This is a genomic window from Vibrio sp. 10N.261.55.A10 (assembly GCF_041470825.1).
In the GTDB taxonomy this organism is placed as follows: Bacteria; Pseudomonadota; Gammaproteobacteria; order Enterobacterales; family Vibrionaceae; genus Vibrio; species Vibrio crassostreae_C.
The window spans coordinates 57,672-115,342 of the sequence record NZ_JBFRNC010000050.1 but is presented as its reverse complement, the minus strand read 5'-3'; the positions used below and the strand labels follow the sequence as shown (position 1 = coordinate 115,342).

Annotated in this window: 49 protein-coding genes and 1 other RNA gene (2 of these 50 cut by a window edge); 11 read left to right on the top strand and 39 right to left on the bottom strand. The window is 45.5% G+C overall.

Going from position 1 to position 57,671, the window contains the following annotated elements; translation table 11 throughout:
• The 21 genes from carB to rsmI form a co-directional block, all read right to left on the bottom strand.
• Nucleotides 1–193: the 5' end (the start) of a carbamoyl-phosphate synthase large subunit gene (carB, locus tag AB4274_RS15870; protein WP_017059294.1), read on the bottom strand. Its footprint begins 3,038 nt before the window's first position; the window shows 193 of its 3,231 coding nt (coding positions 1–193); the start codon lies at nucleotides 191–193; its stop codon lies beyond the left edge, outside the window.
• Between the two features lie 16 nt (nucleotides 194–209).
• The gene (gene carA / locus AB4274_RS15865) at nucleotides 210–1,364 is read right to left on the bottom strand and encodes a glutamine-hydrolyzing carbamoyl-phosphate synthase small subunit (protein WP_010434758.1); all 1,155 of its coding nucleotides are present in this window, start codon (nucleotides 1,362–1,364) and stop codon (nucleotides 210–212) included.
• 503 nt (nucleotides 1,365–1,867) lie between these two features.
• On the bottom strand, nucleotides 1,868–2,692 hold the full coding sequence (gene dapB / locus AB4274_RS15860; protein WP_020628676.1) for a 4-hydroxy-tetrahydrodipicolinate reductase: 825 nt from the start codon (nucleotides 2,690–2,692) through the stop codon (nucleotides 1,868–1,870).
• A gap of 92 nt (nucleotides 2,693–2,784) precedes the next feature.
• The gene (gene mutT, locus AB4274_RS15855) at nucleotides 2,785–3,183 is read right to left on the bottom strand and encodes an 8-oxo-dGTP diphosphatase MutT (protein WP_017062897.1); all 399 of its coding nucleotides are present in this window, start codon (nucleotides 3,181–3,183) and stop codon (nucleotides 2,785–2,787) included.
• A gap of 348 nt (nucleotides 3,184–3,531) precedes the next feature.
• Complete coding sequence (gene secA / locus AB4274_RS15850) at nucleotides 3,532–6,258, bottom strand: preprotein translocase subunit SecA (protein ID WP_017059292.1); 2,727 nt, start codon at nucleotides 6,256–6,258, stop codon at nucleotides 3,532–3,534.
• 390 nt (nucleotides 6,259–6,648) lie between these two features.
• Nucleotides 6,649–7,566: a UDP-3-O-acyl-N-acetylglucosamine deacetylase gene (gene lpxC, locus AB4274_RS15845; protein WP_010434751.1), complete on the bottom strand. Its 918-nt coding sequence runs from the start codon at nucleotides 7,564–7,566 to the stop codon at nucleotides 6,649–6,651.
• A 96-nt stretch (nucleotides 7,567–7,662) separates the two neighbouring features.
• Nucleotides 7,663–8,892: a cell division protein FtsZ gene (gene ftsZ / locus AB4274_RS15840; protein ID WP_017059291.1), complete on the bottom strand. Its 1,230-nt coding sequence runs from the start codon at nucleotides 8,890–8,892 to the stop codon at nucleotides 7,663–7,665.
• 31 nt (nucleotides 8,893–8,923) lie between these two features.
• Nucleotides 8,924–10,192, bottom strand: coding sequence for a cell division protein FtsA (gene ftsA / locus AB4274_RS15835; protein ID WP_004729844.1), 1,269 nt, complete (start codon nucleotides 10,190–10,192; stop codon nucleotides 8,924–8,926).
• A complete protein-coding gene (locus AB4274_RS15830) occupies nucleotides 10,185–10,877 on the bottom strand; it encodes a cell division protein FtsQ/DivIB (RefSeq protein WP_017059290.1) in 693 nt (230 codons plus the stop codon). The genes ftsA and AB4274_RS15830 overlap by 8 nt, the downstream gene beginning before the upstream one ends.
• A 278-nt stretch (nucleotides 10,878–11,155) precedes the next feature.
• On the bottom strand, nucleotides 11,156–12,616 hold the full coding sequence (gene murC, locus AB4274_RS15825; protein WP_017059288.1) for a UDP-N-acetylmuramate--L-alanine ligase: 1,461 nt from the start codon (nucleotides 12,614–12,616) through the stop codon (nucleotides 11,156–11,158).
• A 13-nt stretch (nucleotides 12,617–12,629) separates the two neighbouring features.
• The gene (murG, locus tag AB4274_RS15820; protein WP_017062898.1) at nucleotides 12,630–13,691 is read right to left on the bottom strand and encodes an undecaprenyldiphospho-muramoylpentapeptide beta-N-acetylglucosaminyltransferase; all 1,062 of its coding nucleotides are present in this window, start codon (nucleotides 13,689–13,691) and stop codon (nucleotides 12,630–12,632) included.
• Between the two features lie 12 nt (nucleotides 13,692–13,703).
• Complete coding sequence (gene ftsW / locus AB4274_RS15815) at nucleotides 13,704–14,900, bottom strand: cell division protein FtsW (protein ID WP_372112586.1); 1,197 nt, start codon at nucleotides 14,898–14,900, stop codon at nucleotides 13,704–13,706.
• Nucleotides 14,901–14,922: 22 nt separating this feature from the next.
• Entirely contained in the window at nucleotides 14,923–16,239 is a 1,317-nt protein-coding gene (gene murD / locus AB4274_RS15810; RefSeq protein WP_372112584.1) for a UDP-N-acetylmuramoyl-L-alanine--D-glutamate ligase, read from the bottom strand.
• Between the two features lie 57 nt (nucleotides 16,240–16,296).
• Nucleotides 16,297–17,379 (bottom strand): phospho-N-acetylmuramoyl-pentapeptide-transferase, encoded by a 1,083-nt coding sequence (gene mraY, locus AB4274_RS15805; protein ID WP_017059284.1) that lies wholly within the window; start codon nucleotides 17,377–17,379, stop codon nucleotides 16,297–16,299.
• Nucleotides 17,376–18,749: a UDP-N-acetylmuramoyl-tripeptide--D-alanyl-D-alanine ligase gene (gene murF / locus AB4274_RS15800; RefSeq protein WP_017059283.1), complete on the bottom strand. Its 1,374-nt coding sequence runs from the start codon at nucleotides 18,747–18,749 to the stop codon at nucleotides 17,376–17,378. Before murF ends, mraY begins: the two co-directional genes overlap by 4 nt.
• Nucleotides 18,749–20,233, bottom strand: coding sequence for a UDP-N-acetylmuramoyl-L-alanyl-D-glutamate--2,6-diaminopimelate ligase (murE, locus tag AB4274_RS15795; RefSeq protein ID WP_372112582.1), 1,485 nt, complete (start codon nucleotides 20,231–20,233; stop codon nucleotides 18,749–18,751). The genes murF and murE overlap by 1 nt, the downstream gene beginning before the upstream one ends.
• An 18-nt stretch (nucleotides 20,234–20,251) precedes the next feature.
• Complete coding sequence (locus tag AB4274_RS15790; protein ID WP_372112580.1) at nucleotides 20,252–22,009, bottom strand: penicillin-binding transpeptidase domain-containing protein; 1,758 nt, start codon at nucleotides 22,007–22,009, stop codon at nucleotides 20,252–20,254.
• Complete coding sequence (ftsL, locus tag AB4274_RS15785) at nucleotides 22,006–22,323, bottom strand: cell division protein FtsL (protein ID WP_017062901.1); 318 nt, start codon at nucleotides 22,321–22,323, stop codon at nucleotides 22,006–22,008. The genes AB4274_RS15790 and ftsL overlap by 4 nt, the downstream gene beginning before the upstream one ends.
• A 3-nt stretch (nucleotides 22,324–22,326) precedes the next feature.
• Complete coding sequence (rsmH, locus tag AB4274_RS15780) at nucleotides 22,327–23,277, bottom strand: 16S rRNA (cytosine(1402)-N(4))-methyltransferase RsmH (protein ID WP_372112579.1); 951 nt, start codon at nucleotides 23,275–23,277, stop codon at nucleotides 22,327–22,329.
• A gap of 228 nt (nucleotides 23,278–23,505) precedes the next feature.
• Nucleotides 23,506–23,945: RNase P RNA component class A (rnpB, locus tag AB4274_RS15775), an RNA gene on the bottom strand.
• 176 nt (nucleotides 23,946–24,121) lie between these two features.
• Nucleotides 24,122–24,988: a 16S rRNA (cytidine(1402)-2'-O)-methyltransferase gene (gene rsmI / locus AB4274_RS15770; protein ID WP_171732329.1), complete on the bottom strand. Its 867-nt coding sequence runs from the start codon at nucleotides 24,986–24,988 to the stop codon at nucleotides 24,122–24,124.
• Nucleotides 24,989–25,049: 61 nt separating this feature from the next.
• Between rsmI and AB4274_RS15765 the strand changes: the two genes are divergently transcribed.
• Genes AB4274_RS15765 through AB4274_RS15750 form a run of 4 tightly spaced genes read left to right on the top strand, consistent with a single transcriptional unit; the run spans nucleotide 25,050 to nucleotide 28,467 of the window.
• The gene (locus tag AB4274_RS15765; RefSeq protein ID WP_372112577.1) at nucleotides 25,050–26,867 is read left to right on the top strand and encodes a penicillin-binding protein activator; all 1,818 of its coding nucleotides are present in this window, start codon (nucleotides 25,050–25,052) and stop codon (nucleotides 26,865–26,867) included.
• On the top strand, nucleotides 26,854–27,252 hold the full coding sequence (locus AB4274_RS15760) for a YraN family protein (protein ID WP_372112600.1): 399 nt from the start codon (nucleotides 26,854–26,856) through the stop codon (nucleotides 27,250–27,252). The genes AB4274_RS15765 and AB4274_RS15760 overlap by 14 nt, the downstream gene beginning before the upstream one ends.
• A gap of 2 nt (nucleotides 27,253–27,254) precedes the next feature.
• Nucleotides 27,255–27,845: a phosphoheptose isomerase gene (locus AB4274_RS15755; protein WP_004729817.1), complete on the top strand. Its 591-nt coding sequence runs from the start codon at nucleotides 27,255–27,257 to the stop codon at nucleotides 27,843–27,845.
• Between the two features lie 16 nt (nucleotides 27,846–27,861).
• On the top strand, nucleotides 27,862–28,467 hold the full coding sequence (locus tag AB4274_RS15750; RefSeq protein ID WP_017059276.1) for a BON domain-containing protein: 606 nt from the start codon (nucleotides 27,862–27,864) through the stop codon (nucleotides 28,465–28,467).
• A 253-nt stretch (nucleotides 28,468–28,720) separates the two neighbouring features.
• Here AB4274_RS15750 and sspB read toward each other — a convergent pair whose 3' ends face one another.
• The 8 genes from sspB to zapE form a co-directional block, all read right to left on the bottom strand.
• Nucleotides 28,721–29,215: a ClpXP protease specificity-enhancing factor gene (sspB, locus tag AB4274_RS15745; protein ID WP_017072808.1), complete on the bottom strand. Its 495-nt coding sequence runs from the start codon at nucleotides 29,213–29,215 to the stop codon at nucleotides 28,721–28,723.
• Between the two features lie 6 nt (nucleotides 29,216–29,221).
• Nucleotides 29,222–29,857, bottom strand: coding sequence for a stringent starvation protein SspA (sspA, locus tag AB4274_RS15740; protein WP_009848943.1), 636 nt, complete (start codon nucleotides 29,855–29,857; stop codon nucleotides 29,222–29,224).
• Between the two features lie 97 nt (nucleotides 29,858–29,954).
• On the bottom strand, nucleotides 29,955–30,692 hold the full coding sequence (locus AB4274_RS15735) for a cytochrome c1 (protein WP_017061436.1): 738 nt from the start codon (nucleotides 30,690–30,692) through the stop codon (nucleotides 29,955–29,957).
• Complete coding sequence (locus AB4274_RS15730; protein ID WP_017061435.1) at nucleotides 30,689–31,954, bottom strand: cytochrome bc complex cytochrome b subunit; 1,266 nt, start codon at nucleotides 31,952–31,954, stop codon at nucleotides 30,689–30,691. Before AB4274_RS15730 ends, AB4274_RS15735 begins: the two co-directional genes overlap by 4 nt.
• Complete coding sequence (gene petA / locus AB4274_RS15725; RefSeq protein ID WP_017061434.1) at nucleotides 31,954–32,544, bottom strand: ubiquinol-cytochrome c reductase iron-sulfur subunit; 591 nt, start codon at nucleotides 32,542–32,544, stop codon at nucleotides 31,954–31,956. Before petA ends, AB4274_RS15730 begins: the two co-directional genes overlap by 1 nt.
• Before the next feature lie 330 nt (nucleotides 32,545–32,874).
• Nucleotides 32,875–33,267, bottom strand: coding sequence for a 30S ribosomal protein S9 (gene rpsI, locus AB4274_RS15720; RefSeq protein ID WP_004740758.1), 393 nt, complete (start codon nucleotides 33,265–33,267; stop codon nucleotides 32,875–32,877).
• 13 nt (nucleotides 33,268–33,280) lie between these two features.
• Nucleotides 33,281–33,709: a 50S ribosomal protein L13 gene (rplM, locus tag AB4274_RS15715; RefSeq protein WP_010434689.1), complete on the bottom strand. Its 429-nt coding sequence runs from the start codon at nucleotides 33,707–33,709 to the stop codon at nucleotides 33,281–33,283.
• A gap of 247 nt (nucleotides 33,710–33,956) precedes the next feature.
• Complete coding sequence (zapE, locus tag AB4274_RS15710; RefSeq protein WP_017061433.1) at nucleotides 33,957–35,060, bottom strand: cell division protein ZapE; 1,104 nt, start codon at nucleotides 35,058–35,060, stop codon at nucleotides 33,957–33,959.
• Between the two features lie 219 nt (nucleotides 35,061–35,279).
• On the opposite strand from zapE, the gene zapG reads away from it, so the two are divergent.
• From zapG to degS, 3 genes are all read left to right on the top strand, one after another.
• Entirely contained in the window at nucleotides 35,280–35,735 is a 456-nt protein-coding gene (zapG, locus tag AB4274_RS15705) for a Z-ring associated protein ZapG (RefSeq protein WP_017061432.1), read from the top strand.
• A 126-nt stretch (nucleotides 35,736–35,861) separates the two neighbouring features.
• Entirely contained in the window at nucleotides 35,862–37,217 is a 1,356-nt protein-coding gene (locus tag AB4274_RS15700) for a Do family serine endopeptidase (protein ID WP_017061431.1), read from the top strand.
• Nucleotides 37,218–37,375: 158 nt separating this feature from the next.
• Nucleotides 37,376–38,440, top strand: coding sequence for an outer membrane-stress sensor serine endopeptidase DegS (gene degS / locus AB4274_RS15695; protein WP_017061430.1), 1,065 nt, complete (start codon nucleotides 37,376–37,378; stop codon nucleotides 38,438–38,440).
• 102 nt (nucleotides 38,441–38,542) lie between these two features.
• Here the strand turns inward: degS and parC are convergent, their stop codons facing one another.
• The 6 genes from parC to nudF all read right to left on the bottom strand — a co-directional run bounded on the left by parC (nucleotide 38,543) and on the right by nudF (nucleotide 45,504).
• Nucleotides 38,543–40,801, bottom strand: coding sequence for a DNA topoisomerase IV subunit A (parC, locus tag AB4274_RS15690; protein WP_017067236.1), 2,259 nt, complete (start codon nucleotides 40,799–40,801; stop codon nucleotides 38,543–38,545).
• A 3-nt stretch (nucleotides 40,802–40,804) separates the two neighbouring features.
• The gene (parE, locus tag AB4274_RS15685; protein ID WP_017061428.1) at nucleotides 40,805–42,685 is read right to left on the bottom strand and encodes a DNA topoisomerase IV subunit B; all 1,881 of its coding nucleotides are present in this window, start codon (nucleotides 42,683–42,685) and stop codon (nucleotides 40,805–40,807) included.
• A gap of 239 nt (nucleotides 42,686–42,924) precedes the next feature.
• Complete coding sequence (gene yqiA / locus AB4274_RS15680) at nucleotides 42,925–43,530, bottom strand: esterase YqiA (protein ID WP_017061427.1); 606 nt, start codon at nucleotides 43,528–43,530, stop codon at nucleotides 42,925–42,927.
• Between the two features lie 15 nt (nucleotides 43,531–43,545).
• Nucleotides 43,546–44,370 (bottom strand): 3',5'-cyclic-AMP phosphodiesterase, encoded by an 825-nt coding sequence (cpdA, locus tag AB4274_RS15675; protein WP_017061426.1) that lies wholly within the window; start codon nucleotides 44,368–44,370, stop codon nucleotides 43,546–43,548.
• Nucleotides 44,371–44,429: 59 nt separating this feature from the next.
• Nucleotides 44,430–44,870, bottom strand: a complete 441-nt coding sequence (locus AB4274_RS15670) for a DUF1249 family protein (protein WP_008222561.1) — start codon at nucleotides 44,868–44,870, stop codon at nucleotides 44,430–44,432.
• A 4-nt stretch (nucleotides 44,871–44,874) separates the two neighbouring features.
• Nucleotides 44,875–45,504 carry an ADP-ribose diphosphatase gene (gene nudF, locus AB4274_RS15665; RefSeq protein WP_017061425.1) on the bottom strand — a complete coding sequence of 210 codons (630 nt, stop codon included), beginning with the start codon at nucleotides 45,502–45,504 and terminating at the stop codon, nucleotides 44,875–44,877.
• A 227-nt stretch (nucleotides 45,505–45,731) separates the two neighbouring features.
• Between nudF and tolC the strand changes: the two genes are divergently transcribed.
• Nucleotides 45,732–47,057 (top strand): outer membrane channel protein TolC, encoded by a 1,326-nt coding sequence (gene tolC / locus AB4274_RS15660; protein ID WP_017061424.1) that lies wholly within the window; start codon nucleotides 45,732–45,734, stop codon nucleotides 47,055–47,057.
• A gap of 121 nt (nucleotides 47,058–47,178) precedes the next feature.
• On the opposite strand, the gene hldE is transcribed toward tolC, so the two are convergent.
• From hldE to AB4274_RS15645, 3 genes are all read right to left on the bottom strand, one after another.
• Nucleotides 47,179–48,609 (bottom strand): bifunctional D-glycero-beta-D-manno-heptose-7-phosphate kinase/D-glycero-beta-D-manno-heptose 1-phosphate adenylyltransferase HldE, encoded by a 1,431-nt coding sequence (hldE, locus tag AB4274_RS15655; protein WP_017069485.1) that lies wholly within the window; start codon nucleotides 48,607–48,609, stop codon nucleotides 47,179–47,181.
• Nucleotides 48,610–48,730: 121 nt separating this feature from the next.
• A complete protein-coding gene (gene glnE / locus AB4274_RS15650; protein WP_017062913.1) occupies nucleotides 48,731–51,580 on the bottom strand; it encodes a bifunctional [glutamate--ammonia ligase]-adenylyl-L-tyrosine phosphorylase/[glutamate--ammonia-ligase] adenylyltransferase in 2,850 nt (949 codons plus the stop codon).
• Nucleotides 51,581–51,805: 225 nt separating this feature from the next.
• Nucleotides 51,806–53,062, bottom strand: coding sequence for a methyl-accepting chemotaxis protein (locus AB4274_RS15645; protein WP_017061421.1), 1,257 nt, complete (start codon nucleotides 53,060–53,062; stop codon nucleotides 51,806–51,808).
• Between the two features lie 97 nt (nucleotides 53,063–53,159).
• Here AB4274_RS15645 and AB4274_RS15640 point away from each other — a divergent pair, with 97 nt between their 5' ends.
• Complete coding sequence (locus AB4274_RS15640) at nucleotides 53,160–53,909, top strand: potassium channel family protein (RefSeq protein WP_102321461.1); 750 nt, start codon at nucleotides 53,160–53,162, stop codon at nucleotides 53,907–53,909.
• 51 nt (nucleotides 53,910–53,960) lie between these two features.
• On the opposite strand, the gene AB4274_RS15635 is transcribed toward AB4274_RS15640, so the two are convergent.
• Nucleotides 53,961–55,478: an inorganic triphosphatase gene (locus tag AB4274_RS15635; protein WP_017069482.1), complete on the bottom strand. Its 1,518-nt coding sequence runs from the start codon at nucleotides 55,476–55,478 to the stop codon at nucleotides 53,961–53,963.
• A 207-nt stretch (nucleotides 55,479–55,685) separates the two neighbouring features.
• Between AB4274_RS15635 and AB4274_RS15630 the strand changes: the two genes are divergently transcribed.
• Together AB4274_RS15630 and AB4274_RS15625 are read left to right on the top strand one after the other, a co-directional pair.
• Nucleotides 55,686–56,366, top strand: a complete 681-nt coding sequence (locus tag AB4274_RS15630) for a TIGR00153 family protein (RefSeq protein WP_010434644.1) — start codon at nucleotides 55,686–55,688, stop codon at nucleotides 56,364–56,366.
• Nucleotides 56,367–56,494: 128 nt separating this feature from the next.
• Nucleotides 56,495–57,671, top strand: the 5' portion of a protein-coding gene (locus tag AB4274_RS15625; protein ID WP_017061418.1) for an inorganic phosphate transporter. It continues 86 nt past the right edge of the window; 1,177 of the gene's 1,263 nt are visible here — the first part of the coding sequence; it begins with the start codon at nucleotides 56,495–56,497; its stop codon lies beyond the right edge, outside the window.

Sequence of the window (57,671 nt, the reverse complement as noted above, 5' to 3'; positions counted from 1 at the left end):
AAGTTGCATCTGCCATGTCTGGGTCAGTCATGATTGTCGCTGGGTTCGAGTTTACAAGAATAACTCGGTAACCTTCTTCGCGAAGCGCTTTACAAGCTTGAGCACCAGAGTAATCGAACTCACATGCTTGGCCGATAACGATCGGGCCAGCACCTAGAATAAGAATACTTTTAATGTCAGTACGTTTTGGCATTGTCTACTACTCCGAATTACGCTGTGTGCTGTTTGATTAGTTCAATAAAGTGGTCGAATAACGGCGCTGCGTCTTCTGGACCTGGGCTTGCTTCAGGGTGACCTTGGAAGCTGAATGCTGGTTTGTCTGTACGGTGAATACCTTGTAGAGAACCATCAAATAGTGATTTGTGCGTTGCACGTAGTGTCTCTGGAAGGGTTTCTTCGTCAGCAGCAAAGCCGTGGTTTTGCGAAGTAATCATCACAACATCACGATCTAAATCTTTAACCGGGTGGTTTGCGCCGTGGTGACCAAACTTCATCTTCACTGTCTTAGCGCCTGACGCAAGAGCAAGAATCTGGTGACCTAGACAGATACCGAAGATTGGTAAGCCTTTTTCTAGGAACACTTTTGTCGCTTCAATTGCGTAAGTACATGGTTCTGGGTCACCAGGGCCATTTGAAAGGAAAACACCGTCTGGGTTCAGAGCAAGTACTTCTTCAGCTGAAGTCTCAGCAGGAACAACCGTTAGGCGGCAGCCGCGGTCAACAAGCATTCGTAGGATGTTTCGTTTTGCACCGAAGTCATAAGCAACAACGTGGTATGGCAATTCTGAGTCTGCTTTCGCTTCAGGAAGTCCACCCGTAAGCGTCCACGAACCTTGTTTCCATTGATACGCTTCTTTTGTTGTAACTTCTTTCGCAAGGTCCATACCTTTCAGGCCAGGGAATTCTTTTGCTTTAGCAAGAGCTAGAGCTTCGTCTAGGTTTCCATCGTTTACTGAAGAGCCAGCTACGATACAACCGTTCTGTGCGCCTTTTTCACGAAGAATACGCGTCAGCTTACGAGTATCGATATCAGCGATACCAACAACGTTTTGCGACTTAAGGTAATCAGAAAGGGATTGTTCATTACGGAAGTTAGAAGCGATTAGAGGGAGATCGCGAATCACAAGGCCTTGAGCGTGGATTGAAGAAGATTCTTCGTCTTCGGAATTGGTTCCGGTATTGCCAATGTGAGGGTAAGTAAGGGTAACGATTTGTTGAGAATAGGAAGGATCAGTGAGGATTTCTTGGTACCCCGTCATCGAGGTATTAAAAACGACTTCACCAACTGCAGAACCTACAGCGCCAATGGCTTCACCGTGAAATACTGTCCCATCTTCTAGGACGAGTAGTGCTGACTTCTTCAAGACAACCTCCAGAAATAAAAATGCATTAAAATTGATTTAATTTGCAAATCTACCTTCCTGCAACACCAAAAACTGCGTGTTTATGGAAATTAGACAAATTGGCGGTATTTTAGTGATCTGCGTGATACGTGTCAACATTTAACTCAAAAGAAATTAAACATTTGTAAGGACTAATTCAATTTACCCCCTCAAAGCTCCAAAAGTTCAACTTTCATACGCATTTAGCTCGAATATTACGATTTTCTAATTTTCACCCCTCATTTTAGCCAACCATAGAGTGATAAAAATATCAGCAACAAAACGCAATCGATAAATACCAAGAGAAAACATGACAATTTAAAGATCTAAAACAAAAAACATACTAAAGACCACATAAACAGCATAGAAATGGAGTCAAAAAGGCGATAAGAAGAAAGTAGAAGGAAGATCGGAGAAGTGAGATTACTAAGGAAAAGGCACCAAATAAAGAAAGCGCCGGCAATTGCCAGCGCATAAATATCTATTTATAGGTCATTCAAACCAAGCACATCCGTCATGGTATAAAAGCCTGCTGGTTTATCATTTAACCAAACCGCGGCCTTGATTGCGCCATTAGCAAAGGTCATTCGATCAGTGGCTTTATGGGTAATTTCCACTCGTTCACCGATATCAGCAAACATAGCGGTGTGTTCACCAATAATGTCACCGGCACGAATCGTCGCGAAACCAATCTCATCTTTAGTGCGCTCGCCAGTAATACCCTCGCGTGACCATACAGCTACATCGTTCAGCTCGTTGCCCATAGCACCCGCAATAGCTTCGCCCATACCAATCGCAGTACCTGACGGTGCATCGACTTTATGGCGGTGGTGCGCCTCAACGATCTCGACATCACAGTAATCGCCCATCACTTTAGCGGCCTTCTCTAGCAGCTTAAATACAAGGTTCACACCAACGCTGTAGTTAGGTGCCATTACGATAGCCATCTCTTTTGAAGCAGCATCAATCACCTGCTTCTCTTCTTCAGAGAAGCCCGTTGTACCGATGATCAGTTTTTTACCGTGACGTTTACAAAGTTCAATATTCGCTAATGTGCTAACAGGGGCAGTAAAATCGACAATCACATCAAACTCTTCGATGGCTTTAGACAAATCATCGACTAAAGCAACATCAAAACGACCTTCACCGCATAACTCGCCGACATCTACGCCGACCAAAGATGACTCTGGACGCTCTGAACCAGCTCCAACACTTGCTTCTGAATTATGATGAGCGGCTTTCACCAAGTTGCGGCCCATGCGGCCCGCTGCTCCTGCAATTGCAATTCTTACCACTGCGAATATCTCCATTGTTTTGGTTACCGTTGCCACTTATCTCTTGCAGCAACGTTCAATCGATTAATCTCTTTAAACTAACAACAATCTCAAACTCAGGCTAGCAATTACGAAAACTCTTTTATTACTCGCTCTAAAATTGGCACATTTGCCTCTGGGAAGGCGTATTGATTCAATGATTCTAGGCTTACCCATTCACCTTGCTGACCTTCTTTACCATAAGGCTGCTCTTCAAAATCAGTCACGAGAATGAAATCGAACTTAAGTGACTTATCCGTGTAATCAAATTCAAGATGCTCAAACAGAGACTGCTCGGTCACCTTGATACCGACCTCTTCATCAAGCTCGCGAGTCATCGCTTGCTCAATAGTTTCGCCCTCTTCAACCTTGCCACCTGGAAATTCCCAGAAGCCACCTTTGTGCTTGTCATCTGGACGCTTAGTGATAAAGACCTGTGACTTATCTTGATTGAAGATAATACCCGCTACGATATGGATTCTTTTCATTGATGGTGTTCCTTAATAAAACGCTGAACTCACATAGTCCCTAAATACGTCATCCTCAAGAAAGAGGAACGACTGAGTTGGGGATCTAAAACTACGCGAGCCTAACTAAACAAGATTCCCTACTACGCTCGCTCCTCGCTATAGGGAATGACAACTTCCTTGCGTAACAAAGTAAGCCATGAAATTTACATACAAAAAGAGCCGCCTAAGCGACTCTTTATATTCTATTTGTCAGTTTTATGAAGCTAAGTTGTAGTGTATGAGAGCAAGGCGGTGGCACGGAGCTTACGACTGTAAGTGAGTACCACCAACGCAGCTATCATGCGCTACAGCAACGATTCATTAAACTTACGCGATTTTACCGTGACACTGCTTGTACTTCTTACCGCTACCACATGGGCATGGCTCGTTACGGCCAACTTTACGCTCGTCACGCACTACCGTTTGTGGAGATGCCGCTTCAGCTTCATCGTCAGCTAGCTGGTTTTCAGCTGTTGCATGTTGCGCTTGTGCACGACGCGCCGCTTCTTCAGCTTGAGCTTGACGTTGAGCTTCCATCTTTTCAACTTCTTCTTGTTGCTGAACGCGCACTTTAGAAAGGATGGTAACAACGTCTGTTTTCAGTACATCTAGTAGGCCTTCAAACAGTTCAAACGACTCGCGCTTGTACTCTTGTTTCGGGTTCTTCTGAGCATAACCACGTAAGTGGATACCTTGACGAAGGTGATCCATCGCAGCCAAGTGCTCTTTCCAAAGGCCGTCTAGCGTTTGTAACATCACAGATTTCTCGAAGTTACGCAGTACTTGAGCACCAACCACTTCTTCTTTCTGTTTGTACGAATCAACCGCCATAGCAAGAATACGCTCACGCAATGCTTCTTCATAAAGCTTGTCGTCTTCGTCTAACCAACCTTGAATATCAAAGTCTAGATCGAAGTCATTCTTCAGACGATCTTGCAGACCCGCGATATCCCACATATCTTCAAGAGACTGAGGTGCGATGTATTCATCAATCACTGATGCCAATACATCTTCACGGTTGTGTTCGATCATCTCGCTGATATCGTCAGAGCTCATCAGTTCATCACGAAGCTCATAAACCACTTTACGTTGGTCATTGGCTACATCATCGTACTCAAGAAGCTGCTTACGAATATCGAAGTTACGACCTTCAACTTTACGTTGTGCTTTTTCAATTGAGCGAGAAAGCATCTTAGATTCGATCGCTTCGCCTTCGTCCATACCACTTTGGATAAGACCAGCCATACGATCCGATGTGAAGATACGTAGCAGAGAATCTTCCATTGATAGGTAGAAACGAGAAGAACCCGCATCACCTTGACGACCAGAACGACCACGTAGCTGGTTGTCGATACGGCGAGATTCATGACGCTCAGTACCAATGATGTGCAGACCACCTGACTCAAGCACTTTATCGTGGATTACTCTCCAGTCAGCTTTGATCTTCTCGATCTGCTCTTTGGTTGGATTCTCTAGCTTCTCAACTTGTGCCTGCCAGCTACCACCTAATACGATATCGGTACCACGACCAGCCATGTTAGTTGCGATAGTTACCGCACTCGGCATACCAGCTTGTGCAACGATCTCTGCTTCCATTTCGTGGAATTTAGCATTTAGAACGCTGTGCTTAATTTTTGCTTTTTTCAGTGCGTTAGACAGTAGTTCAGACTTCTCGATAGAAACCGTACCAACCAATGATGGCTGACCAGCAGCTACACGGTCTTTGATGTCTTCAATGATCGCATTGAACTTGTCTTCTTCGGTACGATAAACCACATCTGGCATATCGTTACGAACCATAGGCTTGTTGGTTGGGATAACCACTGTTTCTAGGCCGTAGATAGACTGAAATTCGAAAGCTTCTGTATCGGCTGTACCTGTCATACCTGACAGTTTTTCGTATAGACGGAAGAAGTTCTGGAATGTAATCGATGCTAGCGTCTGGTTTTCATTCTGAATCTTCACACCTTCTTTAGCTTCAACAGCTTGGTGTAAACCTTCAGACCAACGACGACCTGGCATAGTACGACCAGTATGTTCATCAACGATAACCACTTCGCCTTCTTCAGTAACGATGTAGTCGACGTCTTTCTCAAACAGTACGTGTGCACGCAGCGCTGCATTAACATGGTGCAATAGGCTGATATTAGTTGGAGAGTAAAGCGTGTCACCCTCTTCCATCAGGCCGTTTTTGACCATTAGCTCTTCTACAAATTCTTGACCGTTTTCAGTCAGGTGAACCTGTTTCGATTTCTCGTCCATGGTGTAGTGACCTTCACCACGGTACTCTTCAGAATCTTCTTTATCTTGGCGCTCAAGGTTAGGGATCAACGTGTTAATACGCGTGTAAAGATCTGAACTATCTTCAGCTGGGCCAGAGATAATAAGTGGAGTACGAGCTTCATCGATTAAGATTGAGTCAACCTCATCGACAACAGCAAAGAAGCGCTCACGTTGAACACGATCTTCAGCACGGAAAGCCATGTTGTCACGTAGGTAATCGAAGCCAAACTCGTTGTTTGTTCCGTATAGGATATCCGCTTGGTACGCTTCTTTCTTCTCTGGTGGAGCCATGTTTGGCACGTTTACGCCAACAGTCATACCAAGGAATTCAAATAATGGGCGGTTTGTTTCCGCATCACGCTTCGCTAGGTAGTCGTTCACCGTTACTACGTGAACACCTTTGCTAGGTAGGGCGTTAAGATAAGCTGGTAGGGTTGCTGTAAGAGTCTTACCTTCACCAGTACGCATTTCTGCAATTTGGCCAGCATTTAGAACCATGCCACCAATCATTTGCACGTCAAAGTGACGCATGCCGTAAACACGCTTAGACGCTTCACGTACCGTAGCAAATGCTTCAGGTAGAAGTTGGTCTAGCGATTCACCTTTATCTAAGCGCTCACGAAATTCAACCGTTTTTGCTTTTAGTTCTTCGTCTGAAAGTGCTTCAAACGTTGGTTCGAAGTTATTAATTTCTTTTACAATTTTTCTAAGGCGGCGCAGTGTTCTGTCATTGCGACTGCCAATTACCTTTGTCAGCAGCTTAGTAATCATGTGCTTGGAATCTCTTCGTTCTCAGATCGTCCGCGATCTATTTTAAATGCCGTCAGTGTCTCTACTAGCTATGAACTAGTCTTCAGTTACTAACCAAGGATACTGAGATAAATCTAGTATCTTTGATATTGTACTTGAGAGTAGAGTTTTCAAGGCTTGAGTTAAAATTAATGCCCTTTAGTGTAAGTAATTTTCACACCAACAACCATTTATAACCCCATTTGTTTGATGTGCTTGGAACTTTTCTTTCTAATTGCTGATGGATTAGCCAGACTGCAGCTCATTGGGAGACAACTTTCGGATGTTGACGACACTGTATCTGGAAAATAGATACAAAAAAACCAGGTCAATGACCTGGTTTTCGAAATCTTATATTGCTGTAAACAACAATTACGCTAGAACCATTCCTGGTTCAGCAAATGCAACAGGAGAGCCTACTTCTTCTTCGAATGTTGCCCATTCCCAAGCTTCTGCGTCAGCAAGTACTGCACGTAGTAGTTGGTTGTTTAGGCCGTGACCTGATTTGTATGCACGAAACTCACCAATAATAGCGTGTCCACACATGTACAAGTCACCAATCGCATCTAGTACTTTATGAGTTACGAACTCATTGTCAAAACGTAGACCCTCTTCATTAAGAATTCGGTATTCGTCAAGTACGATAGCATTATCAAAGCTACCACCAAGTACTAGGTTTTGAGATTGTAGATACTCAATGTCGCGCATGAAGCCGAAAGTACGAGCGCGAGAGATTTCTTTCACAAAACCTTGTGAAGAGAAATCAAACAACAAACGTTGCTCATCAGATTCAATTGCTGGGTGGTTAAAGTCGATCTCAAAGTCCATACGGAAGCCGTTAAATGGAACAAACTCTGCCCACTTATCGCCATCTTCAAAACGGATAGGCTTTTTGATACGAATAAAACGCTTCGCTGCATTCAGTGTTTCTACACCCGCTTGCTGTAGCAAGTATACGAATGGGCTTGCGCTACCATCCATAATTGGGATTTCAGGAGCATCTACTTCAACAATAATGTTGTCGATGCCCATACCCGCTAAAGCTGCGTTAAGGTGTTCCACTGTAGAGATACGTACGCCTTCGTCATTAACAAGAGCTGTACATAGCATAGTGTCACGAACTGACGCTGGATCAGCTGGGAAATCTACAGGTGGATTTACATCTGTACGACGATAAACAATACCTGTATTTGCAGCTGCCGGGCGAAGAGTAAGTGTGACTTTACGACCAGAGTGGAGACCCACACCAGTTGTTTTCACAATTTCTTTCAGAGTACGTTGTCTGATCATCTGCTTGCCTCGTTATCAGTGCTACAAATCACGGTCAGTATTTACCGACCGCGAATTTTACCATTAATTCGACGATAGTCAAATTTTGGGCATTTGTTAATCAGCCTGACGTCGTAAGAATGCTGGAATATCTAAGTATCCACTCTCTTTCTCAGCCTTAGGTGCTGCACTTTGGCTAGCGCCTGTACCTGAAGAAACAGGTGACGTTGTTGGTTGCGGCTTAACTTGAGGTTTAACCTCAGTTTTTTCTTGCAATGGTTGTGCCACTTTCTCTTCCACTTTTGGTGCAGTTTGAGCCGCTACCTGTGGTTGAGGTGTTGGTGCAACCTTAGCTTTACCACCAGCAACTAATGTAATGTCTGGTTTTTTCTCTGTGCCGATACCTGTTGCAACAACAGTTACGCGGATTTCATCTGTCATATCAGGGTCTAGAGAAGTACCAATCACAACTGTTGCATTATCAGATGCGAATGCCTTAACTGTATTACCTACTGTTTCGAACTCATCTAGACGCATATCTAGGCCTGCAGTGATGTTCACAAGAACGCCACGCGCGCCAGCTAGGTCGATGTCTTCTAGTAGTGGGCTAGAAATTGCTGTTTCAGCAGCTTCTTCAGCACGGTCTTCACCTTTTGCGATACCGCTACCCATCATTGCATGACCCATCTCAGACATTACGGTGCGAACATCCGCGAAATCGACGTTAATCATACCAGGGCGAGTAATTAGCTCAGCGATACCTTGTACAGCGTTTTTAAGTACATCATTTGCACTTGCGAAAGCTTCTAGCAGAGTTACGCCGCGGCCAAGTACTTTAAGTAGCTTTTCATTTGGAATCGTAATTAATGAATCCACATGTTTAGAAAGCTCTTCAATACCTTGCTCAGCAAACGCTAAACGCTTTTTGCCTTCAAAGCTGAATGGTTTAGTTACAACAGCAACCGTTAGCACACCCAACTCTTTCGCAACTTCAGCAATAACTGGAGCAGCACCTGTACCAGTACCACCGCCCATACCAGCTGCGATAAATACCATATCGGCGCCAGTTAGAACTTCTTTAATTCTTTCTCGATCTTCGAGAGCTGCATCACGGCCTACTTGTGGGTTTGCACCAGCGCCCAAACCTTTAGTGATATCACCACCAATTTGGATCACGCTGCTCACGCTTGTTTTACGAAGTGCTTGTGCATCAGTGTTAACACTGATGAATTCTACGCCTTCGATTGATTCACGTACCATGTGCTCAACAGCGTTACCGCCACCGCCACCAACTCCAACGACTTTAATTACTGCATCGTCAGACATTTCCATCATCGGTTCAAACATGTGTTATCTCCGTTTTTTCCTGCAACTCAGGTTAAAACTCTTTTTGTATCCAATTACGCAATTTGCCAAACAAACCAGACATAGAAGGTGCTGAACGCTTAGGTTCGCTGTAATCACCTTCATCACTGATCTGACAATCTCTTGCGTAATGAAGTAAACCAACCGCCGTAGAATGATACGGCTCTTTAACATAGTCAGTTAAGCCACTAACTTCTAACGGCTTACCAACTCGAACTTGATTGCGGAAAACACGTTCCGCACACTCTACCAATCCGTCAATTTGTGCCGCTCCACCAGTGAGAACGACGCCAGCTGCAAGGTGGTGTTTAATACCTTCATCTCGTAGCTGTAATTGAACCGTATCAATAGTTTGGTTAACGAGACCCATAAGTTCAGTGTAACGTGGTTCAATCACTTCCGACAAAGTTTGTCGTTGCAAACTTCTCGATGGGCGACCACCAACACTTGGGACGTTAACAGAGTCATCCTTGCTTACGAGTTCACTCAGAGCGCAACCATGGTTTACTTTTATCTCTTCAGCATCGCTCACTGGCGTGCCGAAAGCGAAGGCAATATCACTGGTTACTGCATTTCCTGCGTAGGAAAAGACTTCTGTGTGTCGAAGTGCGCCGCCAGTCCAAATGGAAATATCCATTGTACCCGCACCGATATCGACAACACATACTCCAAGCTCTCTCTCGTCGTCAGTAATTACCGCATTGCTTGAGGCAAGTCCTGAAAACACGATTTGTTCTACTGTGAGACCACATCGTTCAACAGCTTTAATAATGTTTCTCGCCATGTCGCTATGGCAAGAAATTAGGTGAACACTGACTTCCATTCGAACACCAGATAAGCCAAGTGGGTTCTTAATCCCTTCTTGATAATCAATGGTAAATTCTTGTGGGATCACGTGCAGAATTCTCTGCTCATCACCTATTTTAATTGATTTCGCGGTATGGATCGCTCGATCCATATCGTCTTGAGACACCTCTTCATCAGAGATAGTGCCCATGCCTTTTTCAATTCGGCTTGCGATATGTTTACCCGATAGCGAGATAAATACATTGCTGATTTGGCATTCCGCCATCAACTCTGCTTGATCAATAGCTCGCTGAACCGACTTAACTACCGACTCTAGGTCGTTTACACCACCTTTATCCATACCTCTGGATGGGCTTTGCCCAGAACCAATGATATTGATTTGACCATCAGGCAATATTTCACCAACCAGAGCTGATATGGTCGCAGTGCCTATATCAAGACCAACGATTATGTTGTCATCTGCGGTCTTAGTCATCTGTGCTCTCTTCTAACTCTTGCTCTGGAAACCAGCCTACAGCGGCTCCCGTATCATACCTGAGGTCGATGTAGCTCACTTGATTCGCTTTACTACCAAGTTCGTTGTAAAGCGAAATGAAGCGTTCAACACGCTCATCTAAAGAATCTTTACCTAGTTCTAAACGGATACCGTTATCTAGGATTATTTGCCAAGCGCGACGCTCATTGAGAACGAGAGAGGTAACGGTTAACCCTAGACTGTTAATCAAAGGGGTTATCTGTCGCCACTTTTCTATCACTTCTTGGCTGGTGCCGTCTGGGCCGTAAAGCTTAACTCTATCGCCCTTCAACAGGCCGATATCACCATTAAACACCTGACCATCGTCATTCAGCAGCATGTTACCGTTCCAGATTGCTGCCGCATGGTACTCAGTCAAAAATACTTTTATTGTGTCTGGCCACTGCTTACGAATGGAGACCACTGAAACCCAAGGTAACGCTTCTAAACTGTCTTGCAACACACCGATGTCTTGCGACATGAAGGTTCCAATGTGCTCTAGCTCGCTAAAGGCATGTTGAACATCACCAGCGGTTACGTAAGTTAAGTCGCCTTGAAGTACTATTTTGGAGAGAGGCAATCGCTGATCGTCCCACATCCAAGTTAGTGTGGTATAGAAAAGAAACCCAATGAATAGCAATACCATGACAAAAAAAGACCCGCCTAAGGCGTGTTTCTTGAGCGACGGTAAACTGAATAGGTGGCGGTTTTCGCTAAAAGTACTTTCTACCAAAGCCCGCATTCCCTGTCGTTGGTTCGCAATTCTATTCCCTATCTTCGTAATAGAGGTAAAAGCACTTACTTTAACCTATGAATTATACTGAGCAAAATCAAACTATCAAACGTTGATAATAAGATTTTTGGTCAATTTTAGGTCAATCGCAAGAAGTGAGCGATTGACCACAGTCTGTAGACAGTATTCTGTTACGCGTTCTGCATTTTATTAATGTCTAACTGTAACGATTCCAACTGCTTCGCTACTCGACCAACATCGCCTGCACCCTGCGTTAAAACAAGGTCACCGCCTTGAATTACGTTGGCTAAAGCCGATGGCAGTGCGTTGATATCGGCAACAAAGATTGGGTCTATCTTACCACGCCCACGAATAGTTCGACTTAATGAACGTCCGTCAGCCCCTGCAATAGGTTTCTCACCTGCAGAATAAACATCTAACAGAATTAGGACATCAACCTGCTCAAGAACGTTCGCGAAATCATCATACAGATCGCGAGTACGGCTATAACGGTGCGGTTGGAAGATCATAACAAGACGTTTATCAGTCCAGCCACTACGAGCAGCTTGAATCGTCACATCAACTTCGGTTGGGTGATGACCGTAATCATCGACCAGCATTGCAACGCCTTTACCTGTTTCATACTCACCTAGGTGATCGAAACGGCGACCCGTGCCTTCCGTTCCCGCCATCGCTTTGAGAATCGCTTCATCGCTGATGTCATCTTCTGTTGCAACAGCAATCGCCGCGGATGCATTCAATGCATTGTGACGACCTGGAATGTTTAACGTGATATCAAGGTTAGCTTTACCTTCACGTACCACTGTGAATTTGCCTTGCTGGCCTTCTTGTACGTAGTTCTCAATACGAATATCCGCATCTTCAGAGAAACCGTAAGTAATCACCTGGCGACTTACCTGAGGAATAAGCTCACGCACTACTGGATCATCAACACACATCACAGCCTGACCGTAGAATGGTAGGTTGTGTAAAAAATCAATAAACGTCTGCTTTAGCGTTTCAAAATCGCCGCCGTAGGTATCCATATGATCCGCTTCAATGTTAGTTACGATACTAACCATAGGTTGCAGATGTAAGAATGACGCATCACTTTCATCGGCTTCAGCGATAAGAATACGGCTTGAACCTAAACGTGCGTTAGTGCCGGCACTTTTCACCAAACCACCATTTACGAAGGTTGGATCTAGGCCGGCTTCCGAGTAAATCTGTGTCACTAGCGCAGTCGTGGTTGTTTTACCGTGCGTACCTGCCACAGCAATACCGTGACGAAAACGCATCAGCTCAGCCAGCATTTCTGCACGACGAACGATCGGTGTGCGCGCTTCACGAGCTGCAATAATTTCTGGGTTTTCTTCGTTGATAGCGGTTGAAACAACCACCACACTTGCGTCGGCAACGTTACTCGCTTGGTGACCGATATAAACGGTCGCACCCTTGCTAACTAAACGATCAGTCACTGGATTTTGAGCAATATCAGAACCCGTGATCTGGTAGCCTTCATTTAGCAAGACTTCAGCAATCCCGCTCATTCCGGCACCACCAATACCAATGAAGTGGATAGATTTAACACGGCGCATCTCTGGCACCATTGCACGGATTTGCGCTAAGTCTTGGGTATGTTCAATCGTCATCAATTCAATCTCATTATTTTGCTAAAGCTTTAATCGCTTCAGCGACGGTCACATCAGCATCAAGCTTGGCGGCTTGACGAGCTTTTGTTGCCATCATTTTTAATTCATTTCTATCAAGCTGCGCGATAGTGTTCGCTAGCTTATCAGCCGTTAGTTGAGGCTGTTCAATCATTAACGCTGCGCCACATTCAACTAAATGGTCGGCATTCAACGCTTGTTGTCTGTCTTTGTGCATAAACGGAACGAAGATAGAACCGACACCTGCCGCAGACACTTCTGATACGGTTAATGCACCTGAGCGACACACTAATAGATCTGCCCACTCATAAGCTTGCGCCACATCATCAATAAATTCAGTCACTTGAACATTACCAACAGAATGTGATTTGTATTGCTCAATAACTTGTTGTTGATTGTTCTTACCCGCTTGGTGCATCACAGTGAAGCCTTCACCAAGCTGCGCCATCGTTACTGGCAAGGTATCGTTTAGGATTTTTGCGCCCTGACTGCCGCCCATAACCAAGATGCGGATGTCACCATCACGCTCAGCCATGCGTTGCTCGGGTTCAGCTAAGGCAACCACATCTTCGCGTACTGGGTTACCCACCACTTCTGCGGTAGGGAAAGCACCAGGGAAAGCTTGGAAAACCTTTTTAGCAATCTTAGACAGCCATTGGTTGGTTAAACCTGCCACTGCATTTTGTTCATGCAGAACCACTGGAATGCCAGACAACCATGCCGCGATACCACCCGGGCCACTCACGTAACCACCCATGCCAAGTACCACATCAGGCTGCCATGCTTTAATGTGTTGTCTTGCTTGAAGTATGGCATTAATAATCTGGAACGGCGCTTTAATTAACTTGCTAATGCCTTGACCACGCAGGCCTTTCACTTTGATGAAGTCGATTTCAATGCCATGCTTTGGCACTAAATCCGCTTCCATTCTGTCTGCTGTGCCTAACCAGCGAATTTCCCAACCTTGTTGCTGAAGCTTTTTCGCTACTGCTAACCCTGGGAAAACGTGACCGCCAGTACCACCAGCCATCACTAAAAGTTTTTTGTTTTGTTTCATCACGTTAGATTCTTATTCTACTAATTCGTTTTGACTATCAGCTTGTTCTTTTTGTTGCATTCGGCATTCGTGGTCAATGCGCAGCAGCATTGATACCGCCACAGACATAACAATTAAACTCGAACCACCATAACTGATTAGCGGTAGGGTTAGACCTTTGGTCGGAACGATGCCAGATGCAGCACCTACGTTAACAAGCGTCTGAAACGCAAACCAAATACCAATACCAAAAGCCAGATAGCCGCTGAACACTTGATCGTGTTCAAAGGCTTTTTTACCTATCAGAATGGCTTTAAAAACCAAGCTAAAGATGAGTATCAAGACCAAGGTCACGCCAACAAAACCCAATTCTTCTGCCAACACAGCAAATACAAAATCGGTGTGCGCTTCGGGTAAGTATTCGAGTTTCTGAATTGAGTTACCGAGCCCTTGCCCCATCCAATCACCACGGCCAAACGCCATCAATGACTGAGTTAACTGGTAACCACTGCCGAACGGGTCGTTCCAAGGTTCCCAGAATGAGGTAACACGTCGAACACGATAAGGTTCTATAACAATCAAACCGACGACCGCGGCAATACCTGCCACCATCAAGGCGATAAACTGTGAAAGCTTGGCACCAGCAATGAATAGCATGCCGAACAGGGTCACTAGCATTACGACCACAGTACCTAAATCGGGCTGGCCTAGCAGCAGCACGGCAAAAGCGCCGAATACCATGATCGGTTTACCAAAACCACCGAAGAAGGTTTTTCTCACTTCATCTTGCTTCCGAACCAAGTAGCCCGCCATAAAGATAAACAGCGATAACTTGGCGACTTCAGCGGGTTGTAAGTTAAATAGCCCTAATGGGATCCAACGCGATGCGCCGTTAACCGACTTACCGACGGCTAATACCACAATCAGCAAGAAGAAGGACAAGCCCAGTAGATACATACTGTATTGAAACCAGCGTTGCATCGGGATTTGCAATATGACGCTAGAGACACCTAACGCCAATACAAGGAAGATGGCATGACGGAACATAAAGTGAAACGGCTGATCGGTTAAACGAGCACTGATGGGGAACGAAGCAGACGTCACCATCACCAAACCTGTCAGCATTAGCCCAAGAGCAATCCACACCAATTGACGATCGTAAAGCGCCTCGGGAGTAGCACGGTTTAGCCACTGCCAGATGGATTGATTAATCTCTTTGACTCTTTGCACTGAATGTTAGTCCTTCAACACGTTAAGCATACTCATGAGCAAGCTCAGTGAACGCATCACCTCTTGCCATGAAATTATTAAATTGATCGAAGCTTGCGCACGCCGGAGACAGCATCACCATATCTCCAGCCACCAGCTGTGGCGAGATAGATTCGATTATCTGCTGCATGGTATCGAACTTTTGTGCCGATGGGTGCAGAGGCATGAATTGATCTGCATCTTCACCGAAACAACACAGCTGAACACGCTCAAGTTGCGCCAATACTGGTTCAAGCTCACTAAAGTCAGCACCTTTACCAACGCCGCCAACCAAAAGATATAACGTACCTTGATACTCCAACCCAGACAGGGCTGCCAATGTGCTGGCTACATTCGTTGCTTTGGAGTCATTAACCCATTTGATTTCGCGCTTGTCAGCAACGACTTGGCAACGATGCGTCAAACCGTTATAGGCCTTCAAAGCATCAAGACTTTTGCTGTAGTCGATACCAACTTGCTTCAATAGTGCAAGTGAGACTAACGCATTCGCCACATTGTGACGTCCAACCAATGTTAAATCTTGGGTAGCAAGGACAGGTTTACCGTTGTCCATTAGCCATTCGGTACCATCAACTGTCGCGACACCAAACTCTTGATCGTCGAGTCCGAATGTTACTAATGACATCTTGTGGTCTGGATACGTCTCTTTGTCGTCGCGGTTAACAATCGCACACTGCGCGTTATTAAAAATTCTTAACTTGGCTTCACGATAATCAGCCATACCCTGATAGCGATCCATGTGATCTTCTGACAGGTTCAAAAAGGCTGCTGCTACAAGGTTTAGGTTCGATGTGGTTTCTAACTGGAAGCTTGAAAGCTCAAGCACATATAAATCCGCATCAAGTTCTAGAAGGTCTAGGGCAGGAATGCCAATATTGCCGCCAACGCCAACATTAAGCCCAGCAGCCTTAGCAAGCACACCAGTCAAATCCGTCACGGTACTCTTACCGTTTGAACCAGTAATCGCCACAACAGGCTTATCTACAGCCCAACCAAACAGCTCGATGTCGCCAACGACAGGCGTACCCGCTTCAAGCACATCTTGAATTTCTGGCGTCGCTAAAGCAATGCCTGGGTTAGCAACCACCAGATCAGCCTCAGCTAGCCATTGGCCATTCCAGCTTCCAGAATGCAGCTCAACCGACTCAGGCAAAGATTCCTTTCCTGGTGGTAGCTCTCGCGTATCAATTACCTTTACGCAAGTATGGGGCTGATATTTTACGAGATGTTTAACGACAGAGAGCCCGGTAATACCGAGCCCCACAACCACTACATTTTGAATATTTTGCCAACGTTCCATTTAAACAAGATGCTCTTAATAGTTTTAAAGAGCCCCTATTCAGAGGCTCATACAGGATTAACGAACTTTCAGTGTCGCTAGGCCAACCAGTACTAATACCATTGAGATTATCCAAAAACGCACGATAACACGCGGCTCTGGCCAACCTTTAAGTTCATAGTGGTGGTGAATCGGTGCCATGCGGAAAATACGCTGACCACGCAATTTGTAAGAGCCCACCTGCAGAATCACTGACAGAGTCTCCATTACAAACACACCACCCATGATCACTAGTACCAACTCTTGACGAACGAGTACCGCAATCACACCTAACGCACCACCCAGTGCTAGAGAGCCAACATCGCCCATGAATACTTGTGCTGGGTAAGTGTTAAACCATAGGAAGCCAAGGCCTGCACCAACGATAGCAGTACATACCACCACCAGTTCAGAGGTGTATGGGATGTATGGAATGTGTAGGTATGCTGCAAAGTTAACGTTACCTGTCGCCCAAGCGATAACAGCAAAACCCGCAGCAACCATAACCGTTGGCATAATCGCCAAGCCATCTAGGCCATCAGTTAGGTTTACCGCGTTACTGGTACCTACAATAACAAAGTAAGTTAGAACAATGTACAGTAAACCAAGTTGTGGCATCACATCTTTAAAGAAAGGCACCACTAATTGTGTCGCAGCAGTGTCTTGCCCATGAGCATACAGAGCAAACGCCACAACCAATGCAATAGCCGATTGCCAGAAGTACTTCCAACGCGCAATCAAGCCATCAGTGTTCTTACGAACGACTTTACGATAATCATCAACAAAACCAACTGCACCGTAACCGCCTAGCACGACAAGTACGGCCCAAACGTAAGGGTTTGATAAGTCAGCCCAAAGTAAGACCGTAATGATGATCGCAGCAAGGATCATCACACCACCCATGGTTGGTGTACCACGCTTACTGAAGTGAGATTCTGGGCCGTCATTACGAACAACTTGGCCAATTTGCAGCATTTGCAGACGCTCAATTAAACGAGGTCCCATCCACAGCGACAGACATAAAGCCGTCAAAATGCTCGCGATTGCACGAAACGATAAGTATTCGAACAAACGGAAAAAAGAAAAGTGTGGCTGTAGTAGCTCTGCAAGCCAAATTATCATGAAAAGTTCTCCTTTAAAGCAGCGGCTATTTTACTCATTCCTGCACTATTGGCGCCTTTTACCAACAAGGTATGTGGCGCGTTTTCTGGCAAGCTCAAGTGCTGCTCTATGTGCGCGATCATCGCTTCATGCGTTGCAAAGTGAGTGCCGTTACACACTTCACTAATCACCTTGGTATCATCACCGTAAGTGAGTACATGCTCAAAAGCGAATGGGGCAGCATATTCACCGACTTGACGGTGAAGTGCAAGGCTTTCATCGCCTAATTCAGCCATATTGCCTAAAATCAACCAACGCTGGCCTTTGAAGCTCGACAACAATTTAGCTGCAGCCTTCATTGCCGGTACACTGGCGTTGTAACTGTCATCTATCAGCTTGATATTCTGACTTAATTGTTGAACCTCAACTCGGCCTTTAACTGAGATAAGATTCGCTAAACCGCTTTTAATTTCTGCAAGCGTGGCACCGAATTGAATGCTCAGTGCTGCTGCGGCTAATGCGTTGGCTACATTGTGCTGACCAATAATGCCAAGTTCGACATCGATAGCACCTTGCGGGGTCTGCATATCAAAGCAAGCTTCACCCTGCTCGTTGATGCGAATATTCGTCGAAAAGTAATCCGCCGTGTCATCACTTTCAGAAAAGGTCAGTACGTTTTTGTCTGCAAGCACATCTTTCCAGAAGTCACCACCATTGCTCTCTAGGTTAACAATAGCAGTATCACCAGCAGCAAGCCCCTGAAAAATTTCGCCTTTCGCTTGTTTAACACCATCAATTGAGCCAAAGCCCTCTAGATGCGCGGCAGCAACGTTATTCACTAAGGCCACCTGTGGTTTCACAAGCTGCGTGGTATAGGCAATTTCACCAATGTGGTTCGCGCCCAGTTCTATCACGGCATAGTCGTCATTGGGTTCACTGCGCAGCAAGGTTAGTGGTACTCCAATATCATTATTGAAGTTACCCGCTGTAAACAGCACTTTGCCACGTTGTTGTAGAATACTCGCGACCATCTCTTTGACGGTCGTTTTGCCACAGCTTCCTGTTATCGCCATGGTTGGCACGTTACATTGTTTGTGGATCCAAGCACTTAGCTGACCTAAAGCAAGTTTAGTGTCTTCAACAACAACTTGAGTAATATTTAGGTCAAGTTTTCGTTGAACTAATAACGCACTCGCATTGGCCTCAACAGCCTGACCACAAAAATCATGCGCATCAAAACGTTCACCTACGAGAGCAACAAACAGTGCACCTTCTTCAACGGTGCGAGTATCGGTAGAAACCGCATTGATCAAACTATTGCTCGATTTGCCAGCCTCTATCAGCTGACCGTTCACCGCTGAGCAGATCTGCTCGAGTGATACATCAATCATTATGAAATACCTAAAAGTTGTAGTGCTGACTCTCGATCCGAATAGTGGATCGTTTTGTCTTTCAATACTTGGTAATCCTCATGGCCTTTACCTGCCAGAAGAATAATGTCGTTATTACCCGCCTGCTCTAGAGCAAACTTAACCGCCTGAAAGCGATCGTGTTCAACAAAGGCGGCTTCAGGCTCACTTAAACCTGCCAGCATGTCTTTAACAATCAATGCCGGGTCTTCACTGCGAGGGTTGTCATCTGAAATAATAATGTTATCGGCGAACTGCTCTGCGGTAACCGCCATCATAGGGCGCTTGCCTGTATCTCGATCACCACCGCAGCCAAAGATTGCCCATAGCTTTCCAGAGCAATGTACACGTAGTGATGCCAATGCTTTCTCTAAAGCGTCTGGCGTATGCGCGTAATCGACAACCACTTTTGCTTTGTTCGGCACTTGGAACAGTTCCATACGACCAATCACAGGTTGCAACTGAGGCGCAGTGTCGACCAAGATTTGCTTATCGATACCTAATGACAGCAAGGTCGCAAAGGCAACCAGTACATTTGATGCGTTGAACTGACCAATTAATGGAACCGAAAGATCGCCTTGTCCCCAACTACCATCGAAAGAGAGCTTAATCCCAGTTTCTGCATAAGCAACATCAGATGCCCATACTGACTGCTGGTAGCCAGTTAATGGAAGTAATGAAACAGCAATCGCATTGGACAAATCTGACATCCATGCCTTGCCTATTTCATCATCTACATTGATCACTGCATGTTTGCATTTATGTTGAGTAAACAGGCTTTTCTTAGCCAACGCGTACTCTTCCATCGTACCGTGGTAATCCAGGTGATCTCGGCTCAGGTTAGTAAATACGCCAACCTCAAAATCCAAAGCTTTTACTCGGCCTTGAACCAAACCATGAGAAGAGATTTCCATCGCGGTATAAACGGCATTTTCTTCAGCCAACTCACTCAGCGTACGCTGTATTTCAATCGCACTACCTGTGGTGTTCGCTGCTGTTTTTAGATTATCTAAGAAGCCATTACCTGTAGTGCCCATTACCGCAGAGCGTTGACCAACGAGATCTAACCACTGAGCAATCAATTGAGTGATGGTGGTTTTGCCATTGGTACCTGTAACGCCAATCAGCTTAGTCGCCTGAGACGAGTAAACACGACCGGCCAACTCAGATAACACCAAGTTAAGGTCTTTAATGTAAACAACCGGAACAGCATCCAACCACTCAATCAGACCATGGGCCTTTTCAGCATCAGCTTGTGCGATAACGGCATTGGCTCCCTGTGAGACCGCTTTGTCAATGAAACGACGGCCATCAACAGCATGCCCAACTACAGCAACAAAAATATCGCCGTCTTTGATGGCACGACTATCCAACTCCAACTGTTCAACGGCAATCGCATCCAGCTCAGGTGAACTAAAGTCACCCCAAGGAGAAAGTAAAGATGACAGCGTGAGGCTATTACTCATATTGAATCCTGATTGGCTCTATTCTTGAAACTTGTTTTCATCAGCAGGGACATTCAGAATTTGCAGTGCGCCCTTCATGATTTCAGAAAAAACAGGGGCTGCGACCGAGCCACCATAGTAGAGGTCACCTTGAGGTTCATTGATCATCACAACCAAAGAGACTCTTGGGTCACTCACTGGAGCAACACCTGCGGTATAGGCGAAGTACTCGTCTCCATAACCACCGGAAATCGCTTTTCTAGATGTACCTGTTTTTGCTGCTACTCGGTAACCCGGCACGGCAGCTCTTGTCGCTGTACCGCCCTTTTGGGTTACGCCTTCTAGCATGTTCAAAACCAACTCAGCATTTTCGCGCTTGATGATCTGTTTTGAGAAATCTTGGTCGTTGCTTTTAACGATATGGATAGGTTCGTAAACACCGTGATTCGCTAACGTCGCATAGGCATGAGCCAATTGCAGCGGAGTAATCGCTAGACCATAACCAAAGGATAAGGTAGCGATTTCAAACTTAGACCAGCGTCGACGGTTCGGGAAAATACCCGCGGTCTCACCGACTAGATTCAGCCCAGACATCTCGCCAAGACCAACAGAACTGTACATGCCCAGTAGCGCTTCAAGTGGCATATCCAGTGCTAACTTCGCCACACCGATGTTACTCGACTTCTTAAGGATTAACGCCAAGTCTGCCTTACCAACTTTGGAAGTATCACGTACACGGCTACCACCGATTTGCATGATGCCGTTACCCGTATCAATTACAGTATCAGCATCCGCGGTACCATTTTCGAGAGCGGCAAGAACAACAAACGGCTTAACCGTCGAACCTGGCTCAAAAGCATCGGTGATCACGCGGTTACGCATCTTAAAGCTTTGTAAATCAGCACGATTGTTTGGGTTGTAAGACGGTGCGTTAACCATGGCCAAAACCGCACCCGTTTTTACGTCTAATAAGATGGCAGATCCAGACGTCGCCTTGTGATCGGCTACCGCCTGTTTAATCGCTCGATAAGCGATGGCTTGTAAGCGCTGATCGATGGTCAATTCGAGTGGTTTACCTTCTTCACGCTCTTCTAGTGCAATGTTTTCAACTACTCGCCCGTAACGGTCTTTACGGATTGTACGTTTACCTGCTTCACCCGTGAGCCACTTATCGTAGCTGCGCTCGACACCTTCTAGGCCGTGTCCATCAATTCCGGTCACACCAATAAGATGCGCGCTGACTTCACCGGCTGGGTAATAACGACGTGATTCTGCTTTAAGACCAATACCCACCAGCTTTAAGTCGCGGATGTATTTCGCCATTGCTGGGCTAACTTGTCTTTGTAGGTAGATAAAACGACGAGATTTGTCGCTGGAGATCTTGTTGATCATCGATTGTCGATCTAAGCCAAGTACATCAGCTAGCGCATACCAACGATCAATTTGGGCCATGCCATTTTTATCGAAGATGGTTTTCGGGTCAGCCCATACCGCCTCAACAGGCACACTGACGGCAAGTGGTTCGCCATTGCGGTCTGAAATAATACCGCGGGCAGAAGGAATAGCCTTAACACGTACAGAACGAAGGTCGCCCTGACGAATTAAGTTATCTGGTTCAATGACTTGGATGTAAGCCACACGAGCTACTAGTACAGAAAAGGCAACCAACACAAAAGCAATAACGACGTTGAAACGCCATTTAATCAGAATTGGATCCGAGTCCTTTTCGCTCTTCACTCGCTCTTTCGTTGGTTTCTTAACGGCTTTCGCGGGGGCTTTTTCCTTTTTTCCGGTCATTTCAGTGTGATCACAACTTCTTTGTCGGAGTCTGGACGTTTCATGTCTAGCTCTCGTTTTGCCGATGCTTGAACGCGGCTATGTTCAGCCAGAGCCGTCTCTTCAAGCATTAAATTTCGCCATTCATTATCAAGCTGTTCACGCTCACTCAATGCCATGTCTTTTTGCGTGATTGCCTGACGTGACATGTGTGTCGTGAGAACGACCCCCATCGCGCTCGCGAAGATACAGATAAGCAGCACCAATGGGACTTTACCCACGGAGATCAAATCAAAAAATATTATCTTGGCTAAGTTAGGTTTGGAGGTCTTCATTGACTATAGCTTTTCTGCGATTCGTAATACTGAGCTACGCGAACGAGTATTCTCATCCACTTCATCTTTAGAAGGCTTGATCGCTTTACCAACAGGCTTAAGATCAGCACTGCCTAGCGCTTTGATCTGCTCTTCTGTTAGTGGCAGGCCATGTGGTACTTGCGGACCTTGGCTCTCTTTACGGATAAAGCGCTTCACCATGCGGTCTTCAAGAGAGTGAAAGCTAATAACAGACAAACGGCCTTGAGGAGCAAGAATGCTTGCTGCGCCTTTCAGGGCTGTATCGATCTCTTCAAGTTCACTGTTGATGTAGATACGGAAGGCTTGGAAAGCACGTGTTGCTGGGTGCTTTTTCTCTTTGAAGCTTTTTGGAGCTACATCCGAGATAAGCTTAGCCAACTGACCGGTACGCGTTAGTGGTTCGTTCTCTTCATTCTCTTGATAAGCAATGATGCCTTTCGCGATACGACGAGCGTGTTTGTCTTCACCGAACTCACGAATAACCCATGTGATGTCATCAAGATCGGCTTCAACTAACCACTGAGAGACAGGAATACCGGTTGTTGGGTCCATACGCATATCAAGCGGACCGTCTTTCATGAAGCTAAAGCCACGCTCAGCGTCATCTAGCTGTGGTGAAGAAACACCTAGATCCAGTAACACACCATCCACTTGACCGACTAAGTCATAACGCTCTGCATATTCAGCCATACCTGAGAACGGGCCGTGAATAATCGTAAAACGAGGGTCATCAATCTTTTGCGCTTCTGCAATCGCTTGTGGATCGCGGTCAATACTAAAGAGTTGTCCATTCTCGCCCAGTTTAGACAGGATTGTACGGCTGTGACCACCACGGCCAAAAGTACCATCGATGTAGGTACCGTCAGGTTTGATCGCAAGTCCGTCAATAGATTCGTTAAGCAATACTGAAATATGTTTGAATGCTTCTGTCATAGTCTTCTCAGTGAGTGGATTGAGCCATTAGTTCGGCAATAATTTGTTCTATTAACGTTTTAGTGTACTGATTTCACGCCGTATCTCCACCATATTGTGTATAGGCTTTGGGAATTTTTGACCCAAGCTCATATCAGGGTGAAGGATTCTAAGGAAATCTAAATAATTTACGTCAATATAAAGCAAAAAACCCATCACTACCGTTAAGTAATGATGGGTTCTTTATATAGGTGGAGTTGACACATACGCCGGGTTCTGTTCCGCTTGCGCGGCGGTAACCATTCGTCTAGGCCTGCAATCGCTCACAGGCTCAAGCAATCTACCCGCCCCCATACGCGAGCAACGCAATGTGAGGGCCTATTTGATCTTGCTCCGGGTGGAGTTTACCTTGCTACGAACTGTTGCCAGTCGCACGGTGCGCTCTTACCGCACCCTTTCAGCCTTACCTGTGCCCCTTCCGAAGAAATGAGGCCATCGGCGGTCTTCTCTCTGCTGCACTTGTCGTGGGCTCGCGCCCCCCAGACGTTATCTGGCACCCTGCTCTATGGAGCCCGGACGTTCCTCCCCTCTGCCAGTCTCCCGAAGGACTTCAACGTCAGTTTCCCGAAGGACCTCAACGTCAGTCTCCCGAAGGACATCAGCAAAGCAGCGATTACCCGTTCAACTCCGAGGGCGGATTGTATAGAGATTAGGGTGCAGTGTCTAGCGAGATCACAAATATGGTGCAAACCTCTAAGCAACTGCGTGAATTTTACACAATTCAGACAAAAAAAGAGGAATAACGGCAATACCATCACTCCTCACAAGCTTTTCAATACAGGTTAGCTACTCTATAAAGAGGTTTCTAGTGGTCTAGATGCTCTAGGCCCCATTTGTATAACGCGTTCTTTTTCAGATTGTAGATTTCTGCCGTCATCGCCGCCGCTTTTTTAAGAGGCAGCTCTTTGGTTAGAATGCCTAGTGTGCGAGTCGCTTCGTCTGGCAGTTCTGTGCTCGCTTCTTCACGATGACCATGAATCAGTAACACCATCTCACCGCGCTTACGGTTCGAATCTTCTTCAATCCACTCAATCAACTCACCCAGTGGCAATCCTTGAATTGTTTCGAATGTCTTAGTCAGCTCACGTGCCAAGACAACTTCACGGTCTGGGCCTAAGATCTCAAGCATATCTTGTAGAGAATCTGAGATTCGATGTGGTGATTCGTAGAAGATACACGTGCGCTCTGCTTTCGCGATCTCTAGGAACTTATCTTTACGACCTTTGCTCTTTGGCGGCAAAAAGCCTTCAAAGCTGAAACGATCAGACGGTAAACCAGACGCACTCAATGCCGTAATCACTGCACAAGCACCAGGAAGTGGCACAACTCTCACACCCGCTTGACGACATTGTGAGACAAGATGGTAACCTGGGTCACTGATTAAAGGTGTACCCGCATCAGAGACTAATGCGATAGACTGACCTTCTAATAACCTTTCGACTAGAACTTGCGCTTTAGTTTGTTCATTATGATCATGTAAAGCGAACGTTCTGGTTGATATATTGAAGTGAGCAAGCAGCTTACCCGTGTGGCGTGTGTCTTCGGCTGCAATAACATCGACACTTGATAAAATTTCAATTGCTCTTTGAGTGATATCTCCCAAATTTCCGATTGGGGTTGGCACAATGTAGAGAGTTGGGCTCTCTGTGAGCAAGGTTTTGTTATCTGTCATTTGTTTACCATCACTTCAACGATTAATATAGATACAAATTTATACGGAATTTAAAGAACTCATGGCAACGATGAACCATAAGAGACTCAGTGTACCACGCTTACTAACTCCAATTGCATTAGCAATTACATTGGCGGCTTGTTCTTCAGGTCCTCAAGCACCAACGAGCGTTGATATTACACTAGATCCAGCGCAATCAACTGAAAGTTACATGATGCAGGCGGATAGTAGCAAAGGAAGTCTACAAAACGACTGGTTAATCATGGCGCTTAAGGCTTCTGTGCAAGTTGGAAAAACCGATCAAGCAACTCTGCTGATTAAACGCTTAGCAAAACAAGAGCTGAGCGAAACGCAACAAGCGGAATGGCAATTAGCGCGCGCTCAGCTGCTGGTGAATAACTCACAGCCAGATCAAGCTTATAGCCAACTAAACTTCCAGCCTTGGTGGAAGCTTCCGAACGAGCAGTGGAAAGATTATCACGAGCTACGCGCGAACATCTCAGAGATGAAGAGTGAGTATTTCGAGGCAAGCCGTGAGTTAGTGCTCTATTCAGAGTACCTAGAGGCTGACGACGAGCTTCAACAGCAAACTGCCGACCGTATTTGGCAAAACCTGAATAGCTACTCTCAATACGAGATTCTAGAACTGAAAACATCACCGACAGAAGATGTGCTTTCAGGTTGGTTACAACTGGCAATCTACATGAAGACGCTGAACTCAAATCTTCCAAACCTGCAGGAAACCCTGTCTGGTTGGCTAGCAGAGAATTCTCAACACCCAGCAGCGACATACACACCTCAAGCGATCACTGACATCTTGGCGCTAGAGATCAGCAAGCCAACCAGCACTGCACTATTACTGCCTCTAACCGGTAAATACGGTAAGCAAGCACAACTTGTACGTGACGGTTTCATCTTTGCGATGATGAATGACAAAGAGCGTGAAGAAGATGCAACGCTGACGGTAATGGATACCAACGTGCAAAGTGCCGCTGAGATTAAAGCGACACTGGAAGAGAACAACGTTGATTTCATCGTTGGCCCGCTGATTAAGAGCAACATCACTAAACTTCAGCAAGCGCAGAAAAACCACGAGAACTCGATTCCAGCATTAGCTCTGAACATTCCAACACAACTAGAACCTGATACTAACATTTGTTATCTCGCTCTATCGCCAGAACAAGAAGTTGCTCAGGCAGCGAAACACCTATTTGCTCAAGGCTACAAGTATCCGCTTATCCTTGCGCCAAGAGGACGTTTAGGTGAGCGTGTTGAGCAAGCGTTTAAGGAAGAGTGGAAAAAATACAGCAGCAATGATGTTGCTATCAGCTTGTTCTCTGACAAACGCCAACTGCAACGCAATGTGAATCAGGTATTCGGCTTGCAAGAGAGCCAACAGCGTATCGCTCAAATGGACGGGTTACTGAACCTAGACCTAGAAACAGAGCCACGCAGCCGTCGTGATATCGATTCTGTCTACATTGTGGCTAAGAACTCAGAGCTAACACTAATCAAACCCTTCATTGAAGTTGCAATTAACCCAGATGCGAGCCAACCCGCTCTGTTCTCGAACTCACGCAGCAACAGCGGTGATAAGCAGTATGAAGACCTAACCGGTGTGTTCTACAGCGATATCCCACTATTAGTTGAGAATAAAAACGAGCTTAATAAAGAGCTCAACGACCTATGGCCTGCACACTCAAACGGCCAAAAACGCCTGCAAGCACTGGGAATGGATGCATACTACCTAATGGATGCACTACCACAGATGAAAGCCGTACAGGGTTACAGCATTCCAGGTGAAACGGGTGTGCTAACCATCGATAACAACTGTGTGGTTCAACGTGAAATCAGCTGGGCAGAGCATGGGGCTTTTTAGCCGAAAGCTCCTATCCAAACCAAGCATCACCCACAAACAAGTGGGTGATAAATACGAGACCGTGGCAAAATCTTATCTGATTAACCACGGTTTATCGTTAATAGAAGAAAACTTCATAGCAAAATGTGGCGAGATTGATCTTATAATGCGCCATAACAATACGGTTGTGTTTGCTGAGGTAAAATACCGCAAGCAAACCCGCTACGGACATGCCGCTGAAATGGTGACTGCCAAGAAGTCACAGAAACTGCTCAAAACAGCCAATGTTTGGCTTATGCAGCAAGGCTTGTCGGTGCACTCTACAGATTTCAGGTTTGATATTGTTGCCATTGAAGGGCCGAATGACACTATCGACTGGATTCAAAACGCGATTACCCAAGGATAAACATGCTAGACAGCATTAAAGAAAGTTTCACAGAAAGTATTCAAATCCAAATTGCGGCTGCAGAAGCTCTGCCTGACGCAATCACGCATGCCGCTCAAGCCATGGTTGCGACCTTGCTTAACGGAAACAAAATTCTTTGTTGTGGTAATGGTGGTTCGGCGTCGAATGCTCAGCAATTTGTATCGTGCCTACTCAACCGATTTGAAACAGAGCGCCCTAGCCTTCCAGCAATGGCACTCACAGCAGACAACACCACGCTAACGGCTGTGGCTAACGACTACCACTATGAAGAGATCTTCTCTAAGCAGGTGCGTGCGTTTGGCCAAACTGGCGATATCCTGTTGGCGATCTCGACTAGCGGTAACAGCAAGAACATCATCAAGGCAATGGAAGCGGCGGTAACTCGCGACATGACCATCATCGCCTTTACCGGTAAAGATGGTGGTGAGATGGCAGGTTTGCTTGGTGAACACGATGTAGAGATTCGTATCCCTTCACACCGTACAGCGCGCATTCATGAAGTACACATGGTGACACTACACTGCCTATGTGACCTAATCGATCAAGTACTCTTCCCTGCTCACGAAGAGTGATATACGGAGCATCACAATGAAATCATTAACCTCTATGAGGCTGTTTAAGCTGATTAGTGTTTCGCTACTTACACTGTCTCTGTCTGGTTGCGCTGGCATTTTCATTGCTGGTGCTGCAACCACTGCAAACCTAGTCACAGATACGCGAACAACCAAAGAGATTTGGAACGACAACAACATCGAATTCGAAGTTGCAGCGATTACCAATAAACAACCATTCCGTGGCAACGTGCGTGTCACCGCAAGCTCATACCGAGGTTCGGTGGTACTGATGGGCCAAGCGACCACAGATTCAGAACGTCGCGCTTTTGAAAACCAAGCCAAAGAAGTAGCTGGCGTTGAGAGCATCCACAATCAGGTTCGAGTGAAAGAACCTTTGTCTGTAAGTGCTATCAGTAAAGACAGCTGGATTACCACTAAGGTGAAATCAGCTCTGCTTGCGAATGCTGAGCTTAACGGCATCAAAGTAAAAGTGATTACTGAGGATTCAGAAGTATTCCTACTTGGACTCGTGACTAGAGAGCATGCCGATATCGCGACAGAAGTTGCGCGTAACATATCTGGCGTAAAACAGGTTATTCGAGCGTTTGAATACGGTGAAGAAGAGACGGCTGTTAACTAGCCGTAAGCCAGTCAACTAAATGCGATATAGCAGAAAAGAAAAAGCAGCGACGAGTCGCTGCTTTTTTATTTGGTTCGTTATCTAATACCAATCGTAGTAAATAATCTATCATTCTAGCTTGTTAAAAATTTCGATAACTGCGTTAGAATTTTTGATTGTAGAATAACTACTTATCAAAAATTCCGCCTTGCTCTCAAGCTTTTTTCCTGCGCTATTTCTGATCACTTACTTACTGTGATTGGTATAACTAACGTTATTTGATAACACGAAGGCTTGGGCGACCTTTCGCTGGACGAGGTGGCTCAGGATCTGAGTCTGGCTCTTCAGCATCTACGTCTGCCGTTGCTACGCTCAAAGATGGGCCTTTTTCTGGTTCTTCAAAAGGACTTTCTTCAATCCCTTCTTCAAACGCTTCCATGTAAGCCTCTTCAGGTTCAAACATGGTACCAGCACCATTTTCACGAGCATAAATCGCTTGTACTGCGTAAAGCGGAACGATCACAGAGTGTGGACGACCACTAAAGCGAGCACTAAACGTCACAGCTTCGTTACCCAGTTCAAGTTGTCCAACCGCACGAGGCGCGATGTTCAGAATGATCTGACCATCTTGAACAAACTCTTCTGGAACTCGCACACCCGGTAATGTTGCTTCAACAACAAGGTGTGGAGTTAGTTCGTTATCAACCAGCCACTCATAAAATGCACGAAGCATGTATGGTCGGCGTGGAGTCATATTAGAAATATCCATAAACGCTTAGCGAACGAGTCGCATCTCACGCTCAGCTTCAGTTAGAGAAGCTAGGAATGAATCACGTTCGAATACGCGGTTCATGTAAATCTTAAGCTCTTTAGAACCAGGACCAATTAGTTCGATACCAAGCTCAGGTAAACGCCATAATAGCGGAGCTAGGTAACAATCAATTAGGCTAAACTCTTCGCTCATGAAGTATTCATACTCAGCGAAGATAGGAGCAAGAGTCAGTAGGTCGTTGCGCAGTTTAACGCGAGCTGCTTCAGATTCTTCAGCGTTGCCTTTAACGATCTTCTCTGCAACTGAATACCAGTTACGCTCAATGCGGTACATCATTAGACGGCTGTTACCACGAGCAACCGGGTATACAGGCATCAACGGTGGATGAGGGAAACGCTCATCTAGGTATTCCATGATGATCTTCGAGTCATATAGAGCAAGCTCACGATCAACAAGAGTAGGTACTGATTTGTACGGGTTCAGTTCAACAAGCTCTGCTGGTAGATTTTTTTCATCAACCAACTCAACTTCAACACTTACGCCTTTTTCAGCAAGAACGATGCGCACCTGATGGCTATACATATCAGAAGCACTTGAGAAAAGAGTCATTACAGAACGTTTATTGGCAGCTACAGCCATGGAGCCCTCCAGTACACTTTAAATAAAAACAATGGAGGCCTAAAGCCTCCATTGAACATTAACATAATTTGGGAATTAGCACGGTATTATAGCACAATTAGTGCACATCACGCCAATACTCTTTCTTCAGCAAAATCACGATGATAGTGAAGATTACTAAGAAGGCCATTACCCACCAACCCATAGCGTGACGCTCAAGTTGAACTGGGTCGCCCGAGTAAACCAAAAAGTTAACAAGGTCACGAACTGCTTCGTCGTATTCACCAGCACTTAATTCGCCAGAGCCGTCAGTCTCAGTGCCAACAACAACCGTCACTTCCTCGCCATCTACCATATGAGTATCGTAGATTGGTGTTGGGATACCTTGCAGTTCTTCAAGAACGTGCGGCATACCAACGCTTGGGAAAACAATGTTGTTCACGCCAAATGGACGAGACGGATCTTCATAGAAAGTACGAAGGTAAGTGTACAGCCAGTCTGCGCCACGAACACGAGCAACCAATGTTAGGTCTGGTGGCGGAGCACCAAACCAACTTGCCGCTTGATCAGAAGGCATAGCATTAACCATCAAGTCACCGATTTTCGCTTCAGGGTCGAAAATCAGATTTTCCTTCATAAGATCAACGGGGATCTCTAAATCATTCGCAACACGTTCATAGCGCTGGTACTGCGTTGAGTGACAAGCGAAACAGTAGTTCATGAACATCTTAGCGCCATTTTGCAATGAAGCTTTGTCTGTTAAATCATTGTTCGCTTTGTCTAATGGTACGTTTGCACCCGCTGCCATCACCAGTGACGGCAACATAGCAAATAAAATTACAATCCACTTTTTCATTTGAATGTCACCCTTTCTGGTAATGGTTTCGTCGCTTCATTTTTACTGTAGAACCACAGTAGAACGAAGAACATGAAGTAACCTAAGCTAAAGATTTGAGCCAGTAGCGTGTATGTTGGCGTTGCTGGAAGCGCACCAAGTACACCAAGCGCAATAAAGCTTATTGTGAATTGGATGATGTTAATCAAATGCAGTTTGCTACGGTAACGGTAAGAACGCACTTTACAACGGTCGAACCATGGTAGTAGGAATAGCACAACAATAGATGCGCCCATTGCTACAACACCTAGCAACTTATCAGGGACAGCACGCAGAATTGCGTAAAACGGCGTGAAGTACCATACCGGAGCGATGTGCTCTGGTGTTTTCAGTGGGTTAGCAGCTTCAAAGTTTGGCGGCTCAAGGAAGAATCCACCCATCTCTGGGTTAAAGAACAGCACATAACAGAAGAAGAATAGGAAACCGGCCACACCAACCATATCTTTCACGGTCCCGTATGGGTGGAAAGGAATAGAGTCAATGATGTCGTATTTCTTAGTGTAATCCTTGTGGAATGGGAACTGCGTTTTGTAGTCGTCGCCCATTGTGCCTTTAGGAAGTTTCGTCTCAATACCGTCTGGGTTGTTCGAACCCACTTCGTGCAGTGCTAGTACGTGAAGTACGATAAGCAGCAGAAGTACAATTGGTAGAGCGATAACGTGCAGTGCGAAGAAACGGTTCAGCGTTGCACCAGAGATGATGTAGTCACCACGGATCCAAAGCGTTAGGTCATCACCGATAACAGGGATCGCACCAAACAGAGAAATGATTACCTGAGCACCCCAGTAAGACATTTGACCCCATGGTAGTAGGTAACCCATGAAAGCCTCAGCCATAAGCACTAAGAAGATCAACATACCGAAGATCCAAAGTAGCTCACGAGGCTTTTGGTAAGAACCATAGATTAGGCCACGGAACATGTGCAGGTAGATAACAACGAAGAATGCCGAAGCACCTGTTGAGTGCATGTAACGTAGTAGCCAACCGTATTCCACATCACGCATGATGTATTCAACAGAAGCAAATGCACCCTCACCTGACGGTACGTAGTTCATTGTTAGCCAAATACCCGTAAGGATTTGGTTAACCAATACCAACATTGCCAAAGAACCGAAAAGGTACCAAAAGTTAAAGTTCTTAGGCATTGGGTATTCAGATAAATGCTTTTTATACGCATTCATCGCGGGTAGACGTTTCTCTACCCAATCAAGCAATCCTTGCATTACGCGTCTCCCTCGTCCACACCGATCATGATCTTAGTGTCACTCAAATACATATGCTTTGGTACAACAAGATTCAATGGAGCTGGTACGCCTTGGAATACTCGACCTGCCATATCAAACTTTGAACCATGACAAGGACAGAAGAAACCAGACTTAACACCCTGAACTTGTTCTGCAAAAGAATCCGGCAGGTAAGTTGGAGAACAACCTAAGTGCGTACAGAAACCAACAGCAACGAAGAATTCCGGCTTAATTGAACGGAACTCGTTCTGTGCGTATTCTGGTTGTTGTTCAGCTTCAGATTGAGGGTCACGAAGTTGACCACCGATCGATTTTAGGTTTTCTAGTACCGACTCAGCACGGCGTACAACCCATACAGGTTTACCTTGCCACTCGACACGAACCATTTGTCCCGGTTCTAACTTACTGACTTCCACTTCCACCGGCGCGCCCGCAGCTTTCGCCTTGGCACTCGGATTCCATGATTTAATAAAAGGCACGGCTACAGCAGCTGCTCCTAAACCACCAACAACGGCTGTTGTTGCGGTTAAGAAACGCCTGCGACCGTTATTTAAAGGCGCGTTGCTCATCCAAACATTCTCCCATTTGCTCCTTGTGGATTGAAATAATTCCGATTAAAGAGCATGGCTAACAAAATATGTATTTAGTTCTATTTATTGACGGCAAATGATAAATAAAACCCTACTTTTTGACAAGATAAAGCTACCTTTTTGTAACAATCATGAGGCAAAGCGCACATTGGGTTACAAAAGCTTTCAAAATATAAGAATTTGGAAATAAAACGAGGAAGGGAAAGCGTTTAGAGGGGGTATAAAAACAAAAAGCCCGGCATATAGCCGAGCTTTGAACCACAATTCCAGTCGTAAAACTGGGGGCGTGTACTTTTTCGTAAAGAAAAATTAACGCTTAGAGAATTGAGGTTTACGACGAGCTTTACGTAGACCAACTTTCTTACGTTCAACGCAACGAGCGTCACGAGTAACGTAGCCAGCTGCACGTAGAGCAGGACGTAGAGTTTCATCGTACTCCATAAGAGCGCGAGTGATACCGTGGCGGATTGCGCCAGCTTGACCAGAAATACCACCACCAGAAACAGTGATGTAAAGGTCAAGTTTCTCAGTTAGTTCAACTAGCTCAAGAGGTTGCTTAACAACCATACGAGAAGTTGGACGACCGAAGTAAACATCAAGGCTACGCTTGTTGATTACGATCTCACCAGAGCCTGGTTTGATGAAAACACGAGCTGCTGAGCTTTTGCGACGACCAGTGCCGTAGTATTGATTCTCTGCCATTTTCATAATCCCCTTAGATGTCTAGTACTTGTGGCTGTTGAGCAACATGGTTGTGCTCAGTACCAGCGTACACTTTAAGCTTACGGTACATCGCGCGGCCTAGAGGACCACGTGGAAGCATACCTTTAACTGCTAGTTCTAGAACCATTTCTGGTTTCTTAGCAATTAGCTTTTCAAAAGTGATAGTTTTAAGACCACCTGGGAACTCTGAGTGACGGTAGTAAACCTTACCCTTAGCTTTGTTACCAGTTACAGCAACTTTCTCAGCGTTAACAACGATGATGTAATCACCAGTGTCTACGTGAGGAGTGTATTCTGCTTTGTGCTTGCCGCGTAGGCGAGAAGCGATTTCACTTGCTAGACGGCCAAGAGTTTTGCCTTCAGCGTCTACAACATACCAGTCGCGTTTTACAGTTTCTGGTTTAGCAACGAAAGTTTTCATGCTAATAATTACCTATTTAAAAAATTTACACTTAAGGAATACTCGCGTATTCCCACTGTCTAAGAGTTACCATTCATCACCCCTTCGAGTGTTGGAAAACTCTTGGCATAACGTGATTTTACTCATCGCTAGAGGCCCGCAGTAACGGTAGGTCGCAGGATTATAGAGAAGAGCGAAGAAAAAATCACCTCTTTTTGAACAAAATCACGATTTTTTTAATTCTATTTCTTATTCGAGATAATCAAAGCTAACTTAAGTGTTCTTTTGCCAAATATTCATGGCTCTGCATTTCAATTAAACGCGACTGACAACGTTTAAATTCAAACTCTAGCTGACCATGGGTGTATAGCTTTTCTAGCTCCACTTCCGCTGAAATAATCAGCTTCACATTGCGCTCGTAGAACTCATCAACTAATGCAATGAAGCGCCTCGCAGCGTCATCTGAAGTCGCGCCCATTTGCAATACATCCGCCAATAGAACTGTGTGATAAACCCGAGACAACTCAATATAGTCGTTCTGGCTACGAGCCGACTGACAAAGCTGAGCAAAGGTACCATGCAGTACGCCATCACTCGCTTCGACTACATCTAATTGACGGTGGTTAACCTCTATCTGCTTAAGCTTCTCTTTATCTTCACCAACCAGCTGAGCGTAATACTTTTCGAGATTAATATTCGCTTGGCTATCTAGCGGGTAATGGTAAATCTCAGCCTGTTCTAAGGTACGTAGACGATAGTCAATACCACTATCGACATTAAGGATATGACAGTTGTCTTGAATGAGCTTGATGGCAGGTAAGAAACGCGCTCGCTGTAACCCGTTGCGATACAGATCCGCAGGTGGAATATTAGAGGTCGCAACCAAGATAGCGTTTCGAGCGAATAACTCTTGGAACAAGGTTCCTAGGATCATCGCATCGGTGATGTCTGAAACAAAGAATTCGTCGAAACAGATAATGTCCGCTTCTTCCTTCAACTTGTCTGCGACTAAAGGCAATGGATCACTCACATTACCTAGCGCCTTTAGCTCATCATGAACTCGATACATAAAGCGGTGAAAGTGAACACGCATTTTTTTAGTGGTCGGTAAGGCATCATAGAACGTATCCATTAGGTACGTTTTTCCTCGCCCTACGCCACCCCAAAAATAGAGACCTTTCGGTGGTTGTGGCAGTTCTGGCTTTTTGCCTAGTAATTTCTGGAAGCGAGTCAGTTGAGGAATGGGCGTATTCATGTAATCTTGAAATTGATGAAAGAGTTCATCTAAAGATTTTACGGCTTGCTCTTGTGCTGGATCTCTTTGAAATCCATGTTCTTTTATATCTTGTTCGTATTTTTTAATGGGATTCATGACGACATTTCCACAATGAAAGCAATATCAGACAACAACTAAAAATGAGCCCAAACAGTACGAGGAATAACGTGATGTGGTGAATAATGCAGCATCAAACTGCTAACTAGCGCACACGCATTTCTCTTTATACTGCGGCTTTCTCATAGTACCATGGAGCCGTATCACGTGTAACTAAGTAGTAACAAACATGTTAAAAAACAATAATAAGGAGCTGTTATGCCTTGGATGTATGCCGTTGCCGGTTTACTAGTCGGAGTTATTTTAGGGGTCGCTATTTCTCGTCTCATGACACCTGAATACAAAAAACAAAAGAACGTACAGAAAGAATTGGATAGCGCAAAGTTTGCCCTTGAGCAGCAGCGACAAGAGCTGGCTGATCACTTTGCGAAATCAGCAGAAATGTTGGACACATTAGGTAAAGACTACACAAAACTGTACCAACACATGGAAAAAACAAGCTCAGAGCTGATTCCTAACCTGCCAGAGCAAGATAACCCGTTTGTGAAAACAGCCGCTGCCCATTCGGACAAGCCACAAGAGAAGCCTTCAGTAAAAGAGGCGACACTTGAGGAACAACCGAAAGATTACGCTAATGGCGCAACCGGTTTATTTACAGAGCAGAAGAAAGAAATCATGAATGCTCCCGATGTTGTTACAGCAAAAGCATCGTAAACATTTAACACTTCTGTGAACTTTACAAAGGTTTTTGAGTCATAACTTTCACTCAGGTCATTTGAAACTTATCATACTTATTAAACGTATAAGAGGGTTAAGACCTTAACTAGAGAGGAGTTTATGATGAAAAAACCTTTGCTTGCTTTATCAGTGCTAACTTTAAGCTTAAGTTCAATCATCACCCCCATTAAAGCAACAGCCGCACTGCCACTAAGTGTGGGTAATGAACAATTACCGAGCCTTGCTCCTATGCTTGAACAAGTGACCCCCGCTGTGGTTAGTATTGCCGTAGAAGGCAAACAGGTACAACGTCAGCAAATCCCTGAACAATTTCAATTCTTTTTTGGTCCAGAACAAACACGAGAGCGTCCCTTCCGCGGATTAGGCTCTGGTGTCATCATTGACGCCGAGAAAGGTCATATCGTGACCAATTACCATGTCATTAATGGTGCGGACGATATCAAAGTAAAACTTCATGATGGTCGAGAGTACGATGCCGAGCTCATCGGCGGCGACCAGATGTCTGATATCGCACTGCTAAAATTAGAAGAAGCCAAAAACCTGACCCAGATAAAAGTCGCAGACTCAGACAAACTAAGAGTTGGTGATTTTAGTGTCGCGATCGGTAACCCATTCGGACTTGGGCAAACCGTGACATCCGGTATTGTTTCTGCACTCGGCCGTAGCGGCCTGAATCTAGAAAACTTTGAAAACTTCATTCAAACCGATGCAGCAATCAACAGCGGCAACTCTGGTGGTGCGCTAGTGAACCTTAACGGTGAGCTAATTGGTATCAACACCGCCATTCTTGGCCCTAACGGAGGTAATGTCGGTATCGGCTTTGCAATCCCTTCTAATATGATGACAAACCTGACAGAACAAATTCTCGACTTCGGTGAAGTAAAACGCGGCATGCTTGGCGTTCAAGGCGGAGAAGTGACCTCTGAATTGGCAGAAGCACTCGGTTATGAATCAAGCAAGGGCGCCTTTGTTAGCCAAATCGTCCCTGACAGCGCAGCCGATAAAGCAGGACTGAAAGCGGGCGATATTATTGTCTCTATTAATGGCAAACGCATTGATACCTTCAGCGAGTTAAGAGCTAAGGTCGCAACACTCGGCGCTGGTAAGCAGATTGAACTGGGTGTGGTTCGTGACGGTAAGAGCAAAACCTTTGATGTGACGCTTGGTGAATCCACCAATAATAAAACACAAGCTGAGAAGCTCCATGAAGGACTAGCTGGTGCTGAGTTAACCAACACAACAGAGAGTGACTCTGCAACGGGCGTCAAGGTATCGAATGTTGCTCAAGGTTCACCAGCCGAAGCCTATCAACTCCTGAAAGATGACATCATCATCGGAGTAAACCGCCAGCCCGTTAAGAACCTTGCTGAGTTTAGAGAGATTCTTGAAAAACAACCTGGTGTACTGGCGCTTAATATCCAGCGAGGCGACCGAACTATCTATCTTGTGATTCGATAGTCTTACGTCAGCGCAATTACAGGGAGGCTCAGTAAGTTTGCTTTAAACTTACTCAGTCTCCCTTTTCTTTAGATCAATCAAAATGCTATGCTTCACTTGTAATCAAATCAGTCATCCATTGATGGAGGCTTCACACCTTACTTGTTGAAGAGGGAAACATGCTGTCCTTTCTATTTCGTTCTATTTCCCTTGGACTCGTTTCAGCGGCGCTTATTCTTCTCGCCTTCCCGAGCTTAAGACCAGCGATTGTCGCTGACGTCACTAGCCCTAAAGTCGATAATATTGGCTCTCTTCAGATTTCATTTAACCAAGCAGTTCGCCGCGCGGCGCCTGCAGTGGTTAACATTTATAGCCGTAAATACGCTGAAAGCGATCGAAACAAACTGCTCACACAAGGTTTGGGCTCTGGGGTGATTGTTAGCGAGAAAGGCTACATCATTACCAACTTCCATGTGGTGGCTCAAGCAGACCAAATAGTTGTGGCACTTCAAGATGGCCGAGTAGCAGCTGCGCAACTTGTCGGTTCAGACAAACGCACCGATATCGCGATACTTAGAGTCAGCGGTGATAATCTACCGGTGATCCCACTCAATCCTAATTACAAAGCCAATGTCGGTGATGTTGTACTGGCTATCGGTAACCCATACAACCTAGGTCAAACAACAACCTTTGGTATCATCTCTGCAACCGGCCGTTCTTCGATCAGTGCCGATGGCCATCAAGCCTTTATCCAGACCGATGCGGCAATCAATGAAGGTAACTCAGGTGGCGCACTGGTGAACTCACAAGGTGAGCTAGTCGGTATCAATACCGCCTCTTTCCAGCAAGCTACCGACATGGAAACCTATGGGATCTCATTCGCTATCCCCTATCCGCTTGCTAATAAAATCATGGAAAAGATCATCGCCGATGGTCGTGTGATTCGTGGCTATATTGGTATCGATGGACAAGACATCAACTCAGTCACCTCACGCATGTTGGGTACTAAGAATATCGGCGGGATCGTTGTGTTGGGGATAGACCCTAATGGTCCGGCTGCCGATGCGGGTTTTGAAGCTCAAGACATTATTGTCAGTATCAACGATAACCAAGTAAATGGTCGCCAGAGTGTAATGGACATCGTTACCGACCTGCGACCTGGTACAGTTATCGATGTGGGTATATTGCGCCAAGGTGAAAGCAAAACCTTAAAGGTGACCATCGCCGAAGATACTCGCCTGTAGAGCAAACTCTGTAAGCAATGATTCAAGCTGCTAATACACAAGTACAAAAAACCCAGCTCATAGGCTGGGTTTTCTTTTATCTAAAGATTGTTTCAAGTATCTCTACGATTCACTTTGCTCTTCGATATCGATGCGAGTCACTCGCTGTAGTCCTCTAGGCAGTAGACCACCACGACGACCACGTTCACCACGGAAGTTTTCAAGATCCGCAGGTTTCAAACCAAGCTTACGTTTACCGGCGTAGATAGTCAGCGTCGCATTCTCTGGGATAGCCATAAGATGTGAGACAAACTCTTCACGCTCTTTTGCTTTCGCAGAAGGGATGTTGATGATCTTGTTGCCTTTACCTTTGCTCAGCTGAGGGAGATCTTTAATCGGGAACAACAACATACGACCTTGGTTAGTAATCGCCAGAATCTGATTACTGTCCAAGTCAGCAATAGGGCTTGGCATCATCACTTCAGAAGCTTGTGGCAAGTTAACCAAGGCTTTACCGCTCTTGTTCTTGGACAGCAGATCGCTACCCTTACAAACAAAACCATAACCTGCATCAGAACCGACTAACCATAATTGTTCATTCTCTCCCATCACCACTTGGCGAATAGAAGTACCTGGGCTGACGTTCAAGCGGCCTGTAATTGGCTCACCTTGGCTTCGCGCCGACGGTAATGAATGTGACTCAAGGGAGTAGCTTCGACCATCACTGCCGAGGAACACCGCTTGCTGGTTACTCTTACCCTTAGCACTCGCTAAGAATTTATCACCCGATTTGTAGTTCAAACCTTCAGCGTCAACTTCATGCCCCTTGGCATGACGAATCCAACCTTTCTCAGACAACACAACCGTGATTGGTTCGCTTGGTACTAAGTCGCGCTCTGTTAGCGCTTTCGCTTCAGCGCGCTCAATCAGAGGTGAACGACGATCATCGCCGTATTTATCCGCATCTGCTTGGATTTCTTTCTTGATCAGCGTATTCAAGCGACGCTCTGAACCGAGTAGCTTTTCAAGCTTCTCACGTTCAGCTTCAAGCTCTTCTTGTTCCGCTCGGATTTTAAACTCTTCTAACTTAGCTAAGTTACGAAGTTTAATATCAAGAATCGCATTGGCTTGAATTTCAGAAATGTTGAAACGGCTCATTAGGACAGGACATGGTTCGTCTTCTGTACGAATGATCTCAATCACTTCATCGATATTAAGATAAGCAGCAAGCAAACCTTCTAAGATGTGCAAGCGTGCCAGTACTTTATCTAAACGGTACTGCAAACGACGGCGAACCGTTGTGCGACGGAACTCGATCCACTCTTTCAGGATTTGAACTAAGCCTTTAACTTGAGGACGATTATCTAAACCAATCATGTTCAAGTTAACGCGGAAGTTTTTCTCTAGATCCGTCGACGCGAACAGGTGACTCATCAATTGGTCACAGTCGATACGATTCGAACGAGGAACGACAACGATACGCGTTGGGTTCTCGTGATCCGATTCATCTCGCAAGTCGTCAACCATTGGCAGCTTCTTAGCGCGCATCTGGTTAGCGATTTGCTCAAGTAACTTCGCACCTGACACTTGATGAGGTAAAGCCGTGATAACAATATCAGAGCCTTCCTTGTGCCAAACCGCGCGCATCTTGATGCTGCCACGTCCAGTACGGTAGATCTTTTCGATGTCCGATTTCGGGGAGATAATCTCAGCTTCAGTCGGGTAATCTGGACCTTGAATGAAACCCATCACGTCTGAAAGCTCAGACTTAGGCGTATCAATTAGGTGAATGGCTGCATTAGCGACTTCACGCACGTTGTGTGGTGGAATATCGGTCGCCATACCTACCGCGATACCTGTAATACCGTTAAGTAGGATGTGAGGTAGGCGAGCAGGCAACATTTGAGGCTCTTTCATCGTGCCATCAAAGTTTGGTTGCCAGTCAACAGTGCCTTGACCTAGTTCACCTAGAAGAACCTCAGCAAACTTAGATAATTTGGCTTCGGTATAACGCATCGCAGCGAACGATTTCGGATCATCAGGAGCACCCCAGTTACCTTGACCATCTACCAATGGGTAGCGGTAAGAGAAAGGCTGCGCCATCAATACCATCGCTTCGTAACAAGCAGAGTCACCATGTGGGTGATACTTACCTAATACGTCACCAACGGTACGTGCTGATTTTTTGTATTTCGATGCAGCCGATAAGCCTAGCTCAGACATCGCGTAGATAATACGACGCTGTACTGGCTTCAAGCCATCACCGATATACGGCAATGCACGATCCATGATCACGTACATTGAGTAATTTAAGTAGGCATCTTCGGTGAACTTGCGCATTGGCAGCTGTTCAACGCCATCATATGTAATTTCGTTAGACATCCATTATACCTCGGCCATATCACCGTTAGTCTGTAGCCATGTACGGCGATCATCTGCACGTTTCTTACCAAGCAGCATGTCCATCATCTCGTTGGTTGCTTCGCTGTCATCAATCGTTAACTGCACAAGGCGACGAGTGTTTGGATCCATGGTGGTTTCACGCAACTGAAGTGGGTTCATTTCACCCAGACCTTTGAATCGTTGCACGTTGATCTTGGCTTTCTTCTGCGATAGTCGCTCAAGCACACCGTCTTTCTCTGCGTCATCAAGTGCGTAGAACACTTCTTTACCGCAATCGATACGATACAGAGGAGGCATTGCCACATAGATATGACCCGCTTCAACTAATGCATGGAAATGGCGAGTAAACAAAGCACACAGCAGTGTCGCGATATGAAGACCATCCGAGTCCGCATCGGCAAGGATACAGATCTTACCGTAACGCAGGCCGGATAAATCATCGTTGTCCGGGTCGATGCCTAGAGCCACCGAGATGTCGTGCACTTCTTGCGAAGCCAATACTTGGTCTGCTGACACTTCCCATGTATTTAGGATCTTACCGCGAAGTGGCATAACTGCTTGGAACTCACGATCACGTGCTTGTTTAGCAGAACCACCCGCCGAGTCCCCTTCCACGAAGAAGATTTCGGTACGGCTTAAGTCTTGAACTGAACAGTCAGTTAGCTTACCCGGCAGTGCTGGGCCTGAAGCGATTTTCTTACGCACAACCTTTTTGCTTGCGCGCATACGGCGGTGGGCATTCGCAATACAAGCTTCTGCTAGCTGTTCTGCCAGTTGTGGCTTTTCGTTCAACCACAGGCTAAACGCATCTTTTACCACACCAGACACAAACGCAGCAGTTTGACGTGAAGACAAGCGCTCTTTTGTTTGACCAGCAAACTGCGGATCTTGCATCTTCACCGACAGTACGTACGAACAGCGATCGAAGATATCGTCGCCCGTTAGCTTAACGCCACGCGGCAGCAAATTACGGAATTCACAGAACTCACGCATTGCATCAAGAAGACCTTGGCGAAGACCGTTTACGTGTGTACCACCTTGTTTAGTCGGTACTAAGTTCACGTAACTTTCGGTGATCATGTCGCCGCCTTCTGGCTGCCAGATGATCGCCCAGTTTGCCATTTCTGTTTCAGCAACGAATTCGCCAACATACGGTTCTTCAGGCAGCAAGGTGTAACCTTTCACGCCTTCGGCAAGGTAGTCTTTTAGACCATCTTCATAGAACCATTTATGCTCTTCACCACCGACTTTGTCGATAAAGGTAATTTCTAAACCTGGGCAAAGCACTGCTTTTGCACGTAGGTTGTTAATCAGACGAAGTGTCGAGAATTTAGGGCTATCGAAGTACTTAGGATCAGGCCAGAAATGTACTGATGTACCACTGTTACGATGACCACAAGTGCCCGTCACAGTAAGCTCTGTTACTGCATGACCGCCTTCAAGTGCGATCTCGTGAACCTGACCTTCTCGGCGTACGGTCACTTCAACACGTTTTGACAGCGCGTTTACAACCGAGATACCTACACCGTGCAGACCACCAGAGAACTTATAGTTGTTATTCGAGAATTTACCGCCAGAGTGGAGCTTAGTTAAAATCAGCTCAACACCTGAGATCCCTTTTTCAGGGTGGATATCGACAGGCATACCACGGCCGTCATCGGTAACTTCTAACGATTGGTCTGCATGAAGTACCACTTTGATCTTCTTAGCGTGTCCCGCTAGTGCTTCATCGACCGAGTTATCAATGACTTCTTGGGCAAGGTGGTTAGGTCTTTCTGTCTCGGTATACATTCCCGGGCGGTGTCGCACAGGGTCGAGACCTTCAAGTACCTCGAGGTCTTTTGCATTATATTGTTCAGTCATAATACGGAGTTTACTCAAAAAGTTTGCGTCAGTTCGCTGGCTCCAGTTTCACTAAAGCAGAATCATTACTATGAACCGTCATAGTAGAGCGAACGAGCGAAGTATTGGGGAATATAGTCTGGAAGCTGAGTAATGATGTCAAGCTAGTTCAAAAACTAAGACATCAAACTATGATATTTCACCATTGATAGATGAAATAACAGGCAAACAAGAGAAAATCACTTGGTTGGTGGAACAGATTAAAGATTTAGAAAGGTGATGATTTGTTGTGGGTAGCGTTCAAAATCAACAAAGCTATGATCCCCGCCCTCTTCTACTGTCTGTGTTGCACCTTGGTACTTCTCTACCGCTTGTCGGTAATCCAGAACTTCGTCTTCCGTTTGCTGAAGTAACCAGAAGTCGCTCGGCTTAGCGATAGCCGAAACCTCTAACGCCTTCAGTTCATCAATATGTTTTGTTTCCAGTACATATCGTTCATCTGTGTATGGGTTTACTTGTTCACCTAAATAGTCAGCAAGAAGCTCATACGGCTTCACTGCTGGGTTTACAACCACCGCTTTAAAACCATAGTGGCTATTCAGCCATGTTGAAAGATAGCCACCCAGCGAGCTACCGACCAACGCTATTTGATATTGCTCTTTGTATTGCTCCACCAGCTGCTGTAAATGAAGTGCCGCTTGTTGAGGGAAACTCGGCAGTTGAGGGGTTACGACTTTAATATCAGCGCGATGCTCCGCACAGTAATCTGCCATCACATTCGCTTTATGAGAACGTGATGAGCTGTTAAATCCGTGAATATAGAGAAGCAGCGATGGCTTATTAGCTTGTTGATTAGAGCCTGGCATCAATAACCGCCTTCATTAGTAACCAGCAGCCTTAAAATCAGGCAAGAACTGCCCATGAGGCAGACGACGAACTTGCGTGCTAACGGTACCGTCTTGATGTAATTCAATCTCTCTCCAGCCCGGAGACAAAGTATCAACCGCGAAGTCATCTGAGTTAGGTTTGAATTGCACACAAGTCGACGGTGTTGCCATGACTTGTACACCATGATGATCTCGGTTCATGTCTTGATGAACGTGACCACACAGTACGGCTTTAACATTGGTGTGCTGTTGAACCACATCCCAAAATTGATCGGCGTCTTTTAGGTTATGTTGATCTAACCATGCGCTGCCAACCAACAATGGATGGTGGTGCAATAGAACCAAGGTATTACGTTCAGGGAACTCCGTCAGCTTCTGTTCTAATAGGTCAAGCTGTTGATCGCTGAGGCGACCATGAGGCACACCAACCACCTGCGAGTCTAGCATCACCATCTGCCAGTTATCGCCTAGCAAGACATGCTCAACACACTGTATTTGTGGTGATGGTAAAACACTGCCCATATTAGGCTTAAAGTCATGGTTCCCTGGCAGCCAATAGCATGGCTTTTCCAAAGGCTGAATCCCTGACTCAAATTTCTGGTACGACTCAGCACTGTGATCTTGAGATATATCACCGGTTGCTAAAATCGCTTGATAGTCAAAGCCCTGACTAACAATGCCATCGACTACAGCACGAAAGCTATCTTGAGTGTTGATGCTTAATAAGCTGCCATTGCTCGGCGCAAATAAATGCGTGTCCGTTAGCTGCACAAGCTTAATAGTGCTCTCATCAAATTTTGAAGTGTGTGATAATTCCAAAATAACAAATCCAGATACGTTACTGTTTAGACTTTAAAAGTGTTGATAAATAGGCTCAATTAAAAGGCAATTGGGGTTCGGCTGATACCCGTTTTTAAACAAAACGTTAACCATTCCCCAAGAAATTTATTCAATTGAAATTTCTCGTCCTTTTGCAGAAGCTTAGTGTTGGGGTAGTCATATTTCGCTTTGACTCGCGAAAAATCCCCGCTAGCGCACACTTCTGCAACTCGAGCGTCGTGATATAGCCTGACAGACATTTTTGGCAAAGGAAACACTGGCATCGCATCACTCTGACATATATCTATTAATGTGGTGTATTTTGTGACCTCATTCACTGTCAATTGATACACCATATTAACGGCTTGGTAACAGCGAACGTCACCAACCTCATGCCCAACCGGTAACAAAGCGTTCAGTTTGGCATAGTTAGTCTCGTAAACTCGCATCAATTCAGCAAGATCAACATGATACGGTTTTTTGACCGCGATATTTGGCATGACGTTAATCTATCCACTCTGACTGTAATTCTTGGTAGTTCAATTGTAGCCACTGTAGCGCAATGATCGTGGCTCCATTTTCAAATACACCATCTTTTACCAACTGATAAGCAGCTTCGCGACTCATCACTTGTACACGAATGTCTTCACCTTCGTAGTCCAATCCGTGTACCCCTTTGGCTGTCGTTGCATCAACACAGCCAACAAAGACGTCGAGCTTTTCAGAGCAACCACCAGATGAAGGATAATACGAAGTAATAGGCAATACAGATCCGACTTCGACTCCGGCTTCTTCCATTGCTTCACGACGAGCGACGTCTTGTGGCGATTCGTCCGTATCAATGATCCCAGCAACAATTTCGTATTGCCATGGGTTCTCATGCTCTAGGGCTCCGACACGGATCTGTTCGACGATCACCACTTCATCACGCACAGGATCATAAGGTAGCAAAGCGGCAGCATGTCCACGCTCAAACATCTCACGCTCTATTGGTTGGCTCCAGCCTCCCTCAAATAGTCTATGTTTAAATGTGTACTTGACCATTTTGAAAAAACCACGAAACAGCGTCTCTTTTGAGACTATTTCCACATCTTGCGGAGTAAACTCATGTCGTTGATTGTCATACTGTTGCATTTGGTACCTCACTAAGTGATCTTTATAGTTTACTCATTGTCCGAGTTAACTACCAAGGATAAGGTTCAACTTTTTATATAAAATTTATAATTAAAGTTAAGCTTTAAAAAATAAATATTGCACAAGTGGACAGTTAACTGTAAAAAAGTGCAAAGTTTCGAGTAAATTACCACCAAACTGGGTTAAACTCTTCTAAAGAAAATTCCATAAAAGGCAGGAATAGGAAAATGAAAAAACTGCTTCCACTATTTATCAGTGCAGCAATTGGCAGCCTGAGTTCGTCAGCTTTTGCTGATACGCTAGCTGAAGTTTACGACCAAGCAAAACAGAACGATCCACAACTTCTTCGTTCAGCAGCGCAGCGCGATGCCGCTTTTGAAGCAGTAACGTCAAGTCGTAGCTCTTTGTTACCGCAAATCAACCTAACAGCAAACTACGACATTAATCGTGGTGATCGAGATACATCAGGTGTTGGTAATTCAAGCATTGATAACAACACTTGGGGAGCTGCTATCGGCTTCAGCCAAGAGCTTTACCAGCGTTCTTCATGGATCACACTAGATACGGCAGAGAAAACCGCTCGTCAATCTGATTCAGCTTACGCGGCAGAACAACAAGCCTTGATCCTTCGTGTTGCGACAGCATACTTCGAAGTGCTTCGCGCTCAAGATAACCTAGAATTTGTTCGTGCAGAGAAAGCAGCGGTTGCTCGTCAACTAGAGCAAACTAAGCAACGTTTTGAAGTAGGTCTTTCAGCAATCACCGATGTACATGATGCGCAAGCTCAGTACGATGGTGTTTTGGCTGATGAAGTTCTTGCAGAGAACGACCTAACGAATAGCTACGAAGGTCTTCGTGAGATTACAGGTCAGGAACACTCTAACCTAAGCATCCTAGATACTGATCGTTTCTCAGCAAGCAAATCTTCTGAGTCTGCAGTTGCACTTGTTGAACAAGCAGAACAAAAGAACCTTAGCTTATTGGCTGCACGTATCTCTCAAGACGTAGCAAAAGACAACATCTCTCTAGCAAGCTCTGGTCACCTACCAAGCTTAACCCTAGATGGTAGCTACGCTGTTTCAGATCAATCAAACAGCACCCAAGATTACGACCAAGACAACCTAAACATTGGTTTGAACTTAGTTGTACCTCTATACACGGGTGGTAACACAACTTCATTGACTAAACAGGCTGAATACAACTACGTTGCAGCAAGTGAAGATCTAGAAGCAACTTACCGTAGCGTTGTAAAAGACGTACGTGCATTCAACAACAACATCAGCGCTTCGATCGGTGCTCTACGCGCTTACGAACAGTCTGTAGTTTCTGCTCAGTCTGCTCTAGAAGCAACAGAAGCTGGTTTTGATGTAGGTACTCGTACTATCGTTGACGTACTAGATTCGACTCGTCGTCTATATGATGCGAACAAAAACCTTTCAGATGCTCGTTACAACTACATCCTAAGTGTACTTCAGCTTCGTCAAGCAGTTGGTACGCTAAGCGAACAAGACATTGTTGATGTAAACGCAGGTCTAAAAGTAGCAAGTAAGTAACTCTTAATTACTCAAGTTACCGTTACAAAAATGCCGCTCATTGAGCGGCATTTTTATTATCGATTAAAGCGAGATTTACTGCCTAACTAAAAGCTTAACGCCAAAAACTAAAAACTAAAAACTAGCCTCGACCACCTTTAATCGCTTTAATGATTTCAGTGGTAGAGCAACCATCTTCAAAGTTAAGTACTTTCACTTCACCACCAGCAGCAATCACTTCCGCACCACCAGCAATCTCTTCAGGCTTGTAATCACCACCTTTCACAAGAATGCTTGGCAGTACCTCAGAGATTAAACGTTGAGGGGTATCTTCAGAGAATGGCACAACCCAATCAACTGCACCTAAGCCAGCCAATACCGCCATACGACGATCAGTTGGGTTCACAGGGCGACCAGGGCCTTTCAAGCGTTTCACTGATTCATCGGTATTTACCGCAACGATCAAACGATCGCCCAGCTCAGCCGCGTGATTCATGTAAGAAACATGACCAGCATGTAGAATATCAAAGCAGCCATTGGTCATAACTACCTTCTCGCCTTTCGCACGAGCACGCTTCACCGCTTCAACCAGTGCCGCTTCTGAGATCACACCGTAGTCTGTGTCTTGACTGCCGTGAATCGCTTCAGCTAGCTCTATCGTGGATAACGTTGACGTACCTAGCTTACCAACAACGACACCAGCTGCAGCGTTCGCTAATGCACACGCCTCATCCAATGGCTTACCAGCTGCAACAGACGCAGCCAGTACTGAGATAACCGTATCACCAGCACCAGTTACGTCGTACACTTCTTTCGCTTGGGTTGGCAAGTGGAATGGTGCCTGACCTTTACGTAATAAAGTCATACCATTTTCACTGCGAGTCACCAATAGAGCTTCAAAGTCATACTTCTCGATCAAGGCAATACCCTTCTCGATAAGATCTTCTTCTGATTTCACTTTACCTGCAACCAGCTCAAACTCTGCCATGTTTGGTGTAAGTAATGTCGCACCACGGTAGCGCTCTAAATCCGCGCCTTTGGGATCGATGAATACAGGAACATTGGCTGCGCGTGCTTTTTGAATGAAGCTCTGTACATGCTCTAATGCACCTTTCGCGTAATCTGACAAGATAACCGAACGTACATTTGGTAGGGCTTGCTCCATGCGAGACAAAATAAGCTCTGGGTTGGTGTTTTCGAATTTGTCTTCAAAATCCAAGCGAATCAACTGCTGACCACGGCTCATCACTCGTAGTTTGGTGATGGTTGGATAGTCTTCTAACTCAACGAAATCACACTTAACCTTCAGAGCACCTAAAGTGCTTTTCAACACCTCAGCAGGCTCATCTTTACCAGTCAAACCAACAACATGAGCATGCCCACCAAGAGAGGCAATGTTCATTGCTACGTTGGCAGCACCACCAGGACGCTCTTCGTTATTTTCTACTTTCACAACGGGGACTGGTGCTTCTGGTGAAATACGGCCAGTTGGGCCATACCAGTAACGGTCAAGCATTACGTCACCGACAATAAGAACACCTGATTGGCTGTAGTCAGGTAGAATTGGTTTCATTGTTGAGCTCCAAAAATCGAATCTGGCTAGAGTCTAGCACACTGATTACAGTGGCTAAACTACAGATAAATGAGTAAAAGCCTATCAAGATAAACATAGCACTCGCTACGCTATGACTGAATTATGCTTCCATCCACTGCTTCCATGCCTGAACAACATGTTCTCTTTCCATTTCGAACTTTTCAATCGCCACATCCGCATCAAGGTTAAGTAGATTACGGTGGTGGATTTCATCCCTTAATGTGGTGTACGCATTGGTCAATGCCATACCTTGTTGCTCGTCCATTATCCCTTGCGACAACAAGCTTTCAAAGATTCTCACATTGTCACACCAACGAGTAAGCTTAGGTTTCTCGTTGCTGTATCTCAGCACTAAGTATTGCGCCAAGAACTCAATATCAGTAATACCGCCCGCATCTTGTTTAAGCATGAATCGATCGGCTTTTTTACCGCCTAAATGGCCACGCATTTTTTCACGCATATCCACAACTGACTTTTTGAGTGTTGCCTCATCTCGTGGCAAGCACAAAACCTCATGCCTAGTTTTGTTAAACGCAGATACCAATAAGTCATCACCGTAAATCATACGAGCACGAGTGAGGGCCTGGTGCTCCCATGTCCACGCGTCATTGTGCTGATACTCGTCAAAGGCATCGGTTGGACTCACCAATAGACCAGATGCACCAGAAGGGCGTAGGCGAGTATCGACTTCGTACAAAATGCCAGAAGCAGTTCTGGTCGAGAAAATATGAATAATACGCTGCGCTAATCTTAAGTAGAATTGGCGTCCATCGATCTCTTTCTTTCCATCAGTATAGATGTGTACCGGGCAGTCGTGCATGAACACGATATCGAGATCGGAGTTATAACCAAGCTCCCAACCACCGACTTTGCCATAACCAACGACAGCAAAACCGCGACCTTCGCGATCTTTAACATGGGTCGGTTCACCAAACTTGGCGGATACTTGTAACCAAGCTTGATTGACCCCCGCCTCCACAATGGCTTCTGCTAAGTAGGTCAGGTGATCACTGACCTTCATGACAGGTAGAGCACCCGCAATATCCGCGGCTGCAATTCTCAATATACAGGTCTGCTTAAACTGACGCAGACCTTCCATCTGTTGCTCCATATCATCTTCAGGGATACGGGCTAGATAATCACGCAACTCGGTCTTGTAAGACTCTAAAGGCACGGGATTGTAGAGTTGCTGAGGGTCGATAAGTTCATCTAACAGAATTGGATAACGACCCAACTGCTCCGAAATCATCGGGCTTGCCGTACACAGGCGAACTAGCTGAGTCAACGCGGCAGGGTGTTCATCTAGTAGTTCAAGGTAAGTGGTACGCGTAACGATTTTATGCAGCAGATGCAGTACTCGCGACAAACCAAACTCGGCATCCTTAGCGGTGTACAGCGCTTGAAACACTTTCGGCATCAGTCGATTGAGGACTTCCCGCCCACGAGGGCCAAGAGTCTTTTTAGCCAAATCGGCTTTAAACTGAATGATCGTTTTCGCCGCATCAGGCGGGCTCGCGACCGCAATGTCGTGTTCCAACACGTGCTCAATTACATCGGGTTTATGGGCCATATCCCACAACTCGCTAAAGTGGCTCGCGATCGGATTAGCGTCATCTTCATCAACGCCAATTAGGTCTTCGAACACGGTATGTACATTCGCCATATGGGCGCGAGTTGCCACAATCAAGCTATCCCAATCGGAAAATTGCATGGCAACCGCAAGCTGCAGTTGTTCGAATTCACCGTCAGGTAAGGTTTGAGTTTGCTTATCAGCCATGGCTTGTAACAGGTTCTCAAGGCGACGCAAAAACAGATAAGCTTCACGTAGGTGCCCCACCTCTTCAGACTCTAGCAGATGAAGGGATTCAATCGCACTTAAGGTTTCGAGTAACCCTCGACCGCGTAAGCTAGGCTCGCGTCCACCACGAATCAATTGGAAGACTTGTGCGATAAACTCAACTTCACGAATACCACCAGAGCCAAGCTTGATGTTGTTCGAGAGACCACGACGACGCACTTCGCTGCTGATCATAGACTTCATTCGGCGCAGAGATTGAATCGCACTAAAATCAATATAACGGCGGAACACAAACGGGCGTAGCATTTGGCGAAGCTCTTGATACTCAGGGTACATCTCACTGCCCATCACACGCGCTTTGACCATAGCGTAGCGTTCCCAATCGCGACCTTGTTCTTGATAGTAATCTTCTAGCGCAGCGTAACTCATGACCAGTGGACCACTCTCACCGAATGGACGCAGGCGCATGTCTACTCGATAACAGAATCCATCGAAGGTTTGCTGATCAAGCGCCTTAATAATACGTTGCCCGAGACGTGTAAAGAACTGCGCATTGGCAATGCTGCGTCTTGCACCTTGGGTTTCACCATTCTCTGGGTAGGTGAAGATCAGATCGATATCGGAAGAGAAGTTAAGCTCACCGCCCCCTAGCTTGCCCATACCAATGATCAACATCGGCTGTGCTTCGCCTTGTTCATTACAAGGTGTGCCCCACTCTTTACAACAAATATCGTACTGCCATTGGTAGGTTTCGAAGATCATCGCCTCAGCCAACATCGATAGATGATTTAGGCTCTGCTCTAGCTCCCACGAACCCATAAAATCACGCCAAGCAATGTAGGTCATTTCTCGATTTCGGAATTGACGCAGCACGCGCTGACCGCTCATTTCATCGGTGCAACTAGAAAGTAATTCAGCCAAGCGTTCTCGGTATCCTTCAGCGCGTTCTTCGCATGCCAACATATTAGGTAAGTCACCACATAAAACCGTATCACGCTGCAGGCAATCACCAATAAAACAGCTTAAACCGAGTACACGTTTAAGATCTTCAGTCAGTGGCTCAGACCAAGTATTGATGGCTTCACTTTGATGCTCTAATAATTGCTCAAAAGCAGACTGGGAGTGAGTGATGAGTTGAGAAGGCAATGGCATGTTTCTTCCTTGTATAAGCTGCGCGCCGAACAATCGGTTTATCGATTCAGTTCTTCAATAACGAGTTTTCATAACTAAAGATAAGTTATACCAAAGTTACGCCAATAAAAAACGCCCACATTAGCAATGTGGGCGTTTTATCGATTAACTTATCTGGTTGAGCTTACAACCGAGAAACAGTCTCTGGGAATTAGCCTTTGACGGATGAAGATTGGGTGCTGAGGACTAAACCTTAAATTGCTTAATCTTACCGTCGAGTTCTTGCGCGTTACTTTCCATAAGCTGAGAGGTCTCGAGCAGTTCACCAACCACCACAACTGAAGCTTCAACAAGCTCGCGTACATTGGTCAGGTTGACGCTCATCTCTTCAGCAACACTGCTCTGTTGGCCTGCAGCGGTCGCGATCTGGAAGTTCATATCATTGATTTGATTGACTTGGCTTACAATGCCGTCAAGCTCACTTCCCGCGTTAGTCACCAGATCAACACCTTCAGCCGCTTCAACAACACTCTTCTCCATCAGTTCTACCGCAGAGTTAGCGCTGCTTTGTAGATGACTGATCATGTCTTGAATCTCTACCGTCGCTTGCTGAGTGCGCTGTGCAAGGTTACGAACCTCATCAGCAACAACCGCAAAACCACGACCCGCTTCACCGGCACGTGCCGCTTCAATTGCAGCGTTCAATGCTAGTAGGTTTGTCTGTTCTGAAATGCCTTGGATAGTACCAACCACACTGCCAATTGAGTCAACGCGTTCTTCTACTTGGTTTACCGCTGCTGCAGATGCTGCGATATCTGAAGATAGCTCACTCATCTTAGACACTGATCCTTGAACGAACTTCTGACCAGTAAGAGCTTGGCCTGATGCCTGTTCAGTCAATGACGAAGCGCTTTGTGCATGCTCAGCGACAGTTTGCACCGTCGACGTCATCTCACTCATTGCTGTTGCCAGTTGATCGATCTCGTTGAACTCTTCTTGAGCTGACTCTTTGGTTTCAGACATGCTGATGGTCATCACTTCCGTCAGAGCAAACAGCTCATCAGAAGAGGCCACCTGAGTTTTGATCATGTCGTTCAGTTGGACGCGAGTTTTTTCAAGTTCGCGTGCCACATCGCCGTATTCATCTTTACAGTCCATTTGAATCGGCACTGATAAGTTCTTATCTGCCATGGTTTTAATGGCGTCATTAAGGTATTGAGTCTGGCGCAGCATAACGCGCGCCGCTGCTAACAGAAGAACCACAAACACAATGATCATCAAGGCTGTTTGCCAAGCCACTTGAACTAGGTAAGTCTCGTAATGCTGTTGTGCGACTTGCGCATTGTTCGTTACAGCAAGCAATGAATCGTAAAACGTACTTGCGTCCCATAGCTGCTTCGAAATGATCAAGATAGTGCTGAATATCATCAACATGACCATTTTTGGAACGAGACGAACGTCAGAGATTACCCTTTCCCACGGCTTGAATGACAGTTTAGTCATTGTCAGTTCTCCATTAATTCTTATATATTGATGGCTTCTATATCCGCGAGGTGGCTATGTCAGTCAAAGTTCGCGATTTATTTTGAGCCTCGTATGAATGTTGAATAATACCAAAGACGCCACCAAGCCGATGAGCTTATTGTCACTGATTCTCTCTTTCTTAGCGTTATTTGTGATCTCAGGCTTATTGTTCGTACCGATCGATAAAGAATCGAAACAAGTCCTTATCGGCCTCGATTTTATAATCTGTAGTGTTTTTCTTTTTCAGCTCACAATTGATCTATTTAGATCACAAAACAAAAAAGAATTTCTAAAAGTACACTGGATCGATTTCTTAGCAAGTATCCCAATGATCGAGCCTCTTCGTTTCGCCCGTATTTTTCAAATTCTGCGAGTCATCTTAGTTCTGCGTTCAAGTAAACGTATTTTCAGAGAGTTATTTCGTAATAGGAAAGAGACCACTTTCGCTTCCATCATTCTGCTTTTGGTGATCTTACTGACTATCGGTGCTGGCACGATCCTGCTATTGGAACACAAAGATCCGAACGCCAACATCACTACAGGTCATGATGCTTTATGGTGGGCGTTTGTGACCATCAGTACTGTGGGTTATGGCGACCATTACCCAGTGACAACTTCCGGTCAGTTAGTGGCTTCAATGGTGATCATCTGTGGTGTCGGTGTGTTTGGTATGATTTCAGGCTTGATTACTTCTTTGATCACCTCCCCAACTCATCATGAGAATCAACGAGCGGAAAACAAAGAGAAACACCTTGAGAAGATCATCGAGCAGCAACAGAAAATCTTAGAGCGACTCGAAAAACTTGAGCAACAAACAAAAAAATAGGGCCCGAGCCCTATTTTCAAATTCATACTTCTATTGATACAGGTATCGAGTTTAGTCTTGCCAGTATGGCTCAACCTCAACACTGATTTGGCGTGTCTGTTCCATCGCATGCAGAATGGACACTTCTTGACGAGCTAACCAACGCTCTAGCTGAAGCTTCTCATCGCCTTCCAGCTTCTCAGTCAAAGGCTCTAATGTTTTAAGTGCCAGCAAGTCATCAATGCCTTGCACCATATCGGCCCAAGGTAAACGGAAACTGTTTCGCTCAGCGTCATCATACAAACTCGCGAAACCAACACCAGAATATAGGTTTCGCATCAAACGGTATTGCTGCTCAATATACGCTTGGCTGGTCATCACTCGCTCTGGCGGGAAAGCTTCCATCAAGTCTGCCCATGTGCGATCGAGTTGCTGCACGGAAAACCATTCGATACCACGACCCATTTGCTCACGCGCTTTCTCATCTAAGAAAGGCTGCCAGCCACGAGACAAGATCCAACGGCTCAAATCTAACAATAAACCGGTGTAACGAGCAGAGCTCAGCAAGGTAAGCAGATCTTCACGATCTGGCAGTTGCTCTTGCATCTCTTTAAGCTCAGCGACTAAGAACTTACGCGCATCGAGTTTACGTAGTACATGGCCTTTATCTTCCAGCAAGTCTTCGAAGTGATCATAGCTTTTCAGCCAGTCGAGCTCTTGCTCAAGCCACTTCAACTCTTGACGTAAAATCGCACTTGCTCGTCTAGGGACAATGCCGCCATAGATAGTGAAAGTTTGGCGAATAAAACTCAGCGAGTGACTGATCTCATGCAAAGCTTCAATCGATTGACGCTCTGTGAAAATCTGCTCGTGATAATGCCAATGAGCGAGAGCATGCTCTAAAGATTGAATAAAACACGATTCAACGGTATCACTTTTGTCAGTATCAACTAAGGTCAAAGGAGTAACTTCATCTCCTTGATAACCTTGAGCAAGACGGTAACCCTTAGCTGCTTTACTTAGGTTACCCAAACGCATGCCACCTTGTTCGCAGAATTGGCGAGACAATGTAAATAGCGCATCCGTTTGACCGGATTTAAGTTCCAATTCGACTTCGCAAATCGGTTCTTGCAGGTCGCCTGATTCAACAAAGCCTTGATCGAATGCGACCTCGACTTGGCTACCATCAGGCATACCAATCAACCACTGCTCACGCGTGAAGTTGGTAGAGAACAGAGGAGTCAGCTCAGCTTGCAACGTTTCGATGTCTTTACCTGTTGGCCAGATATCCTCTGGGTGCAGGGCTAGCTTAGGTTCGTTGCTGTCGTGTTCTGCATTGTATTCAGGCCTTTGATGCAGGCCAGCAACCACACGACCAGCAGTCTTTACGGTTTGTACAAATACGTCATCAAAGCGTCGAATGCGTAAGCCTGTATCGTGCTTACGTAGCCAGTTGTCAGCGGTGTCAAAGTAGATGTTACCTAGCTCACGACAACTGTGCTGAAGTACTTTAGTTTCAGCAATTTTATTGCGTAAAGTCTCTGAAAATTCAGGAGAAACAAAAAACTTCAGTTCTATCTCGGTTTCCATAGTTATACCTTTCTGTGAAGATAGGGACAGGATATTGCCAATTTGAAAAGTCGGCAAGTCAGAAATATCGCCCTTATGATGATCTAAAACAGTTTTAATGAGAGATTGATTAGGTTAACATGCGCGACTTTGTAGCCATCGCTTAACATTTCACCATGAATATGGTGTATGTTGTTTTAAGGTTATTATTTATTAGGTTGGATGACCATGCCAGTAAATACAATTATGGGGTTATTTGCAAAGTCCCCAATTAAACCTTTGCAGCGTCACGTAGTATGCGTGAACGAATGTTGTTCTCACCTAGTTAATTTCTTTGAAGTTTCTTCAAAAGGTGACTGGGAAAAAGCATCAGAAATTCGAGCTCAAATTTCTCACCTTGAGAAAGAAGCTGACGTACTAAAACGTGAAATTCGCCTTAAACTTCCTCGTGGTTTGTTTATGCCAGTTGATCGCACCGATATGTTGGAGCTATTAACTCAACAAGACAAACTCGCAAACCTAGCGAAAGACATTGCTGGCCGTGTATATGGTCGTCAACTTGTCATTCCTGCTCCTATGCAAGAAAACTTCATCGCTTACGTTAAACGTTGTCTAGATGCAGCGAACCAAGCACAAAACGTAATCAATGAATTAGACGAATTACTTGAGACTGGCTTTAAAGGCCGTGAAGTAACACTCGTTGCCGAAATGATTCATCAATTAGATGTAATTGAAGATGACACGGATGCGATGCAGATCGAACTACGCCAACAACTAATGGCAATTGAAGGCGATCTGAATCCAGTTGATATCATGTTCTTATACAAAATTCTTGAATGGGTTGGTGGTATTGCAGATCAAGCACAGCGTGTAGGCGCTCGTCTTGAAGTAATGCTTTCTCGATCTTAAATCATACGTTAACCATATAACGAAGAGCATTTTTTGAACAAACCACTTATGCGCTGAGTATTCCTCTCGCTGAGCGGTTTTTTGCGTCTAAATTTGTTCCGCTTGTTATCAAACAACTAGGTATTACGATGGATATCCTTGCTAACTACGGCACTGTCCTGATTATTGTTGCAGCAGCTTTCGGTTTCTTGATGGCTATTGGTATTGGTGCAAATGACGTTGCGAACGCAATGGGCACCTCAGTAGGCTCTAAAGCTTTAACCGTTAAACAAGCGATCATTATCGCAATGATCTTTGAATTCGCAGGTGCTTACCTTGCGGGCGGCGAAGTAACAGACACGATTCGTAAAGGTGTTATCGAAACGTCTCTATTCGCTCATCAACCAGATGTACTTGTGTACGGCATGATGTCAGCACTTCTTGCTGCTGGTACATGGCTACTTCTCGCTTCTTACATGGGCTGGCCGGTTTCTACGACTCACTCAATCATCGGTGCAATCATCGGTTTTGCGTGTATTTCTGTAGGTACTGAAGCTGTAGACTGGAACAGTGTTCAAGGTATTGTGGGTAGTTGGATTATCACACCCGTTATTTCCGGCTTCTTCGCTTACGTGATATTTGTAAGTGCTCAACGACTGATTTTTGATACAGAGAACCCGCTATTTAACGCGAAACGCTTTGTACCGGTATACATGTTCATTACAACAATGGTAATTGCACTTGTAACCATCAAGAAAGGCCTTAAGCACGTTGGTCTTCACCTAAGCAACACTGAAGCATGGGTTTGGGCTGCTGGCGTTTCTGCGCTTGTAATGATCGGCGGTTACCTATACATCCAGAAGAAATTCGCTAACCGCGAAGAAGACCACGGCTTTGCAGGTGTTGAAGGCATCTTCTCTGTACTCATGGTTATCACAGCTTGTGCGATGGCATTTGCACACGGTTCAAACGACGTTGCGAACGCGATTGGTCCACTGTCTGCTGTTGTATCAACCGTTGAGCACATGGGTGAAATCACAGGTAAGAGTACTATCGCATGGTGGATTCTTCCTCTAGGTGGATTCGGTATCGTTGTTGGTCTTGCAACAATGGGTCATAAAGTAATGGCAACCGTTGGTACTGGTATTACAGAACTAACACCAAGCCGTGGCTTTGCTGCACAACTTGCAACTGCATGTACGGTTGTACTAGCTTCAGGTACTGGCCTTCCAATCTCTACTACACAAACACTCGTTGGTGCTGTTTTAGGTGTTGGTTTTGCTCGTGGTATCGCAGCACTAAACTTAGGCGTTGTACGTAATATCG

What these genes read in the sequence shown, in the direction of transcription:
- dapB (WP_020628676.1), bottom strand. Translation starts at nt 2,692, where the DNA reads ATGGAGATATTCGCAGTGGTAAGAATTGCAATTGCAGGAGCAGCGGGC.
- mutT (WP_017062897.1), bottom strand. Translation starts at nt 3,183, where the DNA reads ATGAAAAGAATCCATATCGTAGCGGGTATTATCTTCAATCAAGATAAG.
- secA (WP_017059292.1), bottom strand. Translation starts at nt 6,258, where the DNA reads ATGATTACTAAGCTGCTGACAAAGGTAATTGGCAGTCGCAATGACAGA.
- lpxC (WP_010434751.1), bottom strand. Translation starts at nt 7,566, where the DNA reads ATGATCAGACAACGTACTCTGAAAGAAATTGTGAAAACAACTGGTGTG.
- ftsZ (WP_017059291.1), bottom strand. Translation starts at nt 8,892, where the DNA reads ATGTTTGAACCGATGATGGAAATGTCTGACGATGCAGTAATTAAAGTC.
- ftsA (WP_004729844.1), bottom strand. Translation starts at nt 10,192, where the DNA reads ATGACTAAGACCGCAGATGACAACATAATCGTTGGTCTTGATATAGGC.
- AB4274_RS15830 (WP_017059290.1), bottom strand. Translation starts at nt 10,877, where the DNA reads ATGGTATTGCTATTCATTGGGTTTCTTTTCTATACCACACTAACTTGG.
- murC (WP_017059288.1), bottom strand. Translation starts at nt 12,616, where the DNA reads ATGACGATTGAACATACCCAAGACTTAGCGCAAATCCGTGCAATGGTG.
- murG (WP_017062898.1), bottom strand. Translation starts at nt 13,691, where the DNA reads ATGAAACAAAACAAAAAACTTTTAGTGATGGCTGGTGGTACTGGCGGT.
- murD (WP_372112584.1), bottom strand. Translation starts at nt 16,239, where the DNA reads ATGGAACGTTGGCAAAATATTCAAAATGTAGTGGTTGTGGGGCTCGGT.
- mraY (WP_017059284.1), bottom strand. Translation starts at nt 17,379, where the DNA reads ATGATAATTTGGCTTGCAGAGCTACTACAGCCACACTTTTCTTTTTTC.
- murF (WP_017059283.1), bottom strand. Translation starts at nt 18,749, where the DNA reads ATGATTGATGTATCACTCGAGCAGATCTGCTCAGCGGTGAACGGTCAG.
- murE (WP_372112582.1), bottom strand. Translation starts at nt 20,233, where the DNA reads ATGAGTAATAGCCTCACGCTGTCATCTTTACTTTCTCCTTGGGGTGAC.
- AB4274_RS15790 (WP_372112580.1), bottom strand. Translation starts at nt 22,009, where the DNA reads ATGACCGGAAAAAAGGAAAAAGCCCCCGCGAAAGCCGTTAAGAAACCA.
- ftsL (WP_017062901.1), bottom strand. Translation starts at nt 22,323, where the DNA reads ATGAAGACCTCCAAACCTAACTTAGCCAAGATAATATTTTTTGATTTG.
- rsmH (WP_372112579.1), bottom strand. Translation starts at nt 23,277, where the DNA reads ATGACAGAAGCATTCAAACATATTTCAGTATTGCTTAACGAATCTATT.
- rsmI (WP_171732329.1), bottom strand. Translation starts at nt 24,988, where the DNA reads ATGACAGATAACAAAACCTTGCTCACAGAGAGCCCAACTCTCTACATT.
- AB4274_RS15765 (WP_372112577.1), top strand. Translation starts at nt 25,050, where the DNA reads ATGGCAACGATGAACCATAAGAGACTCAGTGTACCACGCTTACTAACT.
- AB4274_RS15760 (WP_372112600.1), top strand. Translation starts at nt 26,854, where the DNA reads ATGGGGCTTTTTAGCCGAAAGCTCCTATCCAAACCAAGCATCACCCAC.
- AB4274_RS15755 (WP_004729817.1), top strand. Translation starts at nt 27,255, where the DNA reads ATGCTAGACAGCATTAAAGAAAGTTTCACAGAAAGTATTCAAATCCAA.
- AB4274_RS15750 (WP_017059276.1), top strand. Translation starts at nt 27,862, where the DNA reads ATGAAATCATTAACCTCTATGAGGCTGTTTAAGCTGATTAGTGTTTCG.
- sspB (WP_017072808.1), bottom strand. Translation starts at nt 29,215, where the DNA reads ATGGATATTTCTAATATGACTCCACGCCGACCATACATGCTTCGTGCA.
- sspA (WP_009848943.1), bottom strand. Translation starts at nt 29,857, where the DNA reads ATGGCTGTAGCTGCCAATAAACGTTCTGTAATGACTCTTTTCTCAAGT.
- AB4274_RS15735 (WP_017061436.1), bottom strand. Translation starts at nt 30,692, where the DNA reads ATGAAAAAGTGGATTGTAATTTTATTTGCTATGTTGCCGTCACTGGTG.
- AB4274_RS15730 (WP_017061435.1), bottom strand. Translation starts at nt 31,954, where the DNA reads ATGCAAGGATTGCTTGATTGGGTAGAGAAACGTCTACCCGCGATGAAT.
- petA (WP_017061434.1), bottom strand. Translation starts at nt 32,544, where the DNA reads ATGAGCAACGCGCCTTTAAATAACGGTCGCAGGCGTTTCTTAACCGCA.
- rpsI (WP_004740758.1), bottom strand. Translation starts at nt 33,267, where the DNA reads ATGGCAGAGAATCAATACTACGGCACTGGTCGTCGCAAAAGCTCAGCA.
- rplM (WP_010434689.1), bottom strand. Translation starts at nt 33,709, where the DNA reads ATGAAAACTTTCGTTGCTAAACCAGAAACTGTAAAACGCGACTGGTAT.
- zapE (WP_017061433.1), bottom strand. Translation starts at nt 35,060, where the DNA reads ATGAATCCCATTAAAAAATACGAACAAGATATAAAAGAACATGGATTT.
- zapG (WP_017061432.1), top strand. Translation starts at nt 35,280, where the DNA reads ATGCCTTGGATGTATGCCGTTGCCGGTTTACTAGTCGGAGTTATTTTA.
- AB4274_RS15700 (WP_017061431.1), top strand. Translation starts at nt 35,862, where the DNA reads ATGAAAAAACCTTTGCTTGCTTTATCAGTGCTAACTTTAAGCTTAAGT.
- degS (WP_017061430.1), top strand. Translation starts at nt 37,376, where the DNA reads ATGCTGTCCTTTCTATTTCGTTCTATTTCCCTTGGACTCGTTTCAGCG.
- parC (WP_017067236.1), bottom strand. Translation starts at nt 40,801, where the DNA reads ATGTCTAACGAAATTACATATGATGGCGTTGAACAGCTGCCAATGCGC.
- parE (WP_017061428.1), bottom strand. Translation starts at nt 42,685, where the DNA reads ATGACTGAACAATATAATGCAAAAGACCTCGAGGTACTTGAAGGTCTC.
- yqiA (WP_017061427.1), bottom strand. Translation starts at nt 43,530, where the DNA reads ATGCCAGGCTCTAATCAACAAGCTAATAAGCCATCGCTGCTTCTCTAT.
- AB4274_RS15670 (WP_008222561.1), bottom strand. Translation starts at nt 44,870, where the DNA reads ATGCCAAATATCGCGGTCAAAAAACCGTATCATGTTGATCTTGCTGAA.
- nudF (WP_017061425.1), bottom strand. Translation starts at nt 45,504, where the DNA reads ATGCAACAGTATGACAATCAACGACATGAGTTTACTCCGCAAGATGTG.
- tolC (WP_017061424.1), top strand. Translation starts at nt 45,732, where the DNA reads ATGAAAAAACTGCTTCCACTATTTATCAGTGCAGCAATTGGCAGCCTG.
- hldE (WP_017069485.1), bottom strand. Translation starts at nt 48,609, where the DNA reads ATGAAACCAATTCTACCTGACTACAGCCAATCAGGTGTTCTTATTGTC.
- glnE (WP_017062913.1), bottom strand. Translation starts at nt 51,580, where the DNA reads ATGCCATTGCCTTCTCAACTCATCACTCACTCCCAGTCTGCTTTTGAG.
- AB4274_RS15645 (WP_017061421.1), bottom strand. Translation starts at nt 53,062, where the DNA reads ATGACTAAACTGTCATTCAAGCCGTGGGAAAGGGTAATCTCTGACGTT.
- AB4274_RS15640 (WP_102321461.1), top strand. Translation starts at nt 53,160, where the DNA reads ATGTTGAATAATACCAAAGACGCCACCAAGCCGATGAGCTTATTGTCA.
- AB4274_RS15635 (WP_017069482.1), bottom strand. Translation starts at nt 55,478, where the DNA reads ATGGAAACCGAGATAGAACTGAAGTTTTTTGTTTCTCCTGAATTTTCA.
- AB4274_RS15630 (WP_010434644.1), top strand. Translation starts at nt 55,686, where the DNA reads ATGCCAGTAAATACAATTATGGGGTTATTTGCAAAGTCCCCAATTAAA.